The organism is Candidatus Omnitrophota bacterium (assembly GCA_028716565.1).
Classification (GTDB): Bacteria; Omnitrophota; Gorgyraeia; order Pluralincolimonadales; family Pluralincolimonadaceae; genus Pluralincolimonas.
Window position 1 is genome coordinate 1 of the sequence record JAQUPL010000008.1, and the last position, 57,671, is coordinate 57,671.

The window sequence follows — 57,671 nt, forward strand, 5'->3', positions numbered from 1 at the left end:
ACCCCAAATTCATCCTATAAGGAATTAAGGTGACAGTATACTTATTTCCCGATAATTAAGTATATCCTCCGCAATCAAATTGCTATAGGACAAGCTGTCACCGAAATTATTCTTTAGGGATGATAATTTTGGTCCCGGTCCTGAGCTTATTCGGACTGCTTATCCTGTCTTTGTTGATCTCGTAAAGATATTTCCACTTCGCGGGATTCCCGAGTTCCTTCTTCGCGATGGAAGAAAGAGTATCGCCTTTCTGCACTACATACTCTCTTTTGGAGACCTTTATCTTGCTCTCGACGTTCTTCTCTTCCTCGATGACATATTTCCCCTCTTCTACCTTCGTGGCCTGTTCGAGCTGCGCCTCGCCCGGGGCCGGGATCATTACCTCCTCGACCTCGGCTATCATGAACTGGGCGTTGCGGTCTTTCTGCATCCCGATCAGGTCGGTTACCGGCGCGATGGCGTCGAGTTTTCCGCGGCTAACTATCTTGATACGGCCGTCAGGTATGCCGTTCTTGAGCATGAAATCCTTCACCGCGTCGGCGCGCTGCCTTCCGAGTTTTTGATTGTATTTTTCCGTCCCGCGGATGTCGCAGTTACCGGTTATAAGGATGCTGCAGTCGGGATTATGCTTTAAAGTCCAGACGGCCTCATCGAGGATCTTCTTGACGTCAACGCGCAAATAGGATTTGTTATAATCAAAGTAGATCTTGACGTTCTTTTTTATGTTCTTGATGAGCAGCGACGGCCTCAATTCCTGCGGCTTGGGGGCAGGCAATTCTTCCGATTTATAATCGAATATTATCTTATACATGTATATGTAACCCCTGTTCCCCCACAGCGAGGTCGTGCCGGACGCAGCAGTGCCGGGCTCCTTCGGCCACCACCAGTATCCGCCCATATCCGCGTCCTTTATGGGAGCCGGTTGAGCGTCGGTAGGCCACCATTGGAATTGTTTCTGTAATTCCTGCATTTCGGTTTCGCGGTTGGCTTTCCTCTGCTCTTTGTTGATAAACAGGTTTGAGGCAAAAAGATCCGTCGCGGTCAAAATAAGCAGGGCAATTAATACGTATCCGGCGATCGTCCTTTTCGACATTTGTGATCCCTCCTTTACTGGGTCTCTCCGCTTCCTATCAGGCTCTCGTAGAACTCCCTGTAATCCTCTTTTTTGTCGCTTCCGCGCAGGGCCATCGCGGCGCGGGGGTGCTCGTCAAGGATACCCGTTATCGCGTACGGTATGATGTAGCCCCATTCCATCTTTTCCCTTAACGGGATGAACTCTTTCGATATGAGGTCGAGCACCGGGCGTATATCAAATTTCGGGTTCTTCAGGAACCCGAGTATGAGTTCGAGCGGGCAGTTGCCGGCGGCCCTTCCCAGGCCATAGACCGTCCCGTCGACATAATTCGCGTTGTGGATTATCGCCTCTATCGTGTTGCCGAAAGCGAGCTGCTGGTTATTGTGGGCGTGTATGCCTATCTCCTTGCTCTTTATTATGCTCTTGGCTTTCTTCACGAGGTATTCGGTCGACTCTTGGTACAGGGAGCCGTAACTGTCGACCAGGTAGATCACGTTCGCCTTGCATTCCTCCTCAAGCTGGTGGAAGGCCTCGGTTAGCTCGGTATCCATGGCCTTCGATATCGCCATGATGTTGACCGTGGTCTCGTAGCCCTTTTCCGCGAATTGGTTGACGAGGAATATGGCCTTGTCTATGTCCTTGACATAACACGCTACGCGGATCATCGACACCGGGCTCTCCTTCCGCGGTTTCACGTCCTCTACATCGACGCGGTCGACATCGACCATGACCGAGATCTTCGTCTGCGATTCGATGCCGTCGATGACCTTCTTTATATGCTCATCGTCGCAGAATTTCCATTGGCCGTATTCTTTTTCCGAAAAGAGTTTCTTTGAGTTCTTATATCCTATCTCCATATAATCTATCTTGGCTTCCGAGAGCGCCTTATAGACCGCGCGGACGAACTTGAAGTCGAAGTCGTGCTTATTTATGAGCCCGCCGTCCCTTATCGTGCAGTCCAGCACCTTTATCTTTTCTCTGAACACTTTATTGGTCTCCTCCTCTTAAGATCATGCTCAAGCATCCTTCCCTTCCCTGCCCAACACTCTGAGGAAGGCATCGACTAAGAGCGGGTTGAACTGCGTCCCGCTGTGCTTCTTTAATTCTTCTATGGCAACCTGTTTAGTCAACGGGCCCCTGTAGGCGCGGGTAGTGGTCATGGCGTCATAAGCGTCGGCGACCGAGACGATCTGGGCTAACATATCTATCTCACCGCCTTTAAGGCCGTCCGGATAACCCGAGCCGTCGTATCGTTCGTGATGTGACCTGACGATAGAAAGCATGCGCTTATCCAGGAAGACCGGTCCCAATATCTCCTCTCCCGTAACCGGATGTTGTTTGACCGTCCTCCATTCTTCATCGGTCAGTTTTTCCACCTTGTTCAATACCCTCTCGTCGATGCCTAATTTTCCTATATCATGGAGCTCGGCCACTTCTTTCAGCATGTCGGCGTCTTTTACGGAAAGCCCCATCTCGAGGGCGAGCGCGCGCGAATACTCGGAGACCCTGTCAGAGTGGCCGCTCGTGTAACTGTCTTTCGCCTCGAGGCCGCGCACTAACGATTGGACGATGCGGTAGAAATAATCCCGTAAGGCCTCTTTTGACGCGACGAGGCTTTCTGCCATTTTATTAAAGGACTCGCCCAACCTGCCGATCTCATCTCTTCCTTTAATGTGGACCCTGTATTGGAGGTCTCCCGCCCCGAAGTGCCTGGTAGCTTCCTCGAGTTCTTTGACCGGATCGGTCGCCCTCTTTGAGACCAGGAGCCCTAAGGCTATGGAGATCAGCATGCCAGCGCCCAATACCAAAATAGCGCGCCGTAAGAGTTCCCTCTGTGTCCCGTAAACATTTTGCGCGCTGATATCTATCCCGAGTATGGCTACCGTCTTGCCGTCCTTGCCGCGGATAGGAGCGTAGCCCGAGAGGGTGGCCCCCCATTCATCGATCATGAGTTTACTATCGGCGGAAGGGCCCGATAACGCTTTTAACATCTCGGGGAACCTCGAGGCGTCATACTTATCCCCCGGGTACGAGGTCGCTCCCGACTCCCCCTTGGTCTGGACCCTGGGTTCGGGATCAACTATAAACTGCCATACGCCCTTGTCGGTCCGGTCCATGGTGTATATGAAAAGTATCTGGGGGTTCGCTTTTTTTATCTGCGATAATTTTTCGGCAATAGTATTGTATTGCGAGCTTTTTACGCCGTCGCGGTCAAGCGGAACCTGCATAAGGAGATCGGGATCCACGGTAAAGGCCGCCGTCTGCGCGACCATCTTGAGGTGTTCCCTGAACTGTTCGAATTGCGCTCTATAGCTGAATTGGTATAAGAGCAGGCTGCTGATCGCGGCCACCAAAAACAGTGAAAGGACGAGCGCCACCGTGATCTTCGAACGAAAACTCCCGAAGAAGAATTGGTTATTTACCATAGGGTCTTGCCGCCTCCGCCGGTTTAGTAAAATATTATACGCATATAAAGCGGTTATATCAAGAAAACTCTATCATAATAATTTTACTTTGGAAAGGGATCGGGGTATAATAATGCCGATAACTAATGCACGCACTAACCCTTATCATAACCAGTCTTTTAATATTCGCGCTCGCTTACAGGTTTTACGCGAAATTCATAATCACGAAGGTCCTGGTGTTCGACCCGTCCAGGCCCACTCCCGCCCACACCCTCCGCGACGGCAAAGATTACCATCCGACAAATAAGTTTGTCCTTTTCGGCCATCACTTCGCGGCGATATCCGGCGCCGGGCCGCTCGTCGGGCCGGTCCTGGCCGCGCAGTTCGGGTTCCTTCCCGGGTTCCTGTGGATACTTATCGGCGCGGTCCTCGGAGGCGCGGTGCATGACATGGTCATACTCTTCGCTTCGGTCAGGATGAAAGGCCAATCCCTGACCCGCCTCGCGAAAAAACATATAGGTTCGACCGCCGGCATCGCGACCGGCATATCCATCCTGTTCATAATAGTTACAGCGCTTGCGGGCCTAGCGCTCGTGGTGGTAAACGCGCTGAGCGAAAGCTCGTGGGCCACCTTTACGATAGCGATGACCATCCCGGCCGCGCTCCTTGTGGCGCTCTATATGTATAAGATAAGGCCGGGCAGGATAGTCGAGGCCTCGCTCATCGGCGTGACGATAGTCATATTGGGCGTCGTCTTTGGCGAGCCGCTCTCTAAGACCGCGTTCGGGAATTATTTCCTGCTCTCAAGACCAGCGCTTTCGGTCATACTCCCGATCTACGGATTCATCGCGTCCACCCTTCCGGTCTGGCTCCTCCTCTGCCCGCGGGATTACCTGAGCTCGTATATGAAGATCGGCACGATAGGGCTCCTCGTCGCCGGGATATTCCTGGTGAACCCGGTGATCCGGATGCCGGCCCTCACCCCGTATATTCACGGCGGCGGGCCGATAATACCCGGAAAGGTCTGGCCGTTCGTCTGCATCACGATCGCCTGCGGCGCGATAAGCGGGTTCCACAGCCTCATCGCCTCTGGCACCACCCCGAAAATGATAAATAATGAGTCGGATATACGTTTTATAAGTTTTGGAGCGATGCTGGTCGAGGCGGTCGTATCGATAATGGCGTTGATCGCCGCGACGGTCATGCTGCCCGGGGATTATTTCGCCATAAACGTCCCGCCGGACGTATTCGCCAAACTGGGATTGAATATCACGGACTTAAAAGGGATAGAGCAAATGACCGGCGAGACCCTGGCCGGCAGGCCGGGCGGGGCCGTATCCCTCGCCGCCGGGATGTCTCTTATCCTCTCCTCGATAAAAGGCATGAAGCATCTGATGGGCTACTGGTACCACTTCGCCATAATGTTCGAGGCATTATTTATCCTGACGACGGTCGACACGGGGACGCGCGTCGCCCGCTACATAGTGCAGGAGATGACAAAGTTCGTGAACCCGAGGGCGGGCAAGGGAAACCGCCTCTTAAGCATGATTTTAAGCGGGGCCGTCATAAGTTCCCTGTGGGGGTACCTGGTTTATAACGGGGATATATCGACCATCTGGCCGATGTTCGGAGTGGCGAACCAGCTTTTGGCGACGCTGGCGCTCTGCATCGGCACCGTATTCATCCTGAGACATTCAAGAAAAAAATACTACTGCCTGATAACTTTCCTGCCGTCGCTGTTCATGTTCGCAACGACTTTTTGGGCGGGGATAGAAAATATCATAATAAATTACCTTCCGAAACATACCTTCCAGGGGAACCTTAACGCGGGGTTTTCGATCATAATGCTGGCGCTTGTGATAATAATATTTGTCGAATCGCTCAGGAAGTCTTTTTCCTTATTGAAAGCCCCCGGGCATAACCGATGACTTTGATGTAGCTCCAGCCCACCGCGAAAAGGCGGAACTTTGACTTTCCCATCCCGGCCCCCCTCTGTATCCATGATACCGGGACTTCCGCGATATTATATCCCGCAACGATGGGGAATATGCCCGTCTCCGCGTTTATGGCGAAATCATCGCTCCTCCACGGCAGGCCGCGTATTATCTCCGCCTTATAAAGTTTAAAATTATTGGTGAGGTCTTTCTGCCTTATATTGAAGAGCGCCCTGACGATAAAATGGAACGAGCGGTTCATTATCTTCTTCATGGGCGGATAATTGACCAGCTTCCCGCCTTCCATATACCGCGAGCCTATCGCCCCGTCGAACCCTTCCCGCTCCGCCGCCGCGATAAGCGACCGCACCTCCCCGATATTCTCTATAAAATCCGAATCCATCGTAAGGACATAATCGGCCTTGGGGCTGACGTTCCTGAAACCGGTCTTTAACGCGAGCCCGGCCCCGCTCGGCCGGCCTTTTTCTATCAGCCTGACTTTGCTGTCGCGGCCCATCCAGTCGCGGACGACATCCGATGTCCCGTCCGTGCTGGAATCGCTGACCACGATGATCTCGAGCAGTTCATCGCGGTAATTACCCAGCAGGCCTTCAAGCATACCGCCGATATTCTCTTCTTCATTATGGGCGATCAAGACAGCTGAGAGGTTGCCCTTCATCGCGGACCGGCCTTCTTAAGCCGCGGGGCCTGCCCGATAAGGACACGTATCGTCGCCGCCCACAAGGCCAGGGTGGCCCACGAAATAAGGGAAATACTTTTGAAAACAGGCACGAACACCAGGCAGGTGGAAATAAATAAGGCCGAAGCGGCCGCAAGCAGGAATTTTTTCCCGGCAGGCGGGGTTTCCGCGCGCCCGGCATAGTTAAGGACGGCGAAATAAATGACAAACGTCCAACCCCAGGTGTAATAAATGCAATACTGGGGGAGTAAAAGTGCGAGCATCAAAAAGACCGGATAGAGCAGTCCCTGCGAGGCCTCTTCCCGGTTTTTCCAGGCCGCGACGCATGACAACAGGACGATCACCGCCGAAAGGCCCCTGATGAGCAGGTGGATCATTTCCGGAGAAACGAGATAACGGAAATTATTGGTCCCGCCCGGCGCCAATAGCCTTCCGACGGCCCCGGGAAGCGATTGGTTACTTACCCTCAGGTCGAGGTAGTTTACGTAAGAGGCCGCGGCAGAGAACGGCTTGATGGCGCGGTCGAACCATTCTCCCAGCAGGTAGTTATTGAATCCTATGCCGAATACCGCGGAAGGGACCAGGAAAAAAATGACAAAAAAGCCCGCGATGAAGCCAAGGATGAACCTTCCCCTGCTTTTTAAGACAAAATAAAGGATAAAGACCAGCAAAGGGCTGTATACGGTCAGGGCGAGGCAGAAGTAGACGGCCGAAAAGAACATCCTTTTTTCCTTGAACAATAAAAGCGCCGTCAGAAGGAAAAATAGGGCGACGAGCTTGTTCTGGCTGTTGGACAATTCATATAACAGGAAAGGCAAAGCCAAGAGGAGGCTTATCTTCAGGTTCAGCAAGCCCTCCTCTTTAGTCCGCGACTGGATGAGCCGGAGCAATATCAACCCGCTGAGCGCTACCGCGGCGAGCTCGGCCAGGTACCATGCGAATATGGAGGGCAGCATGCCTTTGAAAGTCAAGGGTTCCGCGGCCGAGAATTCGGCCATTTCGCTTCCCAGCATAAAGGGATATTGGAGTATCGTCATCCCCGGCGCGTAACGGAAGAGCGGACGGTTTACGTCGGAAATATTATCATACGGCGACTTGCCGTGCAATACCTGGTTGACCCCATACAACCCCACCTTCAGGTCCCTGCCGCCCCTCATGGAAAGCGAGATGCCTGTTACTATGACTGCTATAGAGACGGCCGACCAGAAAAAAATATTAAAGACCCTGTATCTTTTCATTTATTTCCGGATAATTCTTTCTGTTGTTTAAATATGTCCCCGATCAGGCCGCGGGCATCGCAGGAGATCTTCCATCCGGGATAATGGGACTTGAATTTTGAGAGTCCGGATATCCACCATATGTGGTCCCCTATCCTGTTCCGGTCGACGTAATCGTAAGACATCTTTCTGCCGGAGACCTCCTCGCAAAGCTCTATCGCCTCAAGGACAGAAACGCTGGCGCCCCTGCCCCCGCCCATATTATAGACCTCTCCGGGGCGGGGTTTTAGATAGAATTGATGGAAGGCCTCGACGAGGTCGCGGGAATGTACGTTATCGCGCACCTGTTTTCCCTTATAGCCGAAGATGGTGTACTTCTTCCCGGAGACGCAGCATTTCACCAGGTAGGACAAGAAACCGTGAAGCTCGGCCCCGGAATGATACGGCCCGGTTATGCAGCCGCACCTGAATGCCGCGGTCTTGAGGCCGAAATACCTGCCGTATTCCTGGACGAGTATATCGGCGGCGGCCTTTGAGGCGCCGAAGAGGCTGTGAAGGCAGTTATCTATGCTGAAGGATTCGTCTATACCGCCGAAAAATTTGTGGTCCTCGGGCAGCTCGAACCTCTTCCCGAGCTCCACCAGGGGAAGCCTGTTGGGATTGTCCCCGTAGACCTTGTTCGTCGAAAGGAAGATGAAGACCGCCTTTGGGGCGCGCAGCCTGAAATTTTCCAGGAGGGCCTGCGTCCCCCCGGCGTTAATGTCGAAATCTGTGGAAGGTTCCCTGGCCGCCCAGTCATGCGAGGGCTGGGCCGCGGCGTGGATTATAAGGTCAAAATCATATTTCGCGAAAAGGCCTTCGACAGCGGACTTATCCCGTATATCGAAGTCATGATGGACGTAATCCGGGGCGGTCTTGAGGAGAAGGTCTTTGTTCCATTCCACCGAACCCGCGTCGCCGAAGAATTTCTTTCTCATGTTGTTGTCGACGCCGATGACGCCGAAACCCTTGTGAGAAAAAAATCTGACACACTCCGAACCTACGAGACCGGCAGAACCGGTCACAAGGACTAATTTCTTCATGTGTCATATTATAGCAGAATTTCCGAAATACGCTATTCTGTTATTATGATCGCCGTCACGGGGCATTAATCCGCTGCCTGTTTGCGGGCGGCCTGCTGCGCTTCGCTTATCTTCTGTTTCTGCAGCTCGGGCCCCATATCCATGGGCTGGGCGACGACAAACGTGATATCCGTGATTCCGCATAACCCGAATATTCTACGGAGATAGGGCTCCTGGAAATCGGCGGCGCGCATCTCCTTGGAGCTGTAATCGCCTCCTCTGCTGGCGACAACGACCATCTTTTTGTTCTTCACCAGCCCCTCAGGGCCGGTAGCCGTATAACGGAAGAGGTACTTCGGCTGGACTATGACATCGATATAATGCTTGAGCGTGTACGGGACGCTGAAATTCCACATCGGCGTGCTTATCAGGTAGCGGTCCGCCGACATAAACCGCTCGATATGCCTGACTATCTCTTCCCAGGCCTCCTTCAGGTCTCCGGTGAGGTCCTTGCCCGACAAGAGGACATATTTACCGTCTACCCTCTTTAATGTAAGCGAGGGAAGGTCCTCCTTCGAAAGGTCCAGTTCCTCCACCGTCCAGTCGGGATGGCCTGTCTTGAAGGCCTCAAGGAAGGCGCCGGATACCGCCAATGTCCTGGATTCTTCCCCTCTAGGCGTGGCTATTATGTGCAGTAATTTTTTCATTTTGCTCCTTTCCGGTATTATTTTTTTATGACCCTGAATGAGCCGTAACTATAATCGCTCTTTTTGCCGTCCCTGAATACCTGCCTTAAGCTCCATGTATAGACCCGGCCTTCACTGAATGTAGCGGCCGGGATTTTTGCGGGAGTGGTGGAGATATTGTGTTTCATTATAAGCCCTGTGACAGTGGTGTCATAACCGTTATACAACCTTAACTCGTAATGGTCGGTCTCGGCAATATCGGTCGTCTCCCACCGGAAGACAAGGAGATCTTTTCCCTCAAGGTTGATGTCGTTTGTCGTTGGATAAAGGAGCGTCGGAGGGGAGGACCGGTCGGATCTTAAAAAAAATTTGGGCATTGCATAGGAATACGGTGAAAAGCAACCAAGGCATAACAGCAGGACTAAACTCGTAAATAACCTCATGGGCCTCATAAAATAATTATAAGGGAATCCTATTTATCTATCGGCCTCTCTTTCGCTTATCGCCCCTATGCTCAGTTTGTTCACGCCCAGTTCGTTCAAGACGTCGAGGACGCTGACCACATCCTTGAACGGCGTCAGCCTGTCCGAATGGACGACGACGCTTATATCCGGGGTCTTCCTGTGCATGGCGTCTATCTTCGCCCTCAATTCCTTTTTCGTCACCCGGTCCTGGTCGACATAGGTCGAGCCGTCTTTCATTATGCTGACATATACCTGCGTCTTCTTCGGCGCCTCGAGGGGCTGTCCGCTCTTGGCCCCGGGAAGTTTAATATCGAGGCCTGTCTGGGATATCAGCGGGGTCGCTATCATGAATATGACCAGCAGGACGAGGATAACGTCGGTGAAGGGCGTTATATTTATCTCCGCGACCAGCCTTTGCCTTCTGGATTCTCTTTTCATCTGTGTTTGGTGGCGATCAGGTCCATGGTTTCGGAAACGCACAATTCCATATCTACGACGAACTTATCTATCCTCTTGATGAAATAATTATACGCGATGACTGCCGGGACGGCGACGCAGAGGCCGGCCGCCGTGCATATCAGCGCCTCGGCTATGCCGTTAATGACGACGTTTATCCCGCCGGAACCGGCGCTTTGGGCGATATCGTGGAAAGCCCTTATTATACCCAGGACGGTCCCAAAGAGGCCGATATAAACGGCGGTGCTTGCGATCGTGCCGACCACGCTGGTATATTGCTCCAATTTGGTGGTCTCTATCGTCACTTCCCTCTCCATCGCGTTTGATATCACGGACTCATTGTGTCCGAAGAGCTTCAGTCCGGCATGGACGACGCCGGAGAAAGGGGTCTTGGTGTTTTCGCAGATATCCAGAGCGTTCATGAGTCGGTCCCTCTTCAATTCCGCGCTTATCTCATCCATAAAGTCCCTTCTCTTTACCTTGGACCTGCTCCGGTAGTAAGAACACCTTTCTATTATTATCGCAAGCGACAGGATAGAGCATCCGACAAGGATGAATATGGCAAAACCGCCGCTTACGACCCCCTGAAACAGTGACATCTAGACTACCTCCTTATGTTTGATCTTAAAATAGTTTTATCAGGCTTCCGCTTTTAATATATTTCTTATCGCCAGTCCGGGTAGGCATCTCTACTTTTTTTAAAACTTATGGTAATAATTATACGTCAATAACGCGATATCCGAAATAAGTTTCTTCGCGGGCATCGCGAACCTGTTCTCGTGTTTGACCAGGACGCATATCAGGAAATCGCCGTTATCGGTGAATACGATCCCCACATCGTGGCAGATATGCCTTTCCAGGCCCGTCTTATGTGCGATCGACGTACCGTCCCTGGGAAGCTTTTTGGGGATCCTGTCGTTTATCTTCTGCTGTCCCAGTAACTCGAGGCATTTGCCGGATATCTCATCGCTTAAAAATTCCTTACGATACAATTCCTCCAGGAGGCCGGCCATATCCGCCGCGGTCGTATAGTTCTCCTCGCCCGCCCTCCTCTCCTTGAAATCCATCATCTTTCGCGCCAAATTGGTGTCCCTTAAGCCCATTTTCCTGAAATACGAGTTCAAGGTGTCGAACCCCATGAAATCGATAATGACGTTCGCGGCGGAGTTATCGCTCTGAGTTATCATGGGATGGAACAATTCCTCTACGGTAAAGACCGAGCCGACCGGCTTGTTGCCCAATACTTTCGATCCGCCTACCCTGTCGGCGTATCTGAGCCTCACAGAGTCGTTTAAATGTATCTTCCCGTCCTGCGCGGCGTAAAAACAGGAGAGCATGATGGGGATCTTGACCAGGCTCGCGGAGGGTATGGGGGTATTTTTGTTGAGGTCGATCTCACGGCCTGTATCCAGGTCCTTTATCACAAGGCCGACCGTGCCTTTAAAATGCGCGACTTTATTCTGCAGGTCATTCTTAAGCCCCAGCCATGCCTTCTCCCTGGCCCTTGAGAATACCCTCTCCGGGGAACCGGCATAATTCCCGTACGCGATAAATAGACATGCGCCCAGGAAGATAAAAACGGCGGCTATCAATATCGTCTTCATCTTCATGTTTGATATTATAGAGGATAATGCCTTGTTATGACAAGGACTTTGATGGCCCGGTGTCAAAAGGTGAGGTATTGGCCGGCCTTGACGAGGAGTTTGCTGCGCCTTCCCAGGTTTTCGATAGAACGGATACTCGACCCGTTTTTCCGCAATGAAAGTATTTTTTCGACCATCACGTGTCCCAGTCCGGGAACGCGCAACAGCCGCTCCTTGTCATCTTTATTTACATATACTGGAAAAAATTCGGGATGCGACTTCGCCCACATCTCTTTCGGGTCCGTCCCTAGGGAGAGGTTGCCGTCCCGGTCGAGGGGGATCTCGTCCGCCCTGAAGCCGTACTTGCGGATGAGCCAATCCGTCTGGTAAAGGCGGTGCTCCCGCGCCAGGAGGTCGCTATTGGTGAGGTCCGAACGTTCGCCGGGGAGTTCCGGTGAACCCGCGCCGCGCTGGTAAGCGCTGAAATAGACGCGGCTGAGGCCCAACTCCCTGTATAATTTCCAGGAATAGCCGATGATCTCCTTGTCAGTCTCCCCGGAAGCTCCGACGACAAATTGGGTGGTCTGCTTGATCCCCGCATAAGGAGAACCTTTCGCGGTGAGGCGGCTTATCAATTCTATCGGCCGGATGATGTCGCGGATATAATCCTTGGTCGTGCTGAGATGCCTGAAGTTGCTTTCGCCGGCCGTCTCTATATTCAAAGATACGGCCGTAGCCAGCGAAAGGCTCTCCCTGATAGCCGCTTCGGAGGCGCCCGGTATTATCTTTAAATGGATATAACCCCTGAACCGCATCCTGCGCAGGTTAAGCGCGGAGCGGTTGATCTGTTCCATGGTAGCGTCCGGACTGCCTGTTACCGCGCTGCTCAGGAACAGCCCGCTGACCCTCCTGGCATTATAATAAGACATGAAAGACGCGGCCAGTTCGCCGGGGCTAAGAGAGCAGCGCTCCGTATCGGAACCGGCCCTTAGGGGGCAATATTTGCAGTTATTGACGCACTCGTTCGAAAGCAGGGTCTTGAAAAGGTATGTCGTGCCGCCGTTAGGGAGCACTACCGGATATATCCATTTGCCTTCTTTAGAGCGGCGGCGGTGCTCGTCATCGTTTGTGCCGCAGGCGCAGGCGAGGTCGTACCGGGAATCGTTCGATAATACCGAAAGCCGTTCGCTCGCGTCGGGGCTTTTCTTGATAGATACCATTATTTTTTCCGCTTAGAAAAAAACTTATATAATTTTTCCACCAGGTTCCGGCTGAAGACCCTGACGACCGGGTTCAGGAACTTGTTGCGGTGCTTTACGTAATTATACGACGGGACAAGCCTGAAACCCAGCCTCCTCTTCGATTCATACCCGGTTGTCCCGAATTCATACAGCCTTATATTATTATTAATACACCAATCCAACTGGTCGCGGAACCTTATAAAATAAAGATGGAAGCGGAAAGCGATCGAATAATCGAATCCGAGAAAATAATCGATGAAACGGCCCCCGGATGCCAGGCAGTAGCTGAACGCGACCATTTTCTTATCCGTCCGCCATAAGAAAAACTTCGTCTCTTCGGGCATATTCCCCGATATGTTCCTGAAAAAATCCACCGGCACTTTCTCGAGCCCCACCTCTTTCCTGCCGAACGTCTGGAGGTATAGGGCGTACGCCTCTTTCAATTCGTCCTCTTCCAGCCTGCCCTTCACTTCCAGGTCGAACTTGACCTCCTCGTCGATCTTCTTGAACTTCCTCCTCAACCCGCTCCTGGACGCGTAACTTAGCGTCCCGAGGTAGCCGTTAAAATCCCGGAAACGAATATCCATCTCCGTAAAAGGCAGGGACGCGGTCCTGAAAAAACCGTCTTCAAGGCATTTATCGAGGATATCCCTGTACCTGAAGCTGAAATCCTTAAATACGACGACCTTCGCCTTTGCTTCCTTCGCTATCTGTTCCATGCCTTCGCATATGGCCTTGACCACCACCCCGGGTTCCGCGGCGGCGATCCCTATCCTGCCCTGCCCGTTAGGCAGGCCGCAGATCAGGATCCTCGGATTAAAAATAAAAGGGAAGATATTCTTGATGCACCTGGCGAACCCCTTGAGCTTTCCGGTAACGCCGAAATCCAGACCGAAATTCATTACGAAGCAGCTGGTCGCCCCGACCGGGATATCCTTGTCATAAACCAGGATGTAAAAGAACGAGAATTGCGGCATCTTCGATTCGTCGAGGGTTTTTAGGAAAAAATAGTTCTCCCCCGCCGCCGGCATAAGTTTATTCCAGTCCCCGACGGGGATCTCTTCGATCTTCCTAGCGATCTTAACATTAAATCCGGATCCCGCCGTCATGTCGTATAGCCCTACTTTTTCCCGGCTAAGATATCCTTGACCCGCGCGATGAATTTGTCTTTAGGCGTGGATTTGGATATGTAATCCAGCCCGCCTATCTTCCAGCCGCTTGCCGCGACCTCCTCTTCCCTAACGAGCGCCGTCAGGAATACCACAGGAATATCCTTTGTTTTGTCATTTTGCGAGAGGGCCTCGTGCACGCGCGTCCCGTCGACCGTCGGCATCATGATATCGAGGAGGACGAGGGACGGGGACTGTGATACGGCCATGTCGAAACCTTCCTTCGCGTCGCTGGAGGTCAGGACCTCGAAACCCTCCTTCGATAATATCTCCGAATAAAGTTTAAGCACCATCGCATCATCGTCTATCATAAGGATCTTCGCCATCTTGTACCTCCTCTTCTTAACCGGTGTTAAGCGGCAGGGTGAAATAAAAACGCGTGCCTTTGCCCTTGCCTTCGCTCTCAAACCACATCTTGCCTCCGTGCAGCTCCACGAATTTCTTGCTTAACGGCATGCCGAGGCCGGTACCCGCGTATTTACGCGAATATTCGCTGTCGACCTGCTCGAATTCCGAAAATATCTTATGGTTGTCCCTGGCTTCTATGCCTATGCCGGTATCCCAGACGCAGACCAGGATCTCTCTTTTGTCGGTTTTTTTGGCGTCAATGCCGATCTTACCGCCGTCCGGGGTGAATTTCATCGCGTTTGAGAGAAGGTTGAAGATGACCTGTTTGATTTTCCTCTCGTCCGCTTTTATTACCCCCACCCCTTCACTGACGTCCGCGGAGAGGGTTATGCCGTGCTTTGTCGCTTTTTCCGATATAAAGATAAAACTCTTCTTTAAAAGTTCCTTCAGGTCGAACTCTCCCAGTTCCAGTTCCATCTTCCCGGCTTCGACTTTTGAGAGGTCGAGTATATCGTTTATCAGCGAGAGCAGGTGCTTTCCGCTCTCCCAGACGTAATCGAGGTATTCTTTCTGTTTATCGGTCAACGGGCCGACGCTCCCGTCTTTCATTAATTCTGAAAAACCTATTATCGCGTTAAGCGGCGTCCTTAATTCATGCGACATATTCGCCAAAAACGAGCTCTTCGCCTTATTAGCGCTCTCGGCCGCCTCCTTCGCCCTGACTATCTCTTGCTCGGCCTCTTTAAGCCTTGTTATATCGTTGCCGATGCAGAGTATCTCCCTGACGAGGCCGTCCTCGTCGAGGATCGACTTATTGGTCCAGGCGATCCACACGCGCGTGCCGTTACGCATCACGTTCTCGTTCTCGTTGCTCACGTAGCTCGACGGGTGGAGCGCCATGTCGTCTATCATCGCCTTAAGGTCGCGGCCCGAGGAATCTGTCGGGGCCACTATCGTACCGACGACATTCTTCCCCAGTATCTCCTCCTGCCTGTACCCAAAAAAATTCTGGGCGAACCTGTTGAAGTAAGTGACATCGCCCCTCATATCCATGCGCAGGATGATGCTGTTGGCGTTCTCCACGAGTTCGCGGTACTGGATCTCAAGTTCGTCCCGGCTCATGAGGATAGGTAGTCCTTTATCTTTTTTACCAGCCCTTTCGTGTCGATCGGCTTCGGGACGAAATCGTCGAACCCCGCGGCCCTTATCCTCTCCTCGTCCTCTTTCATCACCGACGCGGAGAGCGCTAGGACCCTTACGCGGTCGAGGCGGCGGTCCTCCCTTATCTTTTTATGGACCTCGAACCCGTTCATCTTAGGCATATTGATATCGAGGAGGATGATATCCGGGATGGCATTCTTTAAGGTCTCGAGTGCGGCTATGCCGTCACAACAGCTTAACGTATTAAAACCGTTGATCTCGAGGAGATCAACGGTAAGTCTCATATTCAGGGGTTCATCCTCTACTATAAGTACCGTCTTCTTATCGTCGGTCATCTTAAGCCAATATGTTAAATCTTTATCACCCCCGTGTCAAGGCGGATAACTGAACGGCAGGCTCTGGAAAGTCACTTCTCCGCCGGAAGACCCCCTGAAAACAAAACCTTTCGGAGGGTGCGCAGTACCCCAGGCCTTGATCTTCAGGGCGCCGTCCTCTTCCTTTACGGAATAACTGATATTACCGTAAAATGTCGGGAAATTCCCTATCGAGACGCCTTCTTTGTCCGATAGCCATTTTTCCGGTAGGCCCGCCCCGAGGACCAGCAAACCGTCATCTTCATACACAAATAAGCTCCTGAACGCATTTATGAATATGGAGGCGACCCAGGTGTGGGGCAGGTCGCCGACAAACCACGGCCTCCGGTCATCGGCTAATATCCCTTCCGCCCACTGGTTCCAGGCAAGCGGCCTGCGCATCCTCATGAATTCCTCGAGCATCTTTACGGCCTTATCCCTCTGGTCCGACAGGACGAATACCTGGGCTATCCTGAAGGCATACGGCGAATATGACCATTTTGGCCCGCTCGCCAGGCTCGGCAGGAATTGCTTCGTCCAGAATATCCCGAAAGTATCGTCAAGGGAAGGCTGCGGCAGGTACTTCGATTCCTCGATCGGCCAGACCGCGATAGCGGTTGACGGCGCGTCAAGGTCAGCCCTTTCGGCGCAACCTGGTATAAAGTTTATCTTTGCCGACTGCTGCACGGCAACAATAGAATCGTTGACACATTTTCTGAAATCGGCTGTCTCCTTTTCCGCGCGGCCAGCCAGTTCCTTATCGCCTAAAATATCCGCGATGGATGCGGCGTCTTTCCATCCTTTTATCCCCCAGAAATCATCCCAATAACTGTGCACGCCCGGCGCAGGGAAATAACCCTCGTGGCTGACCGACCGCGGGAAGAGGCCGTAAAACTTTCTTTTGCCGGGCGGGCCGTTCTTGTATTCGTCGGTCATCTCTTTCTTCCTCAGCGCCTCGGTAAAATCAAGGACGCGCTTGACGGCAGGTAATTTGCCCTGCAGCCACGTCTTATCGCCGGTGAAGAGATAATATTCAAGGACCGAATAGACATACTGCCCCTGGCTGTCGTATTCCTCGAATTCACTCTCCCACGCGGGTTCGGCGGCAGTCTCGGAGACCATTATAGGCGGGACCTTGCCGTCCGCCTTTATACGGCCGGTAAACCAATCGATATATTCTTTTACTTCCTCCGTGTGCCCCATCCTCATCATTGCGGCCGAGGCGGAACAGGTATCGCGTATCCACGACTTCTTATAGGCGCCGGAACCGGCCTGCAGCATCGGCCCGTCTTTATTAATTAAAATATATGCCAGGCTGCTCTTGACGGCATCTGACATCTCTTTATCCGGGATATTTATCTGGACGCGGTCCAGTTTTTCTTCCCAAAACTCTCTCGTTTTCACCTGCATCACCTCAAAATCCTTTTCCGGGCCTTTGCTGTTCAATACTTTTAATGCCGCTTCAGCGCCATGAAGGGGTATGATGAAAAAATATTCTTTTTCGTCCTTTGGCTTGATCCTGAAATCATACTCAAGGACGCCTGATGCGTAGTCAAAAGGATCTTTAATTGACGGCCTGGCGGCTATCGTCCCGGTCTTCAGCGCGTCGACGAGGCCGTCTTCCATATACGTAGAACCGCCGAACCTGTCCGGGGCCCGAAGAGAGATCAACCGGTCTTTCCCGTCGATCCTCACCGTATGCCTGCCTTTCGTATCGTATTCCAGGCTCCTAATCATCGCCATACCGCCGCTCCATTGCCAGGACGGATAGACCTGGAAAGGCCTTATTGTAAGGAACAGTTTCCCCTTTAATACTTTCTCGCTTTTATTTTTCAGCGAATAACGGACACAGGTAAGAGATTCATCCGGCTTGCCGTAGCCGAATGATCTCTGGGAAAAAACCAGATCATTGTTTTCCCAAATCACCTCCGGCATGGGAAGATAACCTTTTTCGAGGGATTGGGATATCCGGAAGTCATCACGGGTAAGAAGTTTGTTGTCGAGGTAAATGAACGGCATCAGGGAGGGGCCCCAATTATACAACTGAAGTTGCCCGTCTTCGCAGAAACAGCTCTCCGCTTTATCCCCTTCTACGCCGATCACGGTCCAGTAGGCCTGGCGGCCTCCTATCCATTCGGGATAATACTTCCTTTCCGAGGGTCTCGCTTTCATCTGGTAATAACTTTGCGCATCCAGGCGTTTCTTGATCTGCGGGACCGTGCCTACGTCATGCACGAGGACCATAGGGGGTTTGGATATGCCGCCGCCGCCCCAATCATCGAAGACACGGAAAGTAAAATTATTCTGTTTGCCCGGTACCAGGTATTTCCCGACGGTCGAGACGGTCAGGGTTTGGTTTACGCTTCCCGGGATCGTCGAGTTCGTGACCCTGGGGCCGTATGAGGCGACGAATTGGCCGTTAACGTACAACTCGTAAGCGTCATCTACTCCGCCGGCCATCAGGACGGCCTTGCCGTCATTCCAGTTCCCGGGAATTAAAATATCTTTCTTATACCAGGCGTAACCGTCGTAGCCCGGAAAACCCTGGTCTTCCCAAAACCGCCCTGTCTCGATCTGCTCCCAGCCTCCCGGAGCGCCGGCGGCCGTAAACCATTTATCCTTGACCCCGATGTTGCGGGGATCTGTCTTAAAATCCCATTTACCTTCGAGAGGTATGATCTCTCCCTCGTTTATTTTGCCGGAATTATCAACGCCGGGCCCGATTATGGAAATCTCGAAGAGCGAATATCCCCATTTTGTGGCCCTCTTTTTAAAAACCAGCTTTATATACCTTGCCGCGGTCTTCTCGAAAGAGATCTCCTCGCTCCCGCCGGCGGCTTTATCCTGCTTATACGCGCTCCTCCACTCTTTACCGTCCGAAGACAACAGTATCTCGTAAGAGGAGGCGTATGCCGTCTCCCAGAAGAGCGTCAGGCCGGATATTTCTTTGGCCTCCCCGAGGTCTATCTCAAGCCATTCATTGTCGGAAAATTTGCTGCTCCAACGGGTGGCCATATTGCCGTCGAGGAGGTTCTCAGGGCTTAATGCGGCCTCGGATGAGGAAGCCGTTATCTTTATTTCCGAGGAAAAACCGTTGGAAGGAAAAAATAGAAGGGAGGCCGCCGATAAAATAATGCTGAGTTTTACCCTGATAGCCATGATTTATACCGCTTCCATAGTTGAAGGCGGCTTGGGAGCTATATTATATGTGACACTGACCACACCCGGCACTTCCGCAAGTATGCGGTTTGCCAGCTTCTCCAGCGTGCCGAAAGGCAGCTGCGTCGGGCGCGCCTGGCGCGCGTCGACGCTGTCCCAGCAGCGTATCTCGATCTGCTGCCCGAATTCCCTCTTATTGTTGCGCATCCCGGTAACGCGGTCGTTATGCAGTATGGCCATATATTGGAACGCCTTGACAGAGGCCAGCTCCTGCTCGAGGATAACGGTCGCTTTACGCACAAGCTCTATGCGTTCCCTCGTAGCTTCCCCGATCACGCGCGCGGAGAGCGCAGGCCCGGGGAACGGCATCCGGTTAAAGATCGACGCGGGCAATCCCGCCGTCTCGGCTACCTTACGGACCCCGTCTTTCCTCAACTGCACCAACGGCTCGATTATCTTGTATCCGAACGCTTCCTGCGGGTCGATGCCCAGCTGTTCAAAGACATTATGCTGGCGCTTTATCCCGGCAACAGTCTCGTCTATATCGGTAAGTATCGTCCCCTGCAAAAGATATTTAGCGCCGCTTTTTTTCACCAGGTCGCCGAATACTTTTTTGTAAAAGGTCTGGGTGATCGCCTCGCGTTTCTCTTCGGGATCGGTAATACCCTTGAGCGCGCCAAAAAACGCTTCCTGCGCGTCGATTATCTCCACTTTCACTCCCAGTTTCTTGAAGACCGACGCTATCAGCTCGGGCTCCCCCTCGCGCATTATCCCGTTATCGATGAAATATGTCTTTAACCTCTCACCCAGCGCCTTGTGGCCGAGCATGGTCACCGCCGAAGAATCAACCCCTCCGGAAAGCGCGTTGATCGCTATCCCGCTGCCCACCGTGCGTGAGATCTCAGCCGCTTTTTCCTCGATAAATTTTTTTGCGTCCAATTCATTCGCGGTTATCTCCTTAACTTCCGGCATCTGCCCCTCCTTTTATTAATAATTCATGATATTCCTGCAATGACCTCGGCTGGCTTTGTTTATGTTTTACCGAATCGATCCCGTCGACCGTCGCCTTGGCCGCGGCGATCGTCGTCACATAAGGGATCTTATACTGGATCGCGAGCATGCGGATGTAACTGTCGTCGTGGGCGCTCAACCTTCCGATAGGAGTATTGATGACAAGGCTTATCTCCCTGTTCCTGATCGCGTCGGCGATATTGGGCCTGCCCTCGTGCATCTTCTTGATAGGCGCCGCCTCCACTCCCTTCCCTTTAAGGAAACGGGCGGTATTTTCGGTGGCGAGTATTTTAAAACCCATTTGCGATAATTTCGCGGCGATCGGGAAGAGGTCCTCCTTATCCGTGTCTGCTACCGTGATAAGTACGTTTCCCTCAGTCGGCAATTTTGTCCCTGCGGCTTCCTGCGCCTTAAAGAACGCCAGGCCGAAGTCCTGGTCGATACCCATAACCTCTCCTGTCGCTCGCATCTCCGGGCCCAATACCGGGTCGACTTCAGGGAACATATTAAAAGGGAATACCGCCTCTTTTACGGAGACATACGGGAGTTTCCTGTGAATAAGCTCGGGAAAATCGGTTAATTTTTTTCCTAACATCAAAAGTGTCGCGATGCGCGCCAGCGGTATGCCGACGGTCTTGGAGACGACCGGTACGGTGCGCGAGGCGCGGGGGTTCGCTTCCAATATATATACCTTATCTTCGCAGATCGCGAACTGTATATTGATCAGCCCCCTCACTTTTAATTCTTTAGCTATCTTCTTTGTCCATTCGTCGATGGTCTTCAGGTGCTCCGGCTTTATAGTGCGCGACGGGATCGAGCAGGCGGAATCCCCCGAATGTATCCCGGCGTGTTCTATATGCTCCATCACCGCGGCCGTAAAAATCTCTTGTCCGTCGCAAAGCGCGTCCACTTCGCATTCCGTGGCGTTCTCCAGGAAGCGGTCGATGAGCATCGGGTGCTCGGGGCTGACCTGGATCGCGTCTTTCGCGTATTTGACCAGCATCTGTTCGTCGTAGATCACTTCCATCCCGCGGCCGCCCAGCACAAAAGAGGGCCTGACCATGAGGGGATAGCCGATCTTCTTGGCAACCTTTACCGCCTCTTCCATAGAAAATACCGTCGCGCCGTCCGTCTGCCGGATCCCCAACTCGATCATCTTCTGCCTGAACAATTCCCTGTCTTCGGCAAAGGCGATGCTTTTCGTGCTCGTGCCGAGGATCCTTACCCCGTTCTCCTCGAGCTCGGCGGCAATATTGAGCGGCGTCTGACCTCCGAACTGCACGATCGCGCCCTCCGGCTTCTCCTTCTCCCAAATTGCCAATACATCCTCGACGGTCAGCGGCTCGAAATAAAGCTTGTCGGAAGTGTCATAATCGGTGGAAACGGTCTCGGGGTTGCAATTTATCATGATCGTCTCAATACCTTCATCGCGCAAGGCGAACGCGGCATGGACGCAGGTATAATCAAACTCGATCCCCTGGCCGATACGGTTCGGCCCGCCACCTAAGATAAGGACCTTCTTTTTGCCGGAGACCGGCACAAGGTCTTTTCCCGCCGTATAAGTGGAATAATAATATGCCGCCTCTTTCACGCCGCTCACCGGAACAGGTTCAAACCGCGCGTTGCCGGTGACTTTCTTCCTGCGGGCGCGCACTTCCTTTTCTTTCACCTTGAATATCTTCGCCAGGTATTTATCGCTGAACCCCCACTCCTTGGCTTTCTTTAAGGAAGCGTCGGATAGCCCGGCCCAGCCGGATTTCAGCATCTCCTCCTCAAACTCCACCATCTCTTTCATTTCCTTGATGAACCACCTGCCGATGTATGTAAGGCCGTAAAGCTCTTCCACGCTTATGCCTTTCCGCAACGCCTCATACATCAGGAAGGCGCGCTCACTGGATGGATAGGCAAGGCGGGATTTTAATTCAAGTAACGACAAATTATGGAAATCCCTGGCGAACCCCAATCCATGCCTGCCTATCTCCAGGGAACGTATGGATTTCTGGAACGCCTCCTTGAAATTCTTGGCGATAGACATCACTTCGCCTACCGCCTTCATCTGCGTCCCCAGCACGTCTTTCGCCTGGCGGAATTTCTCAAAAGCCCAGCGGGCAAATTTGATGACCACATATTCGCCCCACGGCTCATATTTTTCCAGCGTTCCCTTCCTCCAGTAAGGTATCTCGTCGAGGTTAAGGCCCGCGGCTAATTTCGTGGATACGCGCGCGATGGGAAAACCCGTCGCCTTGGAGGCAAGGGCCGAGGAGCGCGAGGTGCGCGGGTTGATCTCGATGACCACCAGCCGGTCATCTTTCAGATTATGCGCGAATTGTATGTTCGTGCCGCCCACCACCCCGATAGCATCGACTATCCTGTAGGAAAAATCCTGCATCCTCTTCTGGAGTTCCTGCGGGACTGTCATCATGGGTGCGACGCAAAAACTGTCGCCGGTATGCACTCCCATCGCGTCTATATTCTCGATGAAACAGACCGTGATCTTTTGGTCTATCTCGTCGCGCACGACTTCCAGCTCCAGCTCTTCCCACCCGATAACCGCTTCCTCGATCAAGACCTGGTGTATGAGGCTCGCGTTCAGGCCGCGGCGGGATAGGGTACGCAGCTCCTCTTCGTTATAAGCGATGCCGCCGCCTGTGCCGCCCAATGTGTATGCCGGGCGCACGACGACCGGATACCCCAATTTCTGCGCGATCCTTAATGCATCTTCCTCTGAAAGGCAGATCTCGGAAGCCGGCACCGGGATACCCAGCTTCTTCATCGTATCCTTGAACGCCTCACGGTCTTCCCCGCGCTCGATGGCATCGGCCTTTACGCCGATTATCTTGACGTTATACTTATCCAGGACCCCGGCCTTATTCAACGCGGAAGAGAGGTTCAAGCCGGTCTGCCCGCCTAAATTCGGCAGCAGCGCATCCGGCCTCTCCTTGGCGATTATCTTGGTCAAACTTTCGACGGTCAAAGGCTCGATATAAGTGTGGTCGGCCATCCCGGGATCGGTCATTATCGTGGCGGGGTTTGAATTTACCAGGACGATCTCATAACCTTCTTCGCGCAGGGCTTTACACGCCTGGGTCCCGGAATAGTCGAATTCGCAGGCCTGGCCGATGATTATGGGACCGGAGCCGATGATCAATACTTTTCTGATGTCTTTGCGTCTTGGCACGCTAATCTTCTCCGATGGGTGGGTAATTTATAGTATTATAGAGATAATGGCTTGCTATTTCAAGGATTTTTGAGGGCTGATTTCTTTCCGGTGATCACCTGCGGCGGCCGCGGCGTCTCGGCGCGAAATGATACGATCTCCCCAGGCCTGAAGATTTGTCGAACTGCTCCTGCGGGATCTCCGGATGTTTCGCGATAGGAAGCGAAGCCCTGATGAGCTTTTCAATGCTCCTGACATCGCTGCTTTGGTCCGGCGTGGCAAAAGAGATCGCGTGCCCCTTATGGCCTGCCCGGCCCGTGCGTCCGATGCGGTGCACGTAATTCTGCGCGTCGTCCGGCAGGTCGTAATTAATGACCAGCTCGATGCCGGTGACATCTATGCCCCTAGCGGCTATATCTGTAGCGACGAGCACCTTGTATTTGCCCGACTTGAACCCTCCGAGCGCTTCGCGGCGCTGGCCCAACGAACGGTCCGAGTGTATCTCGGCCGCGCTGTGCCCCATATCCCTTATCGAGTGAGCGATCTTCCTCGCGTTATGCTTGGTGCGGGAGAATAACAGCACCGCGCCGTGGTATTGCGCGAGCAGCTTACGGAGAAGCTGTGATTTTGCGTCTTTCCTGACAATGAATAATTCCTGCGTCACATGCTCGGCCGCTGTCCCGGAAGGCGCGATCTCTATGCTCACAGGGAGTTTCATATACTTGGCGGCTATAACCATAACTTCCCTCGGGATAGTCGCGGAAAAGAGCATCGTCTGCCTTTCCTTCGGGACAAAACGCAGGATCTTGTCGACCTGCGGCGCAAATCCCATATCGAGCATCCGGTCCGCCTCGTCTAGGACCAGCATCGCGACCCCGCCGAGCGATACGTTGCGCTGCTCGACATGGTCGATAAGCCTGCCCGGCGTAGCGATGATCACGCGCGGCCCTTTGCGCAGGGATTGTATCTGCTCGTACATGGAAGCGCCGCCTATAAGGCATGCCGTCTTTATCCCGAACGGGCGCGCTATCGCCTGGAAGGCCTCGTCGATCTGTATGGCCAATTCTCTCGTAGGGGCCAGCACCAGGCCCGCCCCCTTCTTCTGCGCAAGAAGCTGTACCATAGGGATGGCGAATGAATGTGTCTTGCCGGTGCCGGTCTGGGCCACGCCGACTATATCCTTGCCCTGCATCGCTATCGGGATCGCCTTCAGCTGGATCGGCGTTGGCACCTTGAACTTTATCCGTTCGAGGATATCGAGGATCTTAGGCGCGATGCCCAGCCCGTAAAAACCGTCAGCGGCATGGTTATTGGCCGGTTGCGGCAGGTCCTTATCGTTTATTTTATGCGTCATCATGGCTTTTAGTCCTTTGCCCTTCGTTCTTGAGGCACCTGTCCGAGGTGGACATGGCAATAACCCTCATGGTTATAGATACTCAAAATCTGCTTACAATGCAGGTATTTACATTTCCTGCCTTTAGATGAAGTCCTTACTTTTTTGATAAGTACTCCTTGTGTTGATCAAGCCCTGTTAACTACAAACGTCCTTTTAAGCGAATCCATCAGCCTGCCCCTTTTTATCTCCCTCGCGAAGACGCCGGCAAGCAGGCGGGGTATTACGCAAATAAACGAGATGACCTCTCCGAAGGTCAAAACCCTGTTTTTAAAGGCGCCCTTACAGAATATCTTAAAATAGCGCTGGGGGGTGTAGAAAGAGAATTTTATCGTCCTGCCTATATTCTTCAGCGCCGGATAGTCATATGTATCGGAATAAAGCTCTCCCTTTTCGGTAATATGGTAACCGGGCGTTTTCTCCGCCAACTCCCTTATTGGGGAATACTTCTCTATCCTTAGTTTATTGCAGGTAATAAAATCCAGGCCTAACTCTTTGGCGAATTCGGGTATGTAGAGCATCTCTTCTTTGCTCTCGCCTATATTGCCGTAGATGAAATAACCGTTATAAAATATCGGGTATTTTGTCAGTACCTTAAACGCTTCCCTGACCGTGGCGGAATCAAAACCCTTGTTCAGCTGCGCCAATATGCGATCGTGGGGGGACTCTATCCCGACCAGTAACGCCTTGAATCCCGCCTTGACCATCTTGCTTAGAAGGCGGGGATGTTTGAATAACTCGATGCGGGCCTGGGCGATAAAACGTTTCTTTATCTTGCGCTTGATTATCTCATCGCATATCTTTTCCGCCCTGCCCGCGTCGGCAAAAAGGTTATCATCGCTGAACAGGACTATCTTGGCGGTTATCCCTTCCAGTTCCCTGATCACCGAGTCGACGCTGCGCGCCGTATAAGCCCGTCTTTGGCCGAGGGGATTCATGTTGAATGTGCAGAATTTGCAATTGTGGGGACATCCCCTAGCGGAGAGGATCGAGTCAAACGTCAGGTTCATCATTTCGATCCCGTTCACGGCAAGGCTGTATTTATTATTCCTTAAAGAACGGCGCGGGGCAGGCATATCCTCTATATCCAGCAGGGGCCTGTTCTTATTGTGGACCACGACGCCTTTTTCCACATAAGAGATACCGAGGATATCTTTCAGGGGCAGGCCCTTGAGTATATCCCGTATCGTCTCTTCCCCTTCGCCGCGGACGACAATAGTGACATTCGGGCAGATCTTGAAAAATTCATCCGCCATCTCCGTCGCCTTATACCCTCCGACAACCACCGGTATATTGGCGGGGAAACGATTAAGGAGCTCGCATATCTCCTTGAACTGACGGTCCCAGCCGATAGTTACGCAGACGATATCGATCTCTTTTGCTATAAAATCCAGCAGTTTAGCCGGATCGGAGAGCTCTTTTTCGTACCTAAGATCGATGAGCGTCAGCTTCTCAACTAGCCCTTCGGCGCTGCTCGCGACATACTCGAGGCCGGTCGGAGGGAAGAGTTTCATGACGCTCGTATTGCTGCTTTCGATATAGGGATTCAGGAATAAGGCGTGCTTGTATTTCACTCGGATATTATAACATAAAATACCCCCTTTGGGGCATAAATATGGCCGGCGTTCCTTTATGCTACAGTGACGTCCTCATTCGGAGCCTTCTCCGGCTCCGCTTTAGCTTCTGCGGCTTTTTTATCCAGCTTGTGCTGCCTCTTCTCTTCTTTCTTCTTTTTATTCGCCATTTCCCTCTGGTACTTTTTAAATGAATAATTATCTCTTGCCATTATCTCCCCTTTTCTTTTTTCTTTTTGATTTGACCCGCGAGCATAATACGTCCGCAAACGGCGATAATTTCCCTTTTTCATACGGGAATTCTTTGCAATGGGCCGGCTTCAAGCCATAATTAACTTTGTGGATAGAACACAACCCTTGCGGAGTAAGGAAAGAGCAGCGGTTATCTTCGTAGCTCGTCCCGACCCTGTATCCGGAAGGGAAATCCTTATCCTTCTCAAGATGGTAAAAATCCCCTTTTAGCTTAAGGGATAATATTTTTTTAGCCTCTTCCAGGTCTACCCATGCCCCGAAATCACAACAGGAATGTTGCTTTTTGCATTTCAGGCAATCGATCTTCTTCACTTTTTCCCCTTCAATTATTTACCCGGTTTCGTTATATCCGTTACGCGCGCTGCGCGGGATGGCAATAAAGCAGTTCCCACACTTTTACCCATTTAATAAAATGGACCCACGCGAAGAGGCAGGAAAAGATAAATCCGTATATGCCTTCTTTATAACCTTTTTTCTTGACGTAAAATTTCCAAAAAAGCTTTGCCGTCTTTATGCGTATTTGGTACCGGACGTTTTTTTCGTCCCCGAACCGCTTCAGATCGACTATTTCTTCCGCCTCAAGGCTCGTATAGCGGTTATGCCGTTCGATGAATTGTGAGAAATTGTCGAAGGGGCGGTGCTCGATCTCGGCGTCGAGTACGCCGATCTTACCGTCAACGATAAGCTCGTGGTGGACTTTGCCCTGGTAGCGGGCAAATCCTTTTTTTAAGAAATGAAGGGAATAATGGTACCATCCGCCGTAGCGCATGAAGTGCCCCATGAAGAAATTTTTGCGCAGGAACTTATAGGCGGCGAACTCCCCTTCCCGTTCTAAAATACCGGTGATGGCGGCGCGAAGCCCTTCGGTGACGACCTCATCGGCATCGAGCTGCAGTATCCAGTCTCCCGAAGAATTATCGATGCCGATATTCCTTTCCTGGCCGAAATCCCCCTCAAAACGGTGCTGGACGACCTTTGCTTTATGCCTCTCGCAGATCTCCACGGTCTTATCCGTGCTGAAACCGTCCACTACCACGATCTCGTCCGCCCAGGCGACGCTTTCCAGGCATTTCTCTATTTTTTCTTCTTCGTTCTTGGCCAGTATCACTACCGATAACTTTTTGCGCAAGCGCCCCCCTGTTACCTCCTGTCGCATCCGGCTTTCTTAAGGTTTAAATCCGAATCTACCATCATCTTGACTAATTCCTTGAACCTTACTTTCGGCTCCCAACCTAATTTCTTCTTCGCTTTAGAATAATCGCCCTTTAAAATATTGACCTCGGCCGGCCTGTAGAATTTCTTGTCGACCTTTACGTACTTTTTCCAATCGAGCCCGGCATGGCCAAAAGCCAGTTTGGCGAATTCTTTTATCGAGTGTGTTTCCCCCGTAGCGATGACATAATCGTCCGGCTTATCCTGCTGCAGCATAAGCCACATCGCCTCTATATAATCCCCGGAAAAACCCCAATCCCTTTTCGCGTCTAAATTGCCCAGCTTGAGCTCGTCAGCCAATCCGAGCTTGATCTCAGCCACCGCGTTAGTTATCTTGCGCGTGACAAATTCAAACCCTCGCCTGGGAGACTCGTGGTTAAAAAGTATGCCGTTACAGGCGAACAAACCATACGCTTCGCGGTAATTACGCGTTAAGTCAAAACCGGCGACCTTGGATATTCCGTAGGGAGACCTGGGATGGAACGGTGTATTCTCATTTTGCGGGGTTTCCTCGGCCTTGCCGAACATCTCGCTGGAAGCGGCAAAATAGAACTTACAGCGCGGGGCCAATTCCTTGACCGCGGCGAGGATATAATGCGTGCCGTTGATATTCGTATTAATGGTCGAGAACTCATCTTCGAAAGAATAGCTGACAAAACTTTGGGCCGCCAGATGATAGCACTCGTCGGGCTTCATCTTATGCACGACTTTGAACAGGCTCGCGAAACTTTCAAGAGAGCCGGGATGCAGGGTGATCTTCTTCAGGATATGCCTTATCCGCCAAAGCTGGTGTTCGGGATCCTCTAAAGCCACCCTCCTGACGATACCATGGACCTGATAGCCTTTCTTAAGCAAGAATTCCGTCAGATATGAGCCGTCCTGCCCGTCTATCCCGGTAATAAGCGCTTTCTTCATATTGTCATTATCTCCTTCGCGGTGGAAATATTATAAGGGTAATGTCTTACTATATCAAGGATTTTTGGGTATCGGGGATAACGGCATATCAAGTAATTTTCGCCACTTATCTTCCCACCCTGAATGATGTGTAGTGCCCTTGACTACCGTAATACTCTCATGTTTATCATCTCCGGTCTTACCGGCAAACGATTTCGCGACAGACGCCGGGATGGTCCTGTCGCCGGAGGCGACAAAATGGCGCTGTGGAATGGCCCTGATCTTGGCCGCGTAATCTATAGGATTCAGGGACCCGTTAAGCGGGCTTACTTTATTCCAATCACTGACAGCACTCCAATCCAAATTGCCGGCGATAGTACGTAAGCTTATGACGTCATCACGGCGCGCGGCGACAAGAACGGCCACTGCCCCTCCTCCCGAATACCCGACAAGCGATACCGACCGCGCTCCGGCCATATCGCGCAAACGGCTGACCGCGAGATCCATATCTTTTATCACTTCGGGTGAAAAGCGTTTCGCCGTCCAGTATTTCGCGTCACACTGCGAGGCGCCCAGGGAAACATATTGTCCGGGGCGCGCGAGATATGCAACATTCGGGGACGGGTCCAATGAAGCCAGCCGCATGACAAGGCGATCCGTCGGGGTGGGGTCGGAAGACGGGCGCGAACGGGATCTCCATGCCAAGCCGTCTCCCTCGATGTAGATTACGAGCGGCTCCCCCCTCCTGTTTATTGTAATGTACGAAAGCAGCGTGAAATTGCGCCCGCGTATAAGATTTTTAGTGAACCCGTTATTTTTTTCCAGGAAAAAGGACTGAGCAGCGCAACCTGTCAGGCAAGATACCAAAAACAGGGCCGCTAAAGGCCTTCTTATACTGAACATAGGATTCCTTGAGGGCAGATAACCTTAAAACTTATACCTTACATCGGCCCAACCCGTATGGGAGGTATAATCCTGCTTGTACTCGAAGTCGTAGTTGGCGTCGAGGCTCCAGTTGCCTCTCGTCACCAGCGTCAGTTTGCTCCCGACGTTCAGGGAATTCTGGGCGGGATCAAACCCGTTAGTGGCGAACGAACCGCCACCTCCGGAGAAGGTCGAAGTCGTTTCCTGTTTATCCCCTATGAAGTCATACAGCCACTTCGCATGGATCTCGGGGATGACAAAGCCGGATTCAACTTCGAAAGTGTGGTCGAGTTTCATACCAAGCCCTGATTGGAGCATGTCGTAGTCCTGGCTGGTTACGCTTAAGTTGAGGGCATCTGCTCCTGTTTCGGTATAGCTCTGCAGGTGCAGGCGGACATATTCTAATGAAGCAACAGGTGTTATGTTGACATTCTTTGTCTTAAAGGTATAGCCGCCGTCCACTAACACGGCATACTGCTGGCCTCTATAGTTTGAGTCGGCTCTCCTCTGGATGGCGCCTACGGTGATATTTCTCTTACCCTTGTATGTGTTATAGGCGAATGAGAAGGCGCCGTTTAAGTAGTAGGGTTTCTCGGCATCTATGTAGCCGCCGTATAAGGTCGTCTGGTAGCTGTTGATATTAGTCTTTCCGCTGTTGTCCTTGGAGTTGACGTTGGAGGCCGCGTAGCCGCCGGAGGCGCCGAAGCGGGCTCTATTGTTAAATGCCGGCAGATCGCCTCCTATGGCCGTCCCCCAGATGGTTGCGCGATAACCGTTACTTAGCCCTCGCGCGTCCTGTCGGACGTATTCGCCGAAGCCCCTGCCCCATGCCTCGACGCCGTTAAGCCCCTCGCTTCCGGTGGATACGCCGGTATCGCCGGTGTCTTCGTCATGCGCCCGGGCAAAGAGGTCTTCCAGCCTGTCGGTAGTGGTCGCCATGAACTGGTTGATCGCGGTATTGCTGATGTTGGTCACTCCGCTGTCGACGACCGGGGTGACGGTTTCGAGAGATTGCTCGACCTGTGCCGGCGTCATAACATCGAGAGCGTCCAGGACGGTGGTCATATCGGCGGACGGATTTGTGACGTTATCGAGAGCGGCGCCGACTGCGGAAGTGTTGGAATTCGTGCCTGAACTGGAGAAACCGGTACCTGAGCGGTTAACGGTCAAGATCAGGTCGCCGGCTGAGCTTGAACCTATGAATGTATATTTGGAATTAGAGGACGTAATAGTTGCCGGTACGTTGACACCTGCACCGCCTGCGCCGTCGATTATCTTAAGGGTCGCGTTATTGGGTATGTAACCGCTGACGGTGACATTGACGGTACTTCCGGCATCTACAACGGCATCGGCGACGGAGGTAATATTACCGAAAGCAGAGGATGAATTCGCGGTAAGGTCCAATGCCGAACCTGCGTTCTGGGTGTAGATGCCGGGAACCGAAAGACTGATCGTGCCCACGCTTAAGGTAGCGCTATTTGTAAGGGCTCCCCCGCCTACGGCATTGGCATTAGAGACCTGCAGGGTACCGGTGTTTATCTCAGTGAGCCCTGTATAGGTGTTGGCGCCGCTTAAGGTAAGGACGCCTAGACCTTCCTTGATAAATAGGGTCTTATTTGTTCCGCCGTCCTTGATGATACCGGAGAATGTCGTTGAAGTAGCGTCTCCCGCTGTCAAGGCCCCGTCTGCCAGTCCTCCGTTAGTTACGGTGCCGTCGCCTGAAAGAGAGCCTATAGTCTCATCGAAACCGTTTAGATCCAGGTTCGCGCCTGTGGCGACTGAGACCGCAGAACCGATGCCGAAGGCCTGATCCACGGCACCTGCCTTGAGGGTGCCGGCATTGACTTCCGTCGGGCCGGTGTAGGTGTTAATACCGCTTAAGGTGGTCGTGCCGGTACCGTCTTGCCTGAGGATGCCGGTTCCGGATAACACCGCGGCCGCATCCAGATTAGTAGTGCGGTTAAATGACAGCGTGGCATTATTCAGAATATTGCTTGCGCCGCTGAAGCCATCGCCGAGTTGCAGCGTGCCCGCGGTGATCGTTGTAAGCCCGGTATTTGTGAAGGCACCTTTTAAAACAAGGGTGCCTGCGCCGGTCTTGGTTACGGCGCCATTTCCGCCAAGCCCGGTGTCGCCGCCGGTCATCGTAAGGGTGTTGACGGTTATATCGATTAAGGTTGTCTTGGCGGCATTGATGGTGACATTGCGATCCGTACTGGCGTCAAGGCCGGTGTACCGCAGGGTGCCGCCGTCTAATACGAGGTTAGCGGCGGCGTTTGTAGCGGCACCGAGATTGCTCGCCTCGCCGCCGTTTCTGATGGTGGCAACACTGACGGTACCGCCGCTGATGGTAGTAACTCCGGTGTAGGTATTATTACCTGAAAGGGTCGTGGTACCGCTGCCGGTATGCTGTACGTTTAAGCTGCCGGTGAGAAGAGGAGCAAAGGCATAAGCCGCGTCAGTATGGTTGAATTTGACGGTCGCCCCGCCGTCGCCTCCGTTTACTTCCGCGGTATTTAAAGTACCGGCAGCCCCGCCTTCTCCTATATTGAGTGTACCGGTAGAACCGACATCGCTGCCAATTGTAGTTGTTCCTGCGCCGCCCGCGACATTTACCGTACCTCCGTCTGAGATAGTCAGGTCACCGGTCGCCGCGCCGCCGTTTTGGGTCCTGCCGACATAAAGTCCGTTGGTATCGGTATTGGTCCAGGTGGAATCTGCGCCGGTTACCTTGACGGTACCGTTACCTCCTGCGTAACCGCTGACATTCCCGGTCGCGTCGCTTACCAAACCGCCGTCGGAAATGGTCAACGAGCCGGTTGCTCCGGAGCCGACATATAGATCGTCGCTGTGGGTCCATTTAGAATTAGCCCCTGTTACCGTGGCTATGCCGGAGGAACCCGCATTGGCACCGACCCATGAGGTAGCGTCGCTCACTTCGCCGCCATTCTGGATTGTCAACTCAGCTTCGCCGTTAGTGCCGACGACCAGGTTGTCGGTTATGGTCCACTTGGAGTCCGCATCCTCAACGGTAACGGTGCCGTCTCCAGCGGCGTCCTTGCCTATATAACCATTACTGCTGCTTACCGTGCCGCTGTTGCTGATTTCTAATGTGCCTATTGCGGCCTGGCCGACATTAACGTCGCCGCTGTTGGTCCATTTAGAATTCGCATCCTCAACGTAAACATGACCCACAGCATTGTTGCCCACATTTGCCCAGGTGTTGCTCACTTCCCCACCGTTGGTGATATGTAATTCGCCCGTGCCGTTATCAGCGACGATGAGCTCCTCGCTGCAGGTCCATTTAGAATTCGGGTCGTCAACGGTAGCGATGCCGTCTCCGGTGGCGTCCTTGCCGATATATCCTTTAGTACTGGTCACGGTTCCGCCGCTGGTGACGGTCAATGTGCCGGTATGGGCTTTGCCGATATTAACTTCGCTGCTGTTGGTCCAGGTGGAGGTAGAACCATCAACCGTTACGGTACCGTCATCATTGTAACCTATATCTGCGTAGGTATTGCTCATGGCGCCGCCGTTGGTGATATGTAATTCGCCGGAGTCGTTATTACCGACGGTTAGCGCGGTGCAGTCCACGGTGCCGCCGTCGGAAATAGTCAGCGTGCCGGTGCCGGAATTGCCGACTAACATGCCGCCGCTGTTGGTCCAGGTGGAATGGTTTCCGAATGAGTCAATGCCGGTAACGGTAACGGTACCGGTTGAGCCAGCTTCACCGCCGATATTACCCCAGGTATCGCTTACCAAGCCGCCGTCGGAAATGGTCAACGAGCCGGTGCCGTGGTTGCCGACAAAAATGTCGACGTTGTTGGTCCAGGTGGAATCGGTGCCGGTAACGGTTATAGCGCCCTCGGAGGTTGCAAGGTCACCGATAAATGAATGCCGACCGCCCCCGCCGGTTACCGAAAGTGAGCCTCCGCCGGAGATTACCATTCGGCCCTCGCCTTCGTAGCCGACGGCGAGGCCGCCGCCGACCGACCATACAGTGCCGGCACCGAAAGTGAATGTGCCGGTATCTGTCGCCCCGTTGTCAAATTTTAGCCATACTCCGTCGGCAGTGTCGCCGCCAAAACCCGTCACCGTGACATCGTTATTGGAGAGGTTGAAGATCGTCTCGAAATTCAGGGTGGGCAGGGCACCCGCCAATGGGATCGTGCCCGCCGCGCCCGCATCAAACTGGATCGTGCCGGCACCGCTTGCATTCAGACCTGTTATCGCGGTCCTAAGCGTGCCCGGGTCGAGGGTATCGGCTCTGTTATCAACGGAAAAGGTATCGGCATGGGATGGCGTAATAGAAAAAAACAGGACGGCATAAAAAACAAGCAGAAAACCAACGGCCCTAAAATGACGGCAAGAAATCTTTTTTTGCGCATGCATGGCATCACCCTCCTGCTTATTGGGTATCATTATACTATATATTAATATTTTCTCAATAAAATTATGTGAGCACAACAGGCAGGGCGGTTAATTTCATGCGCTTGACAAACAAAAATGGATCCCTAGAACTTATACCTTATATCAGCCCAACCCGTATGGGAGGTGAAATCCTGCTTGTATTCAAAGTCGTAGTTTACATCGAAACTCCAGTTGCCTTTCGTGACCAGGGCGAGCTTTGTCCCTACATTTAAGGAATGTTGTGCGGGATCGAATCCATCGGTGGCGAATGAGCCGCCTCCTCCGGAGAATGTTGAAGTCGTCGCCTGCTTGTCGCCTATGAAGTCATAGAGCCAGCGGATGTGGACCTCGGGGGTTAAGATGCCGTAGTTTGACTCGAAGGAACGGTCGAATTTTGCTCCCAGGCCTGACTGAAGCATGTCGTAATCCTGGCTTGCCACACTTAGGTTTAAGGCGCCTGCTCCTGTCTCGGTGTAGCTCTGGAGGTGCAGATGCAGGTATTGGAGCGAGGCAACTGGGGTAATGTTTACTTGTTTGGTTTTGAAGGTATAACCTCCGTCGAATAAGACCGAATACTGCTGGCCGCGATAGCTTGAGTCGGCTCTCCTCTGGATGGCGCCTACGGCGATGTTACGCTTGCCCTTGTATGTGTTATAGGCGAATGAGAAGGCCCCGTTTATGTAGAAAGGGTTGTTTGCATCCATGTAGCCGCCGTAGAAGGCCGATTGATAGCTGTTGATGTAGGTTCTTCCGCTGTTGTCCTTGGAGTTTACGTTAGATGCCGCGTAGCCGCCGGAAGCGCCCATACGGACCTTGTCGTTAAAGGCTGGGATATCGGCTCCTAAGGCCGTGCCCCAGATGGTGGCGGAATAGCCGTTACTTAGCCCTCTGGGGTCTTGGTGTGCGTATTCACCGAATCCCCTGCCCCAGGCCTCAAAGCCGCTTGATCCTTTGCTTCCGGTTGAAACGCCGCTCTCCCCTGTTTCTTCATTATGCGCCCGGGCAAAGAACCCTCCCAATCTGTCGGTAGTGGTCCCGACGAATTGGTTGATGGCGGTATTACTGACGTTAGTCACTCCGCTGTCAACGACCGGGGTCACGGTCGCGAGAGCCTGGCCAGCCGCGGTTGAGCCCAAGGCATCAAGCGTGTCCAAAACAGTAAGCATATCGCCCGAGGGATTTGAAATATTATCAAGGACCGCGCCTGCGGCGGATGAATTACCGTTAGTGGCAGTGCCCGCGAAACCGTTGCCTGCGCCGGAACGGATTATAGTCAGGATGAGGTCGCCGTTTGAGCTTGTGCCCGAGAATGAATATTTCGAGTTGTTGGACGTGATGGTAGTCGGGACATTGACGTTTGTGCCGCCCGGGCCGTCGACCACCTTAAGGGTCGTATTATTAGGCATGTAACCGCCGACAGTGACATTGACAGCGCTTCCGGTGGCCACAACGGCATTACCTGCAGACGTAACATTACCGAAATTTGAGGAAGAGTTCGCAGTAAGCATCAAGGTGGTTCCCGTGCCCTGGGAATATATACCTCCGTCGCTTAACGCAACATTCCCGGTGCCCACATCCAGGGCTGCCGTCGTATCGGCTTTCAGGATGAGGTTGCCTGATATCGTACCGTTATTCGTCAATGCGGTGGTCCCGCCGTCGAGCTGGATGGCAGCCGTAGTTCCGGTTATCGTCCCGCCGGCATTATTGATAATAACGGTATCGCCGTTGTCGACCCGGATACCGGTTGCCGGGCCGGAGATCGTCCCCGAATTAGTAAGTTTGTTTATGCCGCTTGTCACGGGCGTGCCGAGCGAAGTATCACCTCTAAAAAGAATGCCTATGCTCGCGGTATCGGCGAGCCCGAACTTCTTCGAAGTAGTGGCGTCGCCGTTTGTCGTGACGGTACGGCCTGTCCCGACTGTGACATCATAGTTCAACGACCAGACAAGGATCCCCTGCCCGCCGGATACGTCGCCTGCCCCGGTAACGTTTATCACATTAGGCGCGGCGGCGGTACGGCTGACGTTCTTCTGGAAACGGGAACCGGCCCAGAGGGTATCGCACGGCCCGGTCACATCGAAACTCGCGAAACCGTTGCCGTATTGCGAGTCCGCATCCGAGCTGAAACTGCCGTTCTTGTTTTTAGTGTATATGTACGAGACGGTCGAATAGATGCCGTAGATATTCGCTGAGGTCCCGCCCAAGGCGATGAATTCGCTCATCCCCTGGACATCGGCAAGTACTGTCTTGTCGCCGTGTCCCCAGAAATAGGTATACCCCAATTGCCCGAAAGGAAAACGCTTAGTCGGGTCGGCGCCATATGACGCGTTCCTGAACTGCGTATAGTATGCCTGGAAGTCGGACCAGACTTGATCGTCAGTAATACCGGCAGGCCGGACGAAAGGAAGCAAGTCGCCGTAAGCGTCTTTTACGCCGGCGTAATCGGCTATATCGGGGTTCTTTGCCGGACGCATTATGGTATTGTTATTCGCGTCCAACGCGAATTCAACTATGGCGTTGTGCGTCCCGGAATTGTCCATGCCGAGCCCTCGCTCGGTGACCTTTATAAGATCGGAGTTAGTGACCCCGCCGCCTTTGTTATCGTAGAATTTCGTGAAATCGTTGCCGGTAGTCAGCCATGCGGCATCGGTCGTAGGATTGCCGTGGATCGTATAACCGGCCTGGTCGACATAGTTGCCGCTGTAAAACGAGGCATATGTCGCCGTCCTGGTGATAAGGTTCCCGCTCGCGTCGTATTGGAGCCCGAACGTGCCGCCGGTATCGGGTATTATAACGATTGAAGCGTCGGCGGCAAGATGACCGGCGGGAGTAGTGGCATTGCTTATTGCCTGGGTTATGCCATCGCTATAATCATAGGTAGGACTGTCCGCCAAGACAAAGGGCTGTGCGGCGAAAGATAGAAAAAATGCAGCTGCGAAAATAAGTAGTTTGCGCGTCATTAGGTCTCGTTTTCGGGAAAAACCGCGGAAGGGATAGAGATGCGGAAGGAAAAAAAAGTCAGAATGGAAAGGAATTTTCTCATTTTTGCATTGATTATAGCGGAGATTATTTGTTAAATCAAGGATTTTTGGGGACTAGGCGGGGATCTCCGTTTTGTCCGGCCGTTTTACAGCCCGGAAGAGTGGCTTTGCATCGACATGCTGCATCCGACTGTCCCCTTGATCAGGACAGGCAGGCGGTCCTTGTCTTTGCTGATCCATATTTCGAACTTGCCGGGCTTGCTGGTGAAGTGATAGGCCGTTATCTTATTGTCATTTACCCTAACGTCTTCGATACCGACCAGCGTAACGGTGAACACTTCTCGAAGGCGCACGACCATGCTCCACCCTGTGTCAAGGTCATCGACCTGGCGCAGGTAGAAAGGCAGCAACACGGCATTATGGTAGGGGCTGTCGGATTTATATCTGTATTCGTCGGCAAGTTTATCGTTCATGAATTTCTTGATAACGAGGGAATTTTTTTGAGGGTCATACTCCTCGACGAGGAACTCTTTCGATAACGGCCAACTGATATGCCGCTCAACTATCAACGGCAGGCCTGTTTTGGGATCGGCATAGATTTTTTCAAGGTCGCTGAACCCGGTGAGTTCGGTGCGAAAGGTCACAAGCCAATACTCCCTTCCCTGATAATCTACCAGCCCTATATCCTCGTATTCGGCTCTCCCTGCGGGGCTGACATTGTAGACTATTTTCTCGCCTTGGGATACCGCGGCAAAAGCCGCATTGCATAAAATGAGTAACGACACCGCCAACAAAATATTAAATACTCCCTTACCCAACATAGCCACGGGCCTTTCTAGCCGACACAGCGCCTCACCTTAACGAGCTCGACCAATTCTCCCACAGTCTCTACTATCCCGACCTCTTCATCGGATATTTTGATATTATACCTCTCTTCCAGGTCGATTGCCAGCCTTACCAAGTCCACGAAATCCATATACAGATCCCCTATCAGCCGGGACCCGGGCGTGATCCTTTCGAGCGGCATTTTTATCTGGTCGTTTATCAACTCCCTTATCTCTTCGAATAGGCTCATTGCATCATTCCCGGAGGAACTTTCTTCCAATCGTATCCCTGTAATGCCTCCTTAAATCCCAAATCAAAAAGTCCACGCATTTCGATGGGATCGAAAGGTTCCTTCGCTTTGGACACATGGGTCGCCGGTATATAGGCCAGGTTGAAATCCCCCTTGCCCAATTCCGTAAAAGCATACAACTGATATATATCCCCGACGCCCTGGGCGTTCACCATTGTATCTACCGTGCGCTCCGCAATGGCAGACATCCTGTCCGGGACTTCTTTCCAGATCGCGTCCGCATAGCCGTTCCTTATCACGTATATCTTGTACCGCAGGTTGCGGATACCTATCCCCTTCTGTTTCATGGCTTCTTCTATACCCTGGACAGCATCATAAAGAAAGAACACCTGCTTCGCTACCCCGCCGTCGACATGCATCTCGTCATACGTCTTATCGCCAACCTGTACCTTTAAATACACCGGAGGAAAAGCTATCGGGATGGATGCCGATGCCAGTATTACCTTGCGGAATAACATTAGGGCCCTCTCATCGCCTATTGAAGCGATCTTCCCCATATCCCATATTACGAGACGCTGGGCGTCAAGGTTGGTGGTGCCCACATAAAGCCTGCGGCCCTTGTCATATTCGGAGGCTATTTCCTTTAATAATCGCCCGTCAAAATATTTTTCGATACGGCGTTTCAGCGGCCTGGGGCTCGCGAAGGAATTCACGAACGGGATGCTTATATTCATGATATCTTTTGTCGAATACTTCGTGTAAAATTCCTCCAACTCGCCGTCATATTTATTTCCGAGGAAGGCGAAAGGCGCTATGATCGCTCCGGTGCTTATACCGGTAACGACCTTAAAGACCGGCCGTGTCCCGGACTGTGTCCATCCGCTGAGTAAACCCGCGCCGTATGCGCCGTTAGCGCCCCCGCCCGAAACCGCAAGCATCGAATACGTCGCGCCTATCCCGCCCGCGTCGACCAAACCAATCATATCTTTCTTGAAATACTCGGTCGGGACGCCGCTATAGACCCTGATATTGCTCATGCCGGATATGCTGGCATCATTCAGCATCTTTTCCGGGACGGCATGGCGTACGCTCGCGCAGCCGGATACAAGGAAGATAGCGGCCGTTATTACGCAAAACTGGTTTACCCTTTGGAAGTTTCTCATTTAATGGATCATGACCGTCCCTTTATTCTTGACCTCCCTGAAAATAAACACCAGGAACACGCAAGAGAAAGCGATGATCCCGTAATAGCGGAAACAATCGATATATGAAAGAAGGGCGGACTGGCGTAATAATTCCCTGTAAAGCAGGCCGTCCGCGAGGCCGGCATACGCCTTCGATACCTGCTGATACAGCTGATTAAAAGGGTTCAACTGGCCTACAAGTATCGCCTGGTGCGTCTGCGCCATTCGGGAAAGTATCGTCGTCGATACCGCGATGCCGACGCTGCCCCCGATATTCCTCATGAGGTTAAAAAGCCCGGAGCCGTTTCCAATATCCTTGGCATGCAACGTCCCGAAAGCCACGATCGACAACGGCACAAAGACCATCATCGTGCCAAAACCCAGGACAAAAAGCGGGATCACCCTCGAATCCATGGAGATCTGCAGGTTAATATTGCCGAGAGACAGCGCCGCAATCCCGATCATGGCCAGGCCCACGGCCATCAACACCTTATTTTCAAAGTATTTACATAAACGCGAGACTGACAGGGCCCCGGTAAAAGCCCCTATCCCAAGCGGGACCAGTATAAGCCCGCTTAAATAGGCCGTATACCCCATCATCGTCTGGTAAAAGAGCGGCATGAGCGCCATCACTCCGTACATGATCGAACCGATCATAAAAGCGATTATCATGCCTCCGGTAAGGTTCCTGTCCTTAAGGATACGCAGATCGACCACCGGATGCTTTACGCGGAATTCCCATAAAATGAACGCGACAAGAGAAATGACGACAATGATCGATGTCCAACATATCCAGGACGCCTGGAACCAATCCGCCTCCTGGCCTTTATCAAGAACGAGCTGCAGCGCGCCCAAGCCGATAGCCATCAACGCGAACCCGTAATAATCGATGCCGGTCCTGATCTTCCGGATGTACGGCGGGTCTTCAACGAACACCTTAGACATCAGGATGGCGATGATCCCGACAGGCACATTGATGAAGAAGATCCACCGCCATGAGAAATTATCGGTAAGCCAACCGCCGAGGACGGGGCCTATAATAGGCGCCACGATGACTCCCATCGCGAAAACCGCCATGGCTGAAGTGCGCTTCTCCTTCGGAAAACTTTCCAGCAGTATTGCCTGGGAGATCGGCTGGAGGGCCCCTCCTCCTATTCCCTGGAATATCCGGAACAGGACCAATTGACTGAGGCTGCCAGCTATGCCGCAAAGGACGGAGGATAGGGTGAACAGGGATATGCAGATAAGAAGCACCCTTTTACGGCCGAAAAAACCGCCAAACCATGCCGAAGCGGGCAAAATAATCGCATTGGCGACAAGATAACTTGTTAAGACCCAGGTCCCCTCGTGAGTAGTCGCGGAAAGGTTTCCCGCGATCTGCGGCAAAGCCACATTCGCAATGGAGGTGTCCAGGACTTCCATGGTCGCGGCCAACATGACTGCGATACAGATCAGCCAAGGGTTGCTTTTAGGGCGCCATTCTTCGGATTGAATAGCGTTGCTTCCCTTATCCATTACCGGACCTTTATCTCGGCAATGACCGACATGCCTACGCCAAGATCATACTTATTGTAGGGTTGGCCGTCAAAAACGATCTTTACCGGTATGCGCTGGACCACCTTTACAAAATTCCCCGAAGCGTTTTCGGGCGGGAACATGCTGAATTTTGCTCCGGTGCCGCGCTGGATACTGTCCACATGGCCCTCGAAGATCTTACCGGGATACGTATCTATCTTTATCCTGACCTCCTGTCCGGGCCTGACATTTTTAAGCTGGGTCTCTTTATAATTGGCGATTACCCACATATCATTCGAAACAACCGCCATAAGCCCCTGCCCCGGCTGTATCTGGTTTCCCGCCTCGACGGACCTTTTTGCCACATGGCCGTCCGAAGGAGCGCATATCTTCGTATATTCCAGGTTGCGCTGCGCGATCTTGAACTGCGCTTCGGCAGCCTCGGCCTGCGCTTTCGCGAGGTTATACGCGGTAACGGCATTCTCGAACCTCTCCTTCGGGTATACTTCTTCTTTATATAATGCCTCGGCGCGATCCCTGTCGCGAGATGCCTGCTCAAAAGCTACCTTTCGTATATCCAGGGCCGCCTGTGCCCCGTTCACCCTTAATTCGTAATCTATCGGGTCTATCTCGACCAGGACGTCCCCTTCTTTCACGATGCGGTTATCTTCCGCATTCACTGTCTTGACCGTCCCCGGGATCTTGGCCGCGATGCTATGGATCCTGCCTTCGATGTATGCGTCATCGGTGGACACGCGGCTGATGCCGCCAATGATGAAGAGGATGAATACCACGGCGGCAGCGCCGCCTGCCGCTAAAAATATTCCCAACAATTTCGTCTTCTTAACGTTTTTCAGGTTCATTTTTGTTCTCCATTGTTTCGTAGATGAGCGCGAGGTCAATACCCATCGAATACATAAGTTTTGCGTAATTACGCTTCAGTTCGTAATCCGCGCCGTAATAATTTGTCTGCGCCCTCGTCTGCAGCGTTATCGCTTCAAGCACATCCGTAGATGTGGCGGCTCCGGCCGTATATTTCACGCGGTATGCGCGGACGTTCTCACCCGCCTGCTCGAGCGCTTCCGAGGCGACGGAGACCTTTTCGCAGGCATCCTTAAGGCTCAAATGGCTGTTTTCAACCTCGAATTTTATATCCTCGATAAGTTTGTCTTTTTGTTCTTTTATCTGCTTTTGCAGAGCGCGCTCCTTGAGCAGGTCGGCCCGGGCTGCGCCGCCGTCATACAGGTTCATCTTGACCCCCAGGTTGACCGACATGTTGTCTTCGTGCACTTGGTACCTGTTTTTAGTATGGTTATAACCGCCGTCGGCATAAAGAACCGGAAGGTTTTCTACCGCCTTTGCTTTTTCGCTCGAGACAGACGCTTTTATCCTGCTTTCATAGAAAACTATCTCCGGCCTCTGTTCCTGCGCCGTGATCCAGGCATCCTCTATCTCGGGGAACTGCGGCAACTGCATATTTATATCCTGCGCGATGAGCTTCTCTCTCAGCGAGAGGGCCAGGATATTATTCAAGCGCGCGGCGGCGACTTCTTTCCCATTGCGTGCCGCTATCAATTTCTGCTTCGCGTCGGCAAGCTTGACCTTAGCGGGAAGCAGGTCATTCTTTACTATAACCCCCTGCTCAAACAGATGTTCCATATCTTTAATATAAGAGGTGAGGCTTTCGACTTCCTTCTCCGCGACATTTATAAACTTCTCCGCTTCCAGCAGGTTGAAGTAAGCCACAACAAACTCCAGCGTAGCTACCCGCTTGACGCTTTCGCTGCGGGCCTTTACCGCCTCGACCATCTCCTTTGACGCATGGTAGTTAGAGAGGCTCTTGCCGAAGTCGAATAAAGTCTGATAGACATTGGCCCCGAAGGAATACGGGTTTTGGTCCGAGGTCGGTACCACCATGCCGCCGAATTTCATCTCGGGCTTGTTATTATTGAAGGTCTGCGCAGCGCCTATATTAAGGTGCGGCAGCAGCACGGAGCGGGCGATCATCGAGTCCTGGAAAGCCATGTCATTATCAAAGGAAGATATTTTAACCAGGCGGCTGTCCTTTTGCACTATCGAAATTCCTTCCTGGATAGTGAGGAGCCTGCCGTCCTTTCCCGCGGCCTGCTCCGCATAGGTAAGGTGGCCCGCACAGGCCACCATGGCGCAAACCGCCGCAACCGCAAATACATTCTTAGTTGCCATATTTAATCCTTCCCGTCGCATTTGTATGTTTTCTTGAATGAACACTAATATCTTAATATGAACGTATGTTCATTTATGAATGATATCATTCATTTTGGGTTTTGTCAAGATGGATATTTCAGGCGGGATTACGTACTATTTATCTTCGGAGATGCCTCTTAACAGGCACTTTAATATGACGCCGGACACGCCAACCAGGCTCTTCTTGTTTTTGCTGTTTTCCTTGAACCATTTCAGGACAAAAGATTTCATGATCGAGGTCAATATATCCAGGACTTGTACGGGCTCAAAATCCCTGCTTATGACCCCCTCCTTCTGGCCCTGCTTGACTATATCTTCCATATATTTTTCGAACTTTTGGCCGGCAGGGGTGTTCCTGATGCTCTTCTCCGCAAGCATCATATCGTCGGATTCCGAAACGAATATGCGGAAGAAGTCCAGGTTCTCCTCGAAATACGCGAGTGATTCGCGCACGAATACCCCCAGCTTGCCTTTCGAGTCCTTTGCCGATGCCATCTTCTCTTCGACTACAGACAGCATACCCTTTAACTTTTCCGTAAAAAGCGACCGGTACAGTTCATCCTTATCCTTGAAATGCAGGTATACAGTGCCTGTCGCGTACTGGGCTTCCTTGGCGATATCCCTTATCGTCGCCTTGTGGTATCCCTTCAGCGCGAAGATATGCTCTGCAGCCGCGAAGATATCCGACCTCCGTAACTGCCTGTCCCTTTCTCTCCTGTTCAATACAGCCATTTCGCCTCGTCTAGAATTGTATCTAATTAATGAACGTATGTTCATAAATTATATACCATCTATTCTCGCCTATGTCAAGCCAATTACTTTAACGGCCCCTGAATAAATAAAAAGGGATTACCGGGGCTTTCTCCTACGCACGCCGGATGCTCTTCAATCAACAGTTACCTTAAAAGCTGTCAATTCCGAGGACCCGGTCCATTCCCCTTTAAGGCACGCCCTCCTTTTTTGTTAAAACAAAAAACCGGTGCGATTTTCTAGGCCTAGAATCTGTATGTTGCTCCGACGCTCATTGCCGTTTCATCCACAAACCTGCCCTCTACGTTCAATTTAAAGTTTTTCCCGAAATTCCAATCCGCTCCCGTAAATACGCCGATATTACGGTCGGCGTTAAATATTAAATTATCCCACCGCCTTGAGTCGTTTGGGTTTTTCTGGTCCATCCTGAGATCGGAGTATCTTGCGCCCAGATACGGCGTAAAATCCGCGATCTTTTTGGCGATATAAGGGGCCGCGTGCCATTCTTGTATCCTGCAGTCGGCATATTTTGCGGTAGTGACTGCCCCTGAAGCCACATTAACGGCGCGAAAATCTAATTCATGGTCTGACGTAAGATATTGTGCGTCGCAACCGATAATCCATCCGTCATTTAATTCATAAGCCAATTTAACGCCTCCGCCATAAAGAAAAGAATCTCCTGCCGACAGATCTTCTTCGACTCTCTTAGTGTCCCCCACGAAAACATCCCCTTTGAGATCGTAATTCGCAACCCCTAGTTTTACATATATATCCATAGCGTTAAATATGCCGTAAGAAACCTTGCCCGCAACATTGTACCCTCTATTTATCCTGAAATTTACCGGCCTGTCATTATCGTGTCCGGGAGGGCGTGTCGCTTTTTTAAAATCCAGGTCTCTGCCAAAAACATAGGACCATTCTGCCGTCGCTGCGATCTTCCCCCGCCCCTGAGTCCTCGGGCTTCCCGCGCTGGCAGCCCCGGCAGGGACCGTTGTCATAACTACCATTCCTATCAAGACAAATATTGCATATTTCTTCGTATGGTGTGCCATGATTAATATTCTTACCACTAATAAGGTATAAAATCAAGGGTAGGCAGGTTGATATTACGGGGAAAATCTACAACCGGATCGGCGAGTATGGCGCCGGGGCTATGTCCAGCGCACTGGGCATGGGAATTTTAAGATAAAAAATCAGATTAAAAGCGGTACAAATTTCAACTGGGACAGTCCAATAACATATTCCGCCTCCTTTCTATTTAACTTTTAACTCTACTTTAGATTATTTTCTGCAAAACTCCAATTGATCAGCTTGTCGAGGACGGCGTTAACGTAATCCGCGCGGCGGTTCTGATAATCCAGGTAGTAAGCGTGTTCCCATACGTCGATGGTCAATAGCGGCTTCAAGCCCTTAGTCAAAGGTGAATCCGCGTTGCCGGTCTTGGCCACATTAAGCTTATCGCCATCCAGCACAAGCCACGCCCAGCCGCTGCCAAATTGAGTAGTCGCCGCGGCCGCCAGTTCCTTCTTGCATGCATCCACGGTCCCGAAAGAAGCCTCGATCTTTGTTTTCAATGCTGCGGGTACTTCGCCGCCATTCGGAGTCAAACTATTCCAGTAAAACGCGTGGTTCCACGCTTGCGATGCATTATTGAAGACCGCGGCTTTTTCCGCTTTGCCGGCTGTCGCGGCGATGATTTGGTTTAACGCCATACCGGCAAATCCAGTTCCTGCAACCAGCTTGTTCAGATTGTCGACATACCCTTTATGATGCTTGCCATAGTGGAAACTGACCGTATTCGCGGAGATCACGGGAGAAAGCGCGTCTTGCGCATATGGTAAAGGCGGCAAAACATGCGCAGTTGCACTTTCAATCTTGTCATTGCTCTCCATTATTCCTCCTTTGTTAGGGCTACTCTCCTTAGATATAAAATGTCCGCCCCTGCTAGAGGCGGACATTTGCGCCGATCGCATAAATACCATTTATGATTCTTATCGTGAGAGCCAATTATATTTCTATCTTTGGAGCTTAGTGACCTTCGCGCCGTTCAGGCTAAGGTCATACATCAGCCCTTTCTCGCCGAACACGAACGCGACGATCGGCTTGTTGGAAATAGCGCTGCTCATCTGGGTGCCCGCCCCGAGCGCTATGACAGCTACGGATGCGTCAGCGCCGATCTTCCAGCCCTGGCTATCCCTGAAATTCTTCAAAGCCTCATCGGTCATGAACGCGATTATAATAGTCTTCTTCTGCCCTCCCAGTTGGAATCCTATCGAAGCGGCGGCAGTGCTGTAATAACCGGCCGTCTTTCCGTGTATCCTGAGGGCCCCTTCCCCGTATTCTCCGCCTATTCCAATAGCCCCTTTAAAGACTGACGGAAAAATAAGCAGACCCTTCGCCTTATCTATGACGTCACCGCCTCCTTTTATATCCCGAAGGGTTTTAAGCGATACATCCACTCCTGCATCTATATCCTTTGCGCTTACGGCGTACGAATACGTCTCCAGGCAAAACATTACCGCAAAAGCCATGCATAAAACAGCCAACGCTCCCCTTACCATACGCATTTTTTCCATCTTCGGCTCCTTTCTATTATTTTTGGCCGTATTGCTTCAGAACTTCATCTTCGTCTTGACCTATCTCTCCGGATATACGTAATTATAAACGCATAAAAAATATTGGAATTGGCTAATTCACCTTTTTATTGACTTTTTTCCACCGAGCACGCCGCGAATCGTTACATAGGGGGCAAGGAGCTGAAATCGGCATCATCAAAATAGCAGCACCCCCCTGTCTTCTTTTTGGCAGCCTGGATCATTACTTTGATCTTTGCTTTAGCGGCGCCTGAGGGCGCAATAACCGCCGGAGTTGATAAAAGCTTCCAAGTGTCGCTGGCGGCGGTAAGCGGAGGACTCTTTATCGGCTCGCTTATTATGACATTATCAATAGTGCACCATTCTATCTGTATCCACGCTTTAGAATCGCCGGAAATAGGGTCGCCGGGCTTGCCTAAAACATAGACGCTAGCTTTATACTGCATGCCGGGAATTACATCGACATACTGTTCAAATAATCCATCGCCATAATCCCAAACCCAAGCCTTTCCGGATTGTTTGCCGCTTCTGTATGTTCCCGTATCATATGTAGAGTCGCCGTACGCACCCCATCCAAGCGGATCAACTTTTTCAAAACCCGGGTTGACAAGCAAATTACCTTGCTCAGCGAACGAGGACAAACTAACAGAGCTCAAAGCAAGGACAAGAAAATAAATAAGACATGATCTTCTCATCCTTCTGTTCCTCCTTTTATTTAGCTGGTTTTATTATAGGGGTAATGTCTTACTATATCAAGGATTTTCAGGGATCAGGGAGGGATTTACTCGCGGGATTTGAGGCCATTACTAATATAATTTTGGGGCAGGGATCTTGGACCCCTGCCCCATCACTAAACGAAACTTACTTAACTGACTTTTTTCTGCTGAAACCAAACAAACCAGCCAATCCTGAACCGAGCAAAAGCATACTTGCCGGTTCCGGAACTGCCTGCGCATCAAAGTTAGCATTGTCAAAGTAGACATCATTGCCGCTATGGCTTGTAGGAGATACCAGAACATAACCCAGCTTTGCCGTCGTGGCACCGTCCGGCGCTACCGTCCACGGAGTTTCAAAGTACGTCCAATCGGTATTCGCGGTTGTAAGCTTGGCGCTCTCTACGGCCGTTCCCGCGCCATCCCACTGGAACTGTATCCAAGCGCTACCGGTATCTAAACCGGCAGATTTCAGATAGCCGCTTGCCTTATAGGCAACACCCCCCGTCACATCAACCGTCTGTTCGAACTTCCCATCGGCGTAGTTCCATGACCAAGCATGCGCTGACTGGACGCCGCTCATTTTTACCTCTGTAACATAGTTGCTATCACCCCAGTTGCTCCAACCAGTGCCGGTTTCAAACCCAGGGTCGCTGAGCAAGTTAGCGGATACTGTTGACGGCGTTGAGATAAGCGCGGCTGCCATGATCACCAAAGTTGCAAAATAGAATTTCTTCATTTAACTATTTCACCTCCTTTCTTTTCTTTTATTCTTGTATGTTTCTGCTCACGAGAGCAGAAACATTAAAAAACTATCTCTAATATCCTTCTCTTCGGGAATAAGATCTGTTGCTTACATTAATATATTACGGGACCGTCCGGAAATCGGCATCGTCAAAATAGCAAGACCCTGGAGTGTTCTTTTGTGCAGCCTGGATCACTACCTTGATCTTTGCTTTAGCGGCGCTTGGGGGCGCAATAGCCGTCGGAGTCGATAAAATAGCCCAAGTGTCGCTGGCGCCTGCAAGCGGAGAACTCTTTACCGGGTCACCTATTACGGCGTTCTCAGCAGTGAACCATTCTATCTGTATCCACGCTTTAGAATCGCCGGAAATAGGGTCGCCGGGTTTGCTTAAAACAGAGACGCTTGCTTTATACTGCGTGCCGGGAATTACATCGACATACTGTTCAAATAATCCATCGCCATAATCCCAAACCCAAGCTTTTCCGGATTGTATACCGCTCTTATAGGTTTCCGTATCATATGTAGAATCGCCGTACAGATCCCATCCAAGAGAATCAGCTTTTTCAAAACCCGGGTTGACAAGCAGGTTACCGCCTTCCGCAGCGAATGAAGACAAGGTGAAGAAAGTCAAGACTAAAACAAGAATGCAGCCTACGCACACCCCTTTCATGCTTCCCTTCCTCCTTTTTTGATGCCTATGCTCTCGTGAGCACAAACATAGGTTACCATATAGGCTTTATAATGTCAAGCCGATTTTATTGCTTTTTTTAGGTTGATTTTCTAATAACAAGTTTTGGCTCAAAAAAACGCGTGTAGTCCTTATTTTTGCCTTGGGGGATGACATTTTTGATCAATGTCTCGGCAGCCGCAAAGGCCATATCTTTTACCGGCTGAGAAACCGTAGATAAGGAAGGAGAAAAATTTTCACAGCTCGGTATATTGTCAAAGCCGATCACAGCTATATCTTTGGGTATATCCCTGCCTGCTTGTTTAATAGCTGACATTGCCGCAAGGGCCATCCTGTCGTTTGCGGCAAAAACAGCGTCGGGAGGTTCTTTTAATGATAACAGCCTTTCTATGGTCAGTTTCTCATAATTAATATGATTATTATCATCGTTATATTCTATTATTACCTGTTTGTCCGCCTCTTGTAAAGCTTTTTTGTATCCTTTAAACCTATCTTCGGCATCCACCCAGTTCTTGTGGCCATGAATGAACGCTATCCTCTTGCGGCCGGAATCCAATAAATACTTTGTTGCCAGATAGCCTCCCGTAACATTATCGCAGTCGAAAGAAGAAAGATCCTTAAGATGCGAACATAAAAGGACTAAAGGTACTTTTTTATCCTGCAATCCAAGCACGTCTTTATAATTGTCTTTTCCGATAGCCGGCAAGATAAAACCTGATACTGATTTATTCAGATATGTATTCAAGCATTCAAAACTATTAAATTTATCCTGGGTAAATAACATGACTTGATAGCCTTCTTTCTTGGCGGCTTCACTTACACCTTTGATTATTTCCTGGACATAAGGCTCCATACTAAAAAGGCCTCCTCCAAAGAAAAGAAGCCCAAGGACGTTTATTTTTCCGGAAAGAAGTCTGGCGGAATGGATATTAGGAGCGTAGGGTTCTTTTTTAAGGTAATCCAGTACCAAGGCACGGGTTTTTTCCGAAACATATTTGTCTTCCCTTAAGACCCGCGCTACGGTAAACCTTGATACCTTTAATTTTTTTCCTATTTCCCTAAGGGACATTGAAGCCTTAATCTCTTTCTCTCCTTAATTAGCTGGTTTTATTATAGGTATAATATCTTGCTATATCAAGGATTTTTAGGGATTAAAGGCGGCATCTCCCTGCCGCGCCGCATACGCAAAGCGGGCCTGGAGCCGGATGTCGCGGGATGAACTGCCGACGAGGATGTCGAATTCGCCGGGTTCGGCGACCCAACCCTTCGCCTCAGCGTCGTAGAACGCGAGGGCTCGCTCGTCCAAACGGAAGATGACCTGCTTCGTTTCGCCCGGGGCCAACTCCACCTTCTCGAACCCCTTGAGCTCCTTCACTGGGCGGGGCAGGCGGGACTCGACATCGTGGACGTAGAGTTGCACGACTTCCTTGCCCTTGCGCTTGCCCGTGTTCGTGATGTCCACGCGAGCGACAAGGGTCTTGGGGTCCACGTTCAGGTTGCTGTACTTGAATGTCGTGTAGGACAATCCGTGCCCGAACGGGAAAAGGGGTTCCACGTTCCGAGTGTCGTAGTAACGGTAGCCAACCAGCAGGCCCTCCTTGTACTCGCAGTCCTTATCGTTGTACTGCCCGATTGCGTGGGCAGGACAGTCCTCGAGCCGCTTGGGAAACGTGATCGGCAGCTTTCCGGAGGGGTTGATGTCACCGAATACGATGTCGGCCACGGTGTTTCCGACTTCCATGCCGGCGTACCACGCCTGGACCACGCAGGGCACTTTGTCGATCCACGGCATCTCGACGGCGCTGCCGGAGACCAGGAACACGGCGGTGCGCGGATTGGCCGCCGCGACTGCCTCGATCAACTCGTTCTGCCGCCCGTGCAGCCGGATGTCGCGACGGTCCTCACCCTCCTTGTCGTACTGATGGTTCTGGCCCGCGAACACCAACACGGCATCGGCCGCGCGAGCCGCTTTGATCGCCTCGGCAAATTCGACTTCGGGGCCGACGCGGGAGTCCGGCCTAACCCAACCCAGTTTAACCATTGCATCGCCGCTGGATTCGTAGTACTCCACCTCGAAGTGGTAGGTCTGGCCCGCGGTCAACTCGATCTTCGCGTCCTTACGTTCCTCGGCATGGTCGGCCCAGTTGTCGATCACCACCTTGCCGTTGATCTTCAGCCTTGAACCGTCGTCGCTCGTAAGGCCCAAGTGATAGATCCCGCTGGCAGTCGGCAGGATATCGGCCGTCCACCGCGCGGAGAAGTTATCCTTGGGTACACCTGCGGCCGGACCCAGATCCTTCCAGTTAAAGTCCATGGCCTTCTCATACCGGATCTCGACCGGCTGACCGTTCAGATTACGGTCGTTGAAGTACTCACCCTTCCAACTCCGGATGCCGGACTTGGGATCTGTGGTCTGCACATACGTGTCGCTGATCGCCTCGAAAACCGTGGTGTCGCCCGTGTCCCGGTAACCCTCCACGTACGTGATCTTAACCATTCCCCCGCCCTTGCGTTTCAGCCCCTCGAGCGGGGTGATCTCATAAAGCGCGCGGATCGCCGAACTGCCGCCTTGATTCGCATGCTGTATGACAGCGTTCTCGCCGATCACAGCGAGCTTCAGTGTCTTGTTAATGTCGAGCGGCAGGACGCCGTCGTTCTTCAGCAGCACCATCGCCTCGCCGGCGACATCCCGGACCGCCTGCTGGTTTGCGGCGGTATTGCGCGATCCGGTCTTGCGTGTCGATGGATCAATCATACCGGCCCGGATCATGAAGCGGAGGATCCGCCGGACCTTGTCGTCGACGACGCTCTCCGGAATCTCCCCGCGCTCGACGGCCTGCCGAAGGGGATTCGCAAAGAAGAAGGTGTCGTAGTTGTCCGACGTGCCCATCTCTATATCGAGCCCGTTCACCGCGGCATCGCGCGTGCTGTGCGTTCCGCCCCAGTCCGAAATACAGACACCGTCGAACCCCCACGCCCCCTTGAGAATGTCGTTCATTAGGTACTTGTTCTCTCCGCACCACTGTCCCCGGAACTTGTTGTAGGAGGTCATTACCGTCCAGGCACCCGCGCGGACGGCCGCCTCGAACGCCGGCAGGTAAATTTCGCGCAGGGTGCGCTCGTCGGCCACCACGTTGACCCAGCCGCGGTTCCACTCCTGGTTGTTCAGCGCGTAGTGCTTCACGCACGCCGCCACATCGTTGCTCTGGATGCCGCGCACCACCTCGGACGCCATCTGGCCGACTTGGTACGGGTCCTCGCCGTAATACTCGAAATTGCGGCCACAGACTGGAGTGCGGACGATGTTGATGCCTGGGCCCAGGAGGATGTCCTTGTTACGATGACGCGCCTCCGCGCCCAATGTTTCGCCGAATCGGCGTCCCATTTCCCGATTCCAAGTCGACGCCAGCGCAGAGCCGGTCGGGAGATAGGTCACGTAGTCATCCTCCCACCCCGCAGGCTCCCAGGAGTTGGCGGCGGTTTCGCGCCGTACTCCGTGCGGGCCGTCAGACATCGCCACACGGGGAATCCCCAGCCGTTCGATCCCAGCGGTATTGAACTTCGAGTTGGCGTGGCAAAGCGAAAGCTTTTCGGCCAGCGACATCTGCTTCAGCAGGTCGTTGATGCGTGTTTCAATTGCCGGCACCGGCGCGAGGTTCTCAGCTTTGTCAATAGCGGTCGCGGCAACAGCTTGAGTTTCTGATTGAAAACCCTGGAGTCCGCCGCATGATATAGTGAATGTTACCAGAAGTGTGACGAAAACGTACTTAAACATATTCATACCTTTGCTCCTTTTTATATAGATCATTTAATGATACCTCCTTTTTCATTGTTTCTCCTTATATTGCCCACGTGGGCAGAGTTTAACACATAATTACCCTTTTTCAAGATAAATTTACCGCTTTTTTTATGGGAATTCTTGGCAAGGTTATACCAATTACACGATTTTTCCAAAAAGGGCACCCACGGCGGCCGTCAACGCCATTGCTAATGCTCCCCAAAACGTAACGCGAACAGCTGCTCTCGCTATGGGTGCTCCGCCGGCGAATGCCGCCAGCGCCCCTAACACCGCGAGAAAAACAAGCGTGACCCCAAAAACAACGGGAACCAATTTCGTTCCCGGTACTACAAACACGATGAGAAGCGGCATCGCTGCGCCGATAGAAAAACTCGCTGCCGATGCCCACGCGGCTTGTAACGGGTGAGCGATGAAATTAAGAGAGATGCCGAGTTCGTCACGGGCGTGTGCCGACAATGCGTCATGGGCCATCAATTGCTCGGCGACCTGTTTTGCGAGCGGCGGATCCAGTCCCCGGCCCTCGTAGATTGACGCCAGCTCCCTGTGCTCGTTTTCATTATCTACATCGAGTTCCTTGCGCTCGCGCGCCAGGTCTGCTCTTTCGGTATCGGCCTGTGAGCTTACCGATACGTACTCGCCGGCCGCCATTGACATCGCCCCTGCGACCAAACCGGCGACGCCGGCGACCAATACTGAACCTCTGGACGCGTGAGCTGCAGCTACGCCCACAATGAGGCTTGCGGTCGACACTATCCCATCGTTCGCACCCAAAACTGCGGCACGTAACCAACCAATCCGGTACGTACGATGATGTTCCCTATGACTACTTTTGGCCGCAACCATTATATCTTCCTTTCAGCCGAGGGGAAACCTTTCTAATTTAGCCGGTTTTATTATAAAGGTAATATTTTACCATATCAAGGATTATTGGGGATCAGGGAGGGATTTCCTTGCGGAATTTGAGCACCTTGAGCTTTTATCTGGCGAAATCCTGTGAAGCAGGACGTCCGTTTTGTCCGGGCATCGGCCGATCATTATATCTTATTTCTTTTCTTTGGTCTCCTCTTTTTCTTTATCTTGATTTTTCTTATCTTTCCTAGCGTCAAGATTACCTCTAACTATTACATAGATAAAAAATAATGCTGCAAAGCCCAAAAGAACATAAACCGGCCAATCTTTTGATAAATTAATTCCCATAGATAAATACCTCCTTTATTTTGATCTTTTCTTTGTCTTCTTCCCTTCTCCGTCAAGACCTTTTTCAAATATTCTTCTAAAGCAGAAAACCCCCAAGCCTAAAATGAATGTCCAGGAAATAATTAGAAATATCCAACCGCTCGGTTTCAAATATAGGTCCTCCTTATTATTTATAAATAAACTATATCCTCCGGATGATATAACGAAAGAAATAATAACATATACTCTTTCAAATGGCGCGTTATCAGAAAATTGTTCCTTACGTGCTCTTTTCCGTTCTCGCCTAATTTGCGGGCATAATCCGGGCTGCTCAAGAGCTGTTTTACGGCAAAACTCGCCCCTTCGACGGAATGACAAAGTAGTCCCGAATATTTATGCGTTATCTGCAATGGTATGCCGCCGACGTTGGATGCTACAACCGGTTTCGCTTTCCATAAGGCTTCGGAGACTGTAAGGCCAAAACCTTCTCTTAAAGATTTCTGCAAGATCACCGCTGAAGCTCTTTGAAGCGCGTTTATTTCAATATCGTTCTGCGCAAGCAAAAGCACATGTATATCTGGGTCGCCTTTTGCGGCCTCTTTTACTTCAAGCAGAACTTCCGCGCTCTCCGGGTCATCCGAGGCCCCTCCTCCCGCAAGAATTAGCCGGCAATCGGCGTATCTCTTTACCTGCCTGTATACCTTTAAAACTCCCAGAGGATCCTTCAACCTGTCAAAACGCGATATCTGCGTGATTATAGGCTTATCTTTCGGAATTTCGTATTTATTTAATACCGAATCTATCGTCTCCTGTGAAAGCTCCTTATTTTTGTCGCTTAACGGATCGATCGAGGGAGATATCAGAAATTGCCTTATTGGCAATTTCTGGGAGAAGGCCGGAGCTGAAAAGACTGCCGCATCATATTTATCGATATAACCCCTAAGAAATCCCCAGACATCCTGATTCGGCTCGGAGACATCTACGTGGCAACGCCAGACCCATTTATTTTCCTTCCTCTTGTCAACCAGGACCACGGGCTGGGGATCGTGAATAAATACGATGTCTCCGTAAGTATCCAGCTCTTCCATATTCATGCGGCTTGTTTCCAGGAATATATCGAAATCCTTTTTTGAAATTTCCACGTTGACTCCGTGAAGAGCATTGTGGAAATTCTTGGTGACCTCGAAAAACTGCTCTCCCCCTTTTATCAGGTCCCACCGCGCGTCTACCCCGAGCTCTTTTAAGAGGGGTATCATCCTGTTCAGTATCTCCGCCACGCCTCCGCCGACCGAGGTTGAATTGATATTCTGGATCACCTTGCCTCTTAACCTCTCGGCAAGAAGCCTTAGGTCGTCTATTGTCGGCTGTCCCACGATAGGGATATATTCGTCTATTTTCCCCATATCAGGCCGGCATCCTTCTCTTGATTATCCCGATCACTTTATCCCTTAAACCCTCCAGGGTAAAAGTATAAGGATCAAGCTGAGATATCTCCCTTGCCATCCGCTCATCGCCGACCGAATTCATTATCCAATTCGAAAAATCGTTCGTATTTTTTTCAAGCCTCAGGCGCGCCTCAAAGACGTGATAATAAATGGAATCTATGGTTATCTTATCTAAAATATCTATGAAATCCTTCAAATCATACGCTTCATATTTGGTCGGAAGCACGAAGCTTACCGACTTCACGAAATGGAATTCGTCGCCTTCCCCCGCGAACCTGATCTTTGCCGTCGGGTTCTCGGCCAGATACGACTCGATCACCTCGACCAGCTTCTCCCTTAAGCTGCGGATAGTATTAAACTGTATGACGTCTATGCTCGCCAGCTTCTCTCCTAACTCATCATCGCCCATTACCTCTGTCACCCAATACGCAAAATCGTTCGGCGGTTCCGGCGAAAGGTGCTGGTGCTGCTGCAGGAACCTGTGAGTATGGTGATATATGCAGGAACCGTTCACCACTTTCATAAGCTCGAGCAATTGCCCTAAGGTCGAGGCCCTCAATCCGGTTAACTCGGAAAGATGCATCCTCGTATAGAATCTAAAGGATTCTCTTGCTTTCCGTATCTCTGCCATGTTCCTGTTCCTTCTTTAAACCGTTAACCATCCTTAAGAACTTCAATACATCCTTGTGGCTCTTAAGATAATATTTCGCTTTGGACTTCTTAGGCATGCCTACAAATATGGTCAAACTCTTTTTCCTTAAGGCCGAAAAAGCGTCCTCGTCGGTCACGTCATCGCCTATATAAACCGGCAATACCGGATCCCCTCCCGACACGAATACCTGCCTTGCGAGAAGCCACATCACAGATCTCCCCTTGTCCCATTCAATGGGAGGCCTTACTTCCAGTATCATCTTCCCGGTATTTATCTTTATCTTATTGCCGACCAAATAATATATTATCGCCTCGTGGAACGCCGTTTTGACTAAATGGATATTATCCTCATTTACCAGGCGGTAATGCACGCTTAACGTACAGCCCTTGTCTTCCAGTATGACGCCTTTTATATGAGCGAGCCTTCTGAGCAGATCGAGTTTTATTTTCCTGACTATCTTTTTAAAGCCCGAGGGGACGACGCTTTCGAATTTCAATTTAGGCCCTTCGATCTCCAGGCCATGGTTGCCGGAATAGATGATGTTTTTTAAGCCGACGACGCTCTTTATGTCCTTCAATGACCGGCCGCTGATTACGGCAAGCTTACACCCCCGGTTCTTTGATAATTCATACAATATATCCCTGGCTTCTTTAGAAAGAACTGCTCTATCCGGAGTGTCTGCGATGGAGGTCAATGTTCCATCGTAGTCTAAAAAAAGTATAATGCGGCTATTTCTCAGATCTTCCTTTAAATGACCCCAATGATTAAAAAGATACTTCATATCCAGAAAACCGCTAAAAAATATCCCAGCATTAGTATGAGCCCTAAGGGTATCCCTAATCTGGCCCAAGCCCGGCTGGGGATATTTAGCTTTCCCGCTGCGATGATATTAGGGATATTCCCGGGGATAAGCATCCCTCCTGAGACCAGCAAGCCCATAAGTATCGCCCGAATATGTCCTATATCCATCTTTGGCGTGATCTCGGCGGCGGTTAAGGTCGCGTTATCCAGAATAGCCGAAACGATGTTGAGCCAATACAGCCCTTTAGCCGACATCTGGACTACATAGGCGTCTATAATAGGCTTAAATCCCTTGCCTAAAAAAATCAAAGCCATCACAAAAAGATAAACTTTACCCGCGCGGATAAAAATGTCTTTTACTATCTCCGGCCTGTCTTCGGCTAAGGTCGTCTTTTCGGAGATTTTGGGTCTTATAAATGTGGCCAAAAAACCCAGGACCAGGATTCCCGGTAAAATATATAATCCCAGTAATTTCACCAAAAACCAAAAATCGGCATTAAAAGGGGGCCCTTTCAATTTGGATATAGCGATCGTAGACAAAGGTTCGCCGATCGGAGTGAGGGCGGCTCCCAATCCTATGGAAAAACAGGCTATGACCACAAAATTAGTTTCGGTCTTTTTGTCAAATTTCATCCCGGTAACCAGTTCCACTAAAACCAAAGAAGCGATGATCGCAGTGATCGCGCTTGACATGACCCCCAATAATACCACGACCAAAAAGAATACCCATTTAACCCCTATTTGACGGATAACTTTACTAATTGTCGACCGTATGCGGTCCCTGACATAACGGAAGAGCAACCCGGCCACCAGTACCGCAACGCTGATCTTTATCGGCTCGACCAATGCCTCATAGACCAAATGTTTACTCCACAATTGAGAGATCGTCACCGCCGATAAACCCATGACAAAAAGAAAAATCTCTAAATCCCGCTCTATTCTCTTTACCAGGAAAGGCAGGACAAATACCGTTACGATTATCCCGGCAAGCCCCCACATGATCCAGGCAGATAAGACTATTTTTTCGGTCAATTTATTCTCCCGGTGCGCCTATTTCTAACTTTTTTTCAGCGCCGTCAGTTCTGTAATTATATTGCCTGCCCAGCGGTACACGTTATTTTCTGTAACTATTTTACGCATGTTTTCCATGCGTTTTTTCCTCTCTTCGGCAGGCATTTCCACCGCAAATTTTATGGCGTCGGCGAATTCTTCTATAGAATAAGGATTTATCTGGACCGCGTCTGTCAGTTCCCTCGCGGCCCCCGTAAAACGGCTCAGGACCAAAACGCCGTCCAGATTCTTATTTGAGATAACATATTCCTTTGCTACCAGATTCATCCCGTCATGCAGGGAACTCACGATGCAAACATCCGCTAAAGCATAATACGGCTTGATCTCTTCCGGAGAAAAATGCCTCTTTAAGTATATGATCGGTTTCCAGTTCCCGTCATAATGCTTCCAGTTGACTTTCTCGACCGCCTCATCTAT

51 protein-coding genes (1 of these 51 running past the window's edge) are annotated in these 57,671 nt (G+C 51.5%); 1 reads left to right on the forward strand and 50 read right to left on the reverse strand.

Annotation, left to right across the window (positions count from 1 at the left end; genetic code table 11):
- Positions 1 to 106: 106 nt before the first annotated feature.
- Genes PHO67_07365 through PHO67_07375 form a run of 3 tightly spaced genes read right to left on the reverse strand, consistent with a single transcriptional unit; the run spans position 107 to position 3,501 of the window.
- Positions 107 to 1,093, reverse strand: coding sequence for an OmpA family protein (locus PHO67_07365; GenBank protein MDD5546949.1), 987 nt, complete (start codon positions 1,091 to 1,093; stop codon positions 107 to 109).
- A 14-nt stretch (positions 1,094 to 1,107) separates the two neighbouring features.
- Positions 1,108 to 2,061 carry an aldolase catalytic domain-containing protein gene (locus tag PHO67_07370; GenBank protein MDD5546950.1) on the reverse strand — a complete coding sequence of 318 codons (954 nt, stop codon included), beginning with the start codon at positions 2,059 to 2,061 and terminating at the stop codon, positions 1,108 to 1,110.
- 30 nt (positions 2,062 to 2,091) lie between these two features.
- Positions 2,092 to 3,501: an HD domain-containing protein gene (locus PHO67_07375; protein ID MDD5546951.1), complete on the reverse strand. Its 1,410-nt coding sequence runs from the start codon at positions 3,499 to 3,501 to the stop codon at positions 2,092 to 2,094.
- A gap of 125 nt (positions 3,502 to 3,626) precedes the next feature.
- Between PHO67_07375 and PHO67_07380 the strand changes: the two genes are divergently transcribed.
- Complete coding sequence (locus PHO67_07380; GenBank protein ID MDD5546952.1) at positions 3,627 to 5,408, forward strand: carbon starvation protein A; 1,782 nt, start codon at positions 3,627 to 3,629, stop codon at positions 5,406 to 5,408.
- Here PHO67_07380 and PHO67_07385 read toward each other — a convergent pair.
- The 47 genes from PHO67_07385 to PHO67_07615 all read right to left on the reverse strand — a co-directional run.
- Positions 5,362 to 6,093 carry a glycosyltransferase gene (locus PHO67_07385; GenBank protein MDD5546953.1) on the reverse strand — a complete coding sequence of 244 codons (732 nt, stop codon included), beginning with the start codon at positions 6,091 to 6,093 and terminating at the stop codon, positions 5,362 to 5,364. The genes PHO67_07380 and PHO67_07385 overlap by 47 nt on opposite strands.
- A complete protein-coding gene (locus PHO67_07390; GenBank protein MDD5546954.1) occupies positions 6,090 to 7,352 on the reverse strand; it encodes a glycosyltransferase 87 family protein in 1,263 nt (420 codons plus the stop codon). The genes PHO67_07385 and PHO67_07390 overlap by 4 nt, the downstream gene beginning before the upstream one ends.
- On the reverse strand, positions 7,349 to 8,413 hold the full coding sequence (locus PHO67_07395; protein ID MDD5546955.1) for an NAD-dependent epimerase/dehydratase family protein: 1,065 nt from the start codon (positions 8,411 to 8,413) through the stop codon (positions 7,349 to 7,351). Before PHO67_07395 ends, PHO67_07390 begins: the two co-directional genes overlap by 4 nt.
- Before the next feature lie 65 nt (positions 8,414 to 8,478).
- Positions 8,479 to 9,099, reverse strand: coding sequence for an NAD(P)H-dependent oxidoreductase (locus tag PHO67_07400; GenBank protein ID MDD5546956.1), 621 nt, complete (start codon positions 9,097 to 9,099; stop codon positions 8,479 to 8,481).
- A gap of 17 nt (positions 9,100 to 9,116) precedes the next feature.
- Positions 9,117 to 9,455 (reverse strand): hypothetical protein, encoded by a 339-nt coding sequence (locus PHO67_07405; GenBank protein MDD5546957.1) that lies wholly within the window; start codon positions 9,453 to 9,455, stop codon positions 9,117 to 9,119.
- 99 nt (positions 9,456 to 9,554) lie between these two features.
- Positions 9,555 to 9,980, reverse strand: coding sequence for a biopolymer transporter ExbD (locus tag PHO67_07410; protein MDD5546958.1), 426 nt, complete (start codon positions 9,978 to 9,980; stop codon positions 9,555 to 9,557).
- Positions 9,977 to 10,597, reverse strand: coding sequence for a MotA/TolQ/ExbB proton channel family protein (locus tag PHO67_07415; GenBank protein MDD5546959.1), 621 nt, complete (start codon positions 10,595 to 10,597; stop codon positions 9,977 to 9,979). The genes PHO67_07410 and PHO67_07415 overlap by 4 nt, the downstream gene beginning before the upstream one ends.
- 99 nt (positions 10,598 to 10,696) lie before the next feature.
- Positions 10,697 to 11,608 carry a class A beta-lactamase-related serine hydrolase gene (locus tag PHO67_07420; GenBank protein ID MDD5546960.1) on the reverse strand — a complete coding sequence of 304 codons (912 nt, stop codon included), beginning with the start codon at positions 11,606 to 11,608 and terminating at the stop codon, positions 10,697 to 10,699.
- Positions 11,609 to 11,664: 56 nt separating this feature from the next.
- Positions 11,665 to 12,801 carry a radical SAM protein gene (locus tag PHO67_07425; protein MDD5546961.1) on the reverse strand — a complete coding sequence of 379 codons (1,137 nt, stop codon included), beginning with the start codon at positions 12,799 to 12,801 and terminating at the stop codon, positions 11,665 to 11,667.
- On the reverse strand, positions 12,801 to 13,931 hold the full coding sequence (locus tag PHO67_07430; protein ID MDD5546962.1) for a GNAT family N-acetyltransferase: 1,131 nt from the start codon (positions 13,929 to 13,931) through the stop codon (positions 12,801 to 12,803). The genes PHO67_07425 and PHO67_07430 overlap by 1 nt, the downstream gene beginning before the upstream one ends.
- Positions 13,932 to 13,942: 11 nt before the next feature.
- Positions 13,943 to 14,317 (reverse strand): response regulator, encoded by a 375-nt coding sequence (locus PHO67_07435; protein ID MDD5546963.1) that lies wholly within the window; start codon positions 14,315 to 14,317, stop codon positions 13,943 to 13,945.
- 16 nt (positions 14,318 to 14,333) lie between these two features.
- Positions 14,334 to 15,461, reverse strand: coding sequence for a PAS domain-containing sensor histidine kinase (locus PHO67_07440; protein ID MDD5546964.1), 1,128 nt, complete (start codon positions 15,459 to 15,461; stop codon positions 14,334 to 14,336).
- On the reverse strand, positions 15,458 to 15,835 hold the full coding sequence (locus tag PHO67_07445; GenBank protein MDD5546965.1) for a response regulator: 378 nt from the start codon (positions 15,833 to 15,835) through the stop codon (positions 15,458 to 15,460). The genes PHO67_07440 and PHO67_07445 overlap by 4 nt, the downstream gene beginning before the upstream one ends.
- A gap of 36 nt (positions 15,836 to 15,871) precedes the next feature.
- Positions 15,872 to 19,012 carry a discoidin domain-containing protein gene (locus tag PHO67_07450; GenBank protein MDD5546966.1) on the reverse strand — a complete coding sequence of 1,047 codons (3,141 nt, stop codon included), beginning with the start codon at positions 19,010 to 19,012 and terminating at the stop codon, positions 15,872 to 15,874.
- 3 nt (positions 19,013 to 19,015) lie between these two features.
- Positions 19,016 to 19,984: an ATP-binding protein gene (locus PHO67_07455; protein ID MDD5546967.1), complete on the reverse strand. Its 969-nt coding sequence runs from the start codon at positions 19,982 to 19,984 to the stop codon at positions 19,016 to 19,018.
- Positions 19,971 to 23,201 carry a carbamoyl-phosphate synthase large subunit gene (carB, locus tag PHO67_07460; protein ID MDD5546968.1) on the reverse strand — a complete coding sequence of 1,077 codons (3,231 nt, stop codon included), beginning with the start codon at positions 23,199 to 23,201 and terminating at the stop codon, positions 19,971 to 19,973. Before carB ends, PHO67_07455 begins: the two co-directional genes overlap by 14 nt.
- A 94-nt stretch (positions 23,202 to 23,295) precedes the next feature.
- Positions 23,296 to 24,537, reverse strand: a complete 1,242-nt coding sequence (locus tag PHO67_07465; GenBank protein ID MDD5546969.1) for a DEAD/DEAH box helicase — start codon at positions 24,535 to 24,537, stop codon at positions 23,296 to 23,298.
- A 164-nt stretch (positions 24,538 to 24,701) separates the two neighbouring features.
- Positions 24,702 to 26,147 (reverse strand): radical SAM protein, encoded by a 1,446-nt coding sequence (locus PHO67_07470; GenBank protein MDD5546970.1) that lies wholly within the window; start codon positions 26,145 to 26,147, stop codon positions 24,702 to 24,704.
- A 56-nt stretch (positions 26,148 to 26,203) separates the two neighbouring features.
- On the reverse strand, positions 26,204 to 26,359 hold the full coding sequence (locus PHO67_07475) for a hypothetical protein (GenBank protein MDD5546971.1): 156 nt from the start codon (positions 26,357 to 26,359) through the stop codon (positions 26,204 to 26,206).
- Positions 26,346 to 26,711 (reverse strand): YkgJ family cysteine cluster protein, encoded by a 366-nt coding sequence (locus PHO67_07480; protein MDD5546972.1) that lies wholly within the window; start codon positions 26,709 to 26,711, stop codon positions 26,346 to 26,348. Before PHO67_07480 ends, PHO67_07475 begins: the two co-directional genes overlap by 14 nt.
- A gap of 40 nt (positions 26,712 to 26,751) precedes the next feature.
- Complete coding sequence (locus PHO67_07485) at positions 26,752 to 27,528, reverse strand: glycosyltransferase family 2 protein (GenBank protein ID MDD5546973.1); 777 nt, start codon at positions 27,526 to 27,528, stop codon at positions 26,752 to 26,754.
- An 11-nt stretch (positions 27,529 to 27,539) separates the two neighbouring features.
- Entirely contained in the window at positions 27,540 to 28,526 is a 987-nt protein-coding gene (gene gmd / locus PHO67_07490; GenBank protein ID MDD5546974.1) for a GDP-mannose 4,6-dehydratase, read from the reverse strand.
- Between the two features lie 54 nt (positions 28,527 to 28,580).
- The gene (locus PHO67_07495; protein MDD5546975.1) at positions 28,581 to 29,408 is read right to left on the reverse strand and encodes an alpha/beta hydrolase; all 828 of its coding nucleotides are present in this window, start codon (positions 29,406 to 29,408) and stop codon (positions 28,581 to 28,583) included.
- A gap of 24 nt (positions 29,409 to 29,432) precedes the next feature.
- Entirely contained in the window at positions 29,433 to 33,821 is a 4,389-nt protein-coding gene (locus PHO67_07500) for an autotransporter domain-containing protein (protein ID MDD5546976.1), read from the reverse strand.
- 122 nt (positions 33,822 to 33,943) lie between these two features.
- Positions 33,944 to 36,799 carry an autotransporter domain-containing protein gene (locus PHO67_07505; protein ID MDD5546977.1) on the reverse strand — a complete coding sequence of 952 codons (2,856 nt, stop codon included), beginning with the start codon at positions 36,797 to 36,799 and terminating at the stop codon, positions 33,944 to 33,946.
- 167 nt (positions 36,800 to 36,966) lie between these two features.
- Complete coding sequence (locus tag PHO67_07510; protein ID MDD5546978.1) at positions 36,967 to 37,611, reverse strand: hypothetical protein; 645 nt, start codon at positions 37,609 to 37,611, stop codon at positions 36,967 to 36,969.
- 44 nt (positions 37,612 to 37,655) lie between these two features.
- A complete protein-coding gene (locus PHO67_07515; GenBank protein ID MDD5546979.1) occupies positions 37,656 to 37,895 on the reverse strand; it encodes a phosphopantetheine-binding protein in 240 nt (79 codons plus the stop codon).
- On the reverse strand, positions 37,892 to 39,058 hold the full coding sequence (locus tag PHO67_07520) for a patatin-like phospholipase family protein (GenBank protein MDD5546980.1): 1,167 nt from the start codon (positions 39,056 to 39,058) through the stop codon (positions 37,892 to 37,894). Before PHO67_07520 ends, PHO67_07515 begins: the two co-directional genes overlap by 4 nt.
- Positions 39,059 to 40,594, reverse strand: coding sequence for a DHA2 family efflux MFS transporter permease subunit (locus PHO67_07525; GenBank protein ID MDD5546981.1), 1,536 nt, complete (start codon positions 40,592 to 40,594; stop codon positions 39,059 to 39,061). It abuts the gene before it with no gap.
- On the reverse strand, positions 40,594 to 41,457 hold the full coding sequence (locus PHO67_07530; GenBank protein ID MDD5546982.1) for an HlyD family secretion protein: 864 nt from the start codon (positions 41,455 to 41,457) through the stop codon (positions 40,594 to 40,596). Before PHO67_07530 ends, PHO67_07525 begins: the two co-directional genes overlap by 1 nt.
- Positions 41,438 to 42,799: a TolC family protein gene (locus PHO67_07535; GenBank protein MDD5546983.1), complete on the reverse strand. Its 1,362-nt coding sequence runs from the start codon at positions 42,797 to 42,799 to the stop codon at positions 41,438 to 41,440. The genes PHO67_07530 and PHO67_07535 overlap by 20 nt, the downstream gene beginning before the upstream one ends.
- A gap of 135 nt (positions 42,800 to 42,934) precedes the next feature.
- Entirely contained in the window at positions 42,935 to 43,552 is a 618-nt protein-coding gene (locus PHO67_07540) for a TetR/AcrR family transcriptional regulator (GenBank protein ID MDD5546984.1), read from the reverse strand.
- 263 nt (positions 43,553 to 43,815) lie between these two features.
- Positions 43,816 to 44,622 (reverse strand): hypothetical protein, encoded by an 807-nt coding sequence (locus PHO67_07545; GenBank protein ID MDD5546985.1) that lies wholly within the window; start codon positions 44,620 to 44,622, stop codon positions 43,816 to 43,818.
- A 219-nt stretch (positions 44,623 to 44,841) separates the two neighbouring features.
- Positions 44,842 to 45,462, reverse strand: coding sequence for a superoxide dismutase (locus PHO67_07550; GenBank protein ID MDD5546986.1), 621 nt, complete (start codon positions 45,460 to 45,462; stop codon positions 44,842 to 44,844).
- Between the two features lie 123 nt (positions 45,463 to 45,585).
- Complete coding sequence (locus tag PHO67_07555; protein MDD5546987.1) at positions 45,586 to 46,146, reverse strand: YSC84-related protein; 561 nt, start codon at positions 46,144 to 46,146, stop codon at positions 45,586 to 45,588.
- A 161-nt stretch (positions 46,147 to 46,307) separates the two neighbouring features.
- Entirely contained in the window at positions 46,308 to 46,859 is a 552-nt protein-coding gene (locus PHO67_07560) for a hypothetical protein (GenBank protein ID MDD5546988.1), read from the reverse strand.
- A gap of 166 nt (positions 46,860 to 47,025) precedes the next feature.
- Positions 47,026 to 47,616 carry a PEP-CTERM sorting domain-containing protein gene (locus PHO67_07565; protein MDD5546989.1) on the reverse strand — a complete coding sequence of 197 codons (591 nt, stop codon included), beginning with the start codon at positions 47,614 to 47,616 and terminating at the stop codon, positions 47,026 to 47,028.
- A gap of 127 nt (positions 47,617 to 47,743) precedes the next feature.
- The gene (locus PHO67_07570; protein MDD5546990.1) at positions 47,744 to 48,292 is read right to left on the reverse strand and encodes a hypothetical protein; all 549 of its coding nucleotides are present in this window, start codon (positions 48,290 to 48,292) and stop codon (positions 47,744 to 47,746) included.
- Between the two features lie 97 nt (positions 48,293 to 48,389).
- Positions 48,390 to 49,379, reverse strand: coding sequence for a LacI family DNA-binding transcriptional regulator (locus tag PHO67_07575; GenBank protein ID MDD5546991.1), 990 nt, complete (start codon positions 49,377 to 49,379; stop codon positions 48,390 to 48,392).
- Between the two features lie 75 nt (positions 49,380 to 49,454).
- Positions 49,455 to 52,091 carry a glycoside hydrolase family 3 C-terminal domain-containing protein gene (locus tag PHO67_07580; GenBank protein ID MDD5546992.1) on the reverse strand — a complete coding sequence of 879 codons (2,637 nt, stop codon included), beginning with the start codon at positions 52,089 to 52,091 and terminating at the stop codon, positions 49,455 to 49,457.
- Between the two features lie 156 nt (positions 52,092 to 52,247).
- A complete protein-coding gene (locus PHO67_07585) occupies positions 52,248 to 52,952 on the reverse strand; it encodes a VIT family protein (GenBank protein ID MDD5546993.1) in 705 nt (234 codons plus the stop codon).
- Positions 52,953 to 53,150: 198 nt separating this feature from the next.
- Positions 53,151 to 53,306 (reverse strand): hypothetical protein, encoded by a 156-nt coding sequence (locus tag PHO67_07590; protein ID MDD5546994.1) that lies wholly within the window; start codon positions 53,304 to 53,306, stop codon positions 53,151 to 53,153.
- Between the two features lie 170 nt (positions 53,307 to 53,476).
- A complete protein-coding gene (locus PHO67_07595; protein MDD5546995.1) occupies positions 53,477 to 54,688 on the reverse strand; it encodes a glycosyltransferase in 1,212 nt (403 codons plus the stop codon).
- Between the two features lies 1 nt (position 54,689).
- Positions 54,690 to 55,361: a DUF5752 family protein gene (locus tag PHO67_07600; GenBank protein ID MDD5546996.1), complete on the reverse strand. Its 672-nt coding sequence runs from the start codon at positions 55,359 to 55,361 to the stop codon at positions 54,690 to 54,692.
- A complete protein-coding gene (gene otsB / locus PHO67_07605) occupies positions 55,327 to 56,163 on the reverse strand; it encodes a trehalose-phosphatase (protein MDD5546997.1) in 837 nt (278 codons plus the stop codon). Before otsB ends, PHO67_07600 begins: the two co-directional genes overlap by 35 nt.
- A complete protein-coding gene (locus PHO67_07610) occupies positions 56,160 to 57,182 on the reverse strand; it encodes a DUF1646 family protein (protein MDD5546998.1) in 1,023 nt (340 codons plus the stop codon). Before PHO67_07610 ends, otsB begins: the two co-directional genes overlap by 4 nt.
- Before the next feature lie 57 nt (positions 57,183 to 57,239).
- Positions 57,240 to 57,671, reverse strand: partial view of a trehalose-6-phosphate synthase gene (locus tag PHO67_07615; GenBank protein ID MDD5546999.1) — the end only. 1,803 nt of this gene lie beyond the right edge of the window; 432 of the gene's 2,235 nt are visible here — the last part of the coding sequence; its start codon lies beyond the right edge, outside the window; it ends in the stop codon at positions 57,240 to 57,242.

Excerpts from the sequence above, each read along its gene's own strand:
- PHO67_07445 (MDD5546965.1), bottom strand. The coding sequence starts at position 15,835 with ATGACCGACGATAAGAAGACGGTACTTATAGTAGAGGATGAACCCCTG.
- PHO67_07450 (MDD5546966.1), bottom strand. The coding sequence starts at position 19,012 with ATGGCTATCAGGGTAAAACTCAGCATTATTTTATCGGCGGCCTCCCTT.
- otsB (MDD5546997.1), bottom strand. The coding sequence starts at position 56,163 with ATGAAGTATCTTTTTAATCATTGGGGTCATTTAAAGGAAGATCTGAGA.
- PHO67_07390 (MDD5546954.1), bottom strand. The coding sequence starts at position 7,352 with ATGAAAAGATACAGGGTCTTTAATATTTTTTTCTGGTCGGCCGTCTCT.
- PHO67_07515 (MDD5546979.1), bottom strand. The coding sequence starts at position 37,895 with ATGAGCCTATTCGAAGAGATAAGGGAGTTGATAAACGACCAGATAAAA.
- PHO67_07385 (MDD5546953.1), bottom strand. The coding sequence starts at position 6,093 with ATGAAGGGCAACCTCTCAGCTGTCTTGATCGCCCATAATGAAGAAGAG.
- PHO67_07475 (MDD5546971.1), bottom strand. The coding sequence starts at position 26,359 with ATGGCAAGAGATAATTATTCATTTAAAAAGTACCAGAGGGAAATGGCG.
- PHO67_07505 (MDD5546977.1), bottom strand. The coding sequence starts at position 36,799 with ATGACGCGCAAACTACTTATTTTCGCAGCTGCATTTTTTCTATCTTTC.
- PHO67_07455 (MDD5546967.1), bottom strand. The coding sequence starts at position 19,984 with ATGCCGGAAGTTAAGGAGATAACCGCGAATGAATTGGACGCAAAAAAA.
- PHO67_07415 (MDD5546959.1), bottom strand. The coding sequence starts at position 10,597 with ATGTCACTGTTTCAGGGGGTCGTAAGCGGCGGTTTTGCCATATTCATC.
- PHO67_07440 (MDD5546964.1), bottom strand. The coding sequence starts at position 15,461 with ATGAGCCGGGACGAACTTGAGATCCAGTACCGCGAACTCGTGGAGAAC.
- PHO67_07580 (MDD5546992.1), bottom strand. The coding sequence starts at position 52,091 with ATGAATATGTTTAAGTACGTTTTCGTCACACTTCTGGTAACATTCACT.
- PHO67_07530 (MDD5546982.1), bottom strand. The coding sequence starts at position 41,457 with ATGAACCTGAAAAACGTTAAGAAGACGAAATTGTTGGGAATATTTTTA.
- PHO67_07570 (MDD5546990.1), bottom strand. The coding sequence starts at position 48,292 with ATGAAAGGGGTGTGCGTAGGCTGCATTCTTGTTTTAGTCTTGACTTTC.
- PHO67_07550 (MDD5546986.1), bottom strand. The coding sequence starts at position 45,462 with ATGGAGAGCAATGACAAGATTGAAAGTGCAACTGCGCATGTTTTGCCG.
- PHO67_07425 (MDD5546961.1), bottom strand. The coding sequence starts at position 12,801 with ATGGTATCTATCAAGAAAAGCCCCGACGCGAGCGAACGGCTTTCGGTA.
- PHO67_07585 (MDD5546993.1), bottom strand. The coding sequence starts at position 52,952 with ATGGTTGCGGCCAAAAGTAGTCATAGGGAACATCATCGTACGTACCGG.
- PHO67_07375 (MDD5546951.1), bottom strand. The coding sequence starts at position 3,501 with ATGGTAAATAACCAATTCTTCTTCGGGAGTTTTCGTTCGAAGATCACG.
- gmd (MDD5546974.1), bottom strand. The coding sequence starts at position 28,526 with ATGAAGAAAGCGCTTATTACCGGGATAGACGGGCAGGACGGCTCATAT.
- PHO67_07365 (MDD5546949.1), bottom strand. The coding sequence starts at position 1,093 with ATGTCGAAAAGGACGATCGCCGGATACGTATTAATTGCCCTGCTTATT.
- PHO67_07565 (MDD5546989.1), bottom strand. The coding sequence starts at position 47,616 with ATGAAGAAATTCTATTTTGCAACTTTGGTGATCATGGCAGCCGCGCTT.
- PHO67_07405 (MDD5546957.1), bottom strand. The coding sequence starts at position 9,455 with ATGCCCAAATTTTTTTTAAGATCCGACCGGTCCTCCCCTCCGACGCTC.
- PHO67_07495 (MDD5546975.1), bottom strand. The coding sequence starts at position 29,408 with ATGTTCAGTATAAGAAGGCCTTTAGCGGCCCTGTTTTTGGTATCTTGC.
- PHO67_07540 (MDD5546984.1), bottom strand. The coding sequence starts at position 43,552 with ATGGCTGTATTGAACAGGAGAGAAAGGGACAGGCAGTTACGGAGGTCG.
- PHO67_07435 (MDD5546963.1), bottom strand. The coding sequence starts at position 14,317 with ATGGCGAAGATCCTTATGATAGACGATGATGCGATGGTGCTTAAACTT.
- PHO67_07465 (MDD5546969.1), bottom strand. The coding sequence starts at position 24,537 with ATGATGACGCATAAAATAAACGATAAGGACCTGCCGCAACCGGCCAAT.
- PHO67_07520 (MDD5546980.1), bottom strand. The coding sequence starts at position 39,058 with ATGAGAAACTTCCAAAGGGTAAACCAGTTTTGCGTAATAACGGCCGCT.
- PHO67_07430 (MDD5546962.1), bottom strand. The coding sequence starts at position 13,931 with ATGACGGCGGGATCCGGATTTAATGTTAAGATCGCTAGGAAGATCGAA.
- PHO67_07595 (MDD5546995.1), bottom strand. The coding sequence starts at position 54,688 with ATGGGGAAAATAGACGAATATATCCCTATCGTGGGACAGCCGACAATA.
- PHO67_07410 (MDD5546958.1), bottom strand. The coding sequence starts at position 9,980 with ATGAAAAGAGAATCCAGAAGGCAAAGGCTGGTCGCGGAGATAAATATA.
- PHO67_07535 (MDD5546983.1), bottom strand. The coding sequence starts at position 42,799 with ATGGCAACTAAGAATGTATTTGCGGTTGCGGCGGTTTGCGCCATGGTG.
- PHO67_07525 (MDD5546981.1), bottom strand. The coding sequence starts at position 40,594 with ATGGATAAGGGAAGCAACGCTATTCAATCCGAAGAATGGCGCCCTAAA.
- PHO67_07400 (MDD5546956.1), bottom strand. The coding sequence starts at position 9,099 with ATGAAAAAATTACTGCACATAATAGCCACGCCTAGAGGGGAAGAATCC.
- PHO67_07395 (MDD5546955.1), bottom strand. The coding sequence starts at position 8,413 with ATGAAGAAATTAGTCCTTGTGACCGGTTCTGCCGGTCTCGTAGGTTCG.
- PHO67_07600 (MDD5546996.1), bottom strand. The coding sequence starts at position 55,361 with ATGGCAGAGATACGGAAAGCAAGAGAATCCTTTAGATTCTATACGAGG.
- PHO67_07575 (MDD5546991.1), bottom strand. The coding sequence starts at position 49,379 with ATGTCCCTTAGGGAAATAGGAAAAAAATTAAAGGTATCAAGGTTTACC.
- PHO67_07545 (MDD5546985.1), bottom strand. The coding sequence starts at position 44,622 with ATGGCACACCATACGAAGAAATATGCAATATTTGTCTTGATAGGAATG.
- PHO67_07500 (MDD5546976.1), bottom strand. The coding sequence starts at position 33,821 with ATGCATGCGCAAAAAAAGATTTCTTGCCGTCATTTTAGGGCCGTTGGT.
- PHO67_07610 (MDD5546998.1), bottom strand. The coding sequence starts at position 57,182 with ATGTGGGGGCTTGCCGGGATAATCGTAACGGTATTTGTCCTGCCTTTC.
- PHO67_07420 (MDD5546960.1), bottom strand. The coding sequence starts at position 11,608 with ATGAAGATGAAGACGATATTGATAGCCGCCGTTTTTATCTTCCTGGGC.
- PHO67_07380 (MDD5546952.1), top strand. The coding sequence starts at position 3,627 with ATGCACGCACTAACCCTTATCATAACCAGTCTTTTAATATTCGCGCTC.
- PHO67_07560 (MDD5546988.1), bottom strand. The coding sequence starts at position 46,859 with ATGAGAAGATCATGTCTTATTTATTTTCTTGTCCTTGCTTTGAGCTCT.
- PHO67_07555 (MDD5546987.1), bottom strand. The coding sequence starts at position 46,146 with ATGGAAAAAATGCGTATGGTAAGGGGAGCGTTGGCTGTTTTATGCATG.
- PHO67_07590 (MDD5546994.1), bottom strand. The coding sequence starts at position 53,306 with ATGGGAATTAATTTATCAAAAGATTGGCCGGTTTATGTTCTTTTGGGC.